Annotated in this window: 58 protein-coding genes, 1 tRNA gene and 1 pseudogene (2 of these 60 only partly in view); 31 read left to right on the forward strand and 29 right to left on the reverse strand. The window is 41.7% G+C overall.

The genetic code is table 11. The features are described 5' to 3' along the window. Positions 1-384: the 3' portion of a lipopolysaccharide heptosyltransferase II gene (gene waaF / locus TOL2_RS06710; RefSeq protein ID WP_014956758.1), read on the forward strand. Its footprint begins 666 nt before the window's first position; 384 of the gene's 1,050 nt are visible here — the last part of the coding sequence; its start codon lies beyond the left edge, outside the window; its stop codon occupies positions 382-384. 15 nt (positions 385-399) lie between these two features. Here waaF (TOL2_RS06710) and waaF (TOL2_RS06715) read toward each other — a convergent pair whose 3' ends face one another. The 11 genes from waaF (TOL2_RS06715) to TOL2_RS06765 all read right to left on the reverse strand — a co-directional run bounded on the left by waaF (TOL2_RS06715) (position 400) and on the right by TOL2_RS06765 (position 12,510). After that, complete coding sequence (gene waaF, locus TOL2_RS06715; protein ID WP_014956759.1) at positions 400-1,461, reverse strand: lipopolysaccharide heptosyltransferase II; 1,062 nt, start codon at positions 1,459-1,461, stop codon at positions 400-402. Between the two features lie 328 nt (positions 1,462-1,789). Further along, positions 1,790-2,689, reverse strand: coding sequence for a DUF6492 family protein (locus tag TOL2_RS06720; protein WP_014956760.1), 900 nt, complete (start codon positions 2,687-2,689; stop codon positions 1,790-1,792). Between the two features lie 4 nt (positions 2,690-2,693). Further along, on the reverse strand, positions 2,694-4,058 hold the full coding sequence (locus TOL2_RS25950) for an O-antigen ligase family protein (RefSeq protein ID WP_014956761.1): 1,365 nt from the start codon (positions 4,056-4,058) through the stop codon (positions 2,694-2,696). Positions 4,059-4,090: 32 nt separating this feature from the next. Further along, positions 4,091-5,395, reverse strand: coding sequence for a glycosyltransferase (locus TOL2_RS06730; RefSeq protein ID WP_014956762.1), 1,305 nt, complete (start codon positions 5,393-5,395; stop codon positions 4,091-4,093). Positions 5,396-5,567: 172 nt separating this feature from the next. Beyond that, positions 5,568-6,266 carry a lipopolysaccharide kinase InaA family protein gene (locus tag TOL2_RS06735; RefSeq protein WP_014956763.1) on the reverse strand — a complete coding sequence of 233 codons (699 nt, stop codon included), beginning with the start codon at positions 6,264-6,266 and terminating at the stop codon, positions 5,568-5,570. Between the two features lie 48 nt (positions 6,267-6,314). Beyond that, entirely contained in the window at positions 6,315-7,424 is a 1,110-nt protein-coding gene (locus tag TOL2_RS06740; protein ID WP_014956764.1) for a glycosyltransferase family 4 protein, read from the reverse strand. Positions 7,425-7,475: 51 nt separating this feature from the next. Then, a complete protein-coding gene (gene kdsB, locus TOL2_RS06745; protein WP_014956765.1) occupies positions 7,476-8,201 on the reverse strand; it encodes a 3-deoxy-manno-octulosonate cytidylyltransferase in 726 nt (241 codons plus the stop codon). A gap of 11 nt (positions 8,202-8,212) precedes the next feature. After that, positions 8,213-9,280, reverse strand: coding sequence for an iron-containing alcohol dehydrogenase family protein (locus TOL2_RS06750; protein WP_014956766.1), 1,068 nt, complete (start codon positions 9,278-9,280; stop codon positions 8,213-8,215). Between the two features lie 3 nt (positions 9,281-9,283). Further along, positions 9,284-10,471 (reverse strand): DegT/DnrJ/EryC1/StrS family aminotransferase, encoded by a 1,188-nt coding sequence (locus TOL2_RS06755; RefSeq protein WP_014956767.1) that lies wholly within the window; start codon positions 10,469-10,471, stop codon positions 9,284-9,286. Positions 10,472-10,607: 136 nt separating this feature from the next. Next, positions 10,608-11,360 (reverse strand): FkbM family methyltransferase, encoded by a 753-nt coding sequence (locus TOL2_RS06760; protein ID WP_014956768.1) that lies wholly within the window; start codon positions 11,358-11,360, stop codon positions 10,608-10,610. A gap of 358 nt (positions 11,361-11,718) precedes the next feature. Continuing rightward, positions 11,719-12,510, reverse strand: a complete 792-nt coding sequence (locus tag TOL2_RS06765; RefSeq protein WP_014956769.1) for a glycosyltransferase family 2 protein — start codon at positions 12,508-12,510, stop codon at positions 11,719-11,721. A gap of 348 nt (positions 12,511-12,858) precedes the next feature. Here TOL2_RS06765 and TOL2_RS06770 point away from each other — a divergent pair, with 348 nt between their 5' ends. Next, positions 12,859-14,019 (forward strand): radical SAM protein, encoded by a 1,161-nt coding sequence (locus TOL2_RS06770; protein ID WP_014956770.1) that lies wholly within the window; start codon positions 12,859-12,861, stop codon positions 14,017-14,019. Beyond that, the gene (gene hemW, locus TOL2_RS06775) at positions 14,012-15,154 is read left to right on the forward strand and encodes a radical SAM family heme chaperone HemW (protein ID WP_014956771.1); all 1,143 of its coding nucleotides are present in this window, start codon (positions 14,012-14,014) and stop codon (positions 15,152-15,154) included. The genes TOL2_RS06770 and hemW overlap by 8 nt, the downstream gene beginning before the upstream one ends. Before the next feature lie 20 nt (positions 15,155-15,174). On the opposite strand, the gene selB is transcribed toward hemW, so the two are convergent. Further along, positions 15,175-17,091: a selenocysteine-specific translation elongation factor gene (gene selB, locus TOL2_RS06780; protein WP_014956772.1), complete on the reverse strand. Its 1,917-nt coding sequence runs from the start codon at positions 17,089-17,091 to the stop codon at positions 15,175-15,177. A gap of 20 nt (positions 17,092-17,111) precedes the next feature. Continuing rightward, entirely contained in the window at positions 17,112-17,285 is a 174-nt protein-coding gene (locus TOL2_RS25130; protein WP_173391118.1) for a hypothetical protein, read from the reverse strand. A 196-nt stretch (positions 17,286-17,481) separates the two neighbouring features. Between TOL2_RS25130 and TOL2_RS06785 the strand changes: the two genes are divergently transcribed. Continuing rightward, positions 17,482-17,557, forward strand: a tRNA-His gene (locus TOL2_RS06785). Between the two features lie 45 nt (positions 17,558-17,602). Here TOL2_RS06785 and TOL2_RS06790 read toward each other — a convergent pair. From TOL2_RS06790 to TOL2_RS25955, 8 genes and pseudogenes are all read right to left on the reverse strand, one after another. Next, complete coding sequence (locus TOL2_RS06790) at positions 17,603-18,532, reverse strand: site-specific integrase (RefSeq protein ID WP_041279324.1); 930 nt, start codon at positions 18,530-18,532, stop codon at positions 17,603-17,605. A gap of 114 nt (positions 18,533-18,646) precedes the next feature. Next, positions 18,647-19,273: pseudogene (locus TOL2_RS06795) on the reverse strand (tyrosine-type recombinase/integrase); the annotation flags it as partial. Positions 19,274-19,631: 358 nt separating this feature from the next. Beyond that, positions 19,632-19,967: a hypothetical protein gene (locus TOL2_RS06805; RefSeq protein WP_041279328.1), complete on the reverse strand. Its 336-nt coding sequence runs from the start codon at positions 19,965-19,967 to the stop codon at positions 19,632-19,634. Further along, the gene (locus TOL2_RS06810) at positions 19,934-21,901 is read right to left on the reverse strand and encodes a CHC2 zinc finger domain-containing protein (RefSeq protein ID WP_014956776.1); all 1,968 of its coding nucleotides are present in this window, start codon (positions 21,899-21,901) and stop codon (positions 19,934-19,936) included. Before TOL2_RS06810 ends, TOL2_RS06805 begins: the two co-directional genes overlap by 34 nt. 112 nt (positions 21,902-22,013) lie before the next feature. Continuing rightward, positions 22,014-22,604: a hypothetical protein gene (locus TOL2_RS06815; RefSeq protein ID WP_014956777.1), complete on the reverse strand. Its 591-nt coding sequence runs from the start codon at positions 22,602-22,604 to the stop codon at positions 22,014-22,016. Positions 22,605-22,677: 73 nt separating this feature from the next. Next, complete coding sequence (locus TOL2_RS06820) at positions 22,678-22,872, reverse strand: hypothetical protein (protein WP_041279330.1); 195 nt, start codon at positions 22,870-22,872, stop codon at positions 22,678-22,680. Between the two features lie 84 nt (positions 22,873-22,956). Continuing rightward, entirely contained in the window at positions 22,957-23,889 is a 933-nt protein-coding gene (locus TOL2_RS23510) for a Rha family transcriptional regulator (RefSeq protein ID WP_014956778.1), read from the reverse strand. Between the two features lie 9 nt (positions 23,890-23,898). Beyond that, positions 23,899-24,288 (reverse strand): ORF6N domain-containing protein, encoded by a 390-nt coding sequence (locus TOL2_RS25955; protein ID WP_051012300.1) that lies wholly within the window; start codon positions 24,286-24,288, stop codon positions 23,899-23,901. A 60-nt stretch (positions 24,289-24,348) separates the two neighbouring features. Here TOL2_RS25955 and TOL2_RS06835 point away from each other — a divergent pair, with 60 nt between their 5' ends. The 4 genes from TOL2_RS06835 to TOL2_RS06850 all read left to right on the forward strand — a co-directional run bounded on the left by TOL2_RS06835 (position 24,349) and on the right by TOL2_RS06850 (position 25,608). Then, the gene (locus TOL2_RS06835) at positions 24,349-24,681 is read left to right on the forward strand and encodes a type II toxin-antitoxin system RelE/ParE family toxin (protein WP_014956779.1); all 333 of its coding nucleotides are present in this window, start codon (positions 24,349-24,351) and stop codon (positions 24,679-24,681) included. Continuing rightward, positions 24,678-24,977, forward strand: a complete 300-nt coding sequence (locus TOL2_RS06840; protein ID WP_232508085.1) for an addiction module antidote protein — start codon at positions 24,678-24,680, stop codon at positions 24,975-24,977. Before TOL2_RS06835 ends, TOL2_RS06840 begins: the two co-directional genes overlap by 4 nt. A gap of 78 nt (positions 24,978-25,055) precedes the next feature. Continuing rightward, positions 25,056-25,334: an addiction module antidote protein gene (locus TOL2_RS06845; protein WP_014956781.1), complete on the forward strand. Its 279-nt coding sequence runs from the start codon at positions 25,056-25,058 to the stop codon at positions 25,332-25,334. A gap of 1 nt (position 25,335) precedes the next feature. Next, positions 25,336-25,608, forward strand: coding sequence for a helix-turn-helix domain-containing protein (locus TOL2_RS06850; protein ID WP_014956782.1), 273 nt, complete (start codon positions 25,336-25,338; stop codon positions 25,606-25,608). A 124-nt stretch (positions 25,609-25,732) separates the two neighbouring features. Here TOL2_RS06850 and TOL2_RS06855 read toward each other — a convergent pair whose 3' ends face one another. The 6 genes from TOL2_RS06855 to TOL2_RS06880 form a co-directional block, all read right to left on the reverse strand. Further along, complete coding sequence (locus TOL2_RS06855; protein ID WP_014956783.1) at positions 25,733-26,854, reverse strand: Fic family protein; 1,122 nt, start codon at positions 26,852-26,854, stop codon at positions 25,733-25,735. Between the two features lie 53 nt (positions 26,855-26,907). Next, entirely contained in the window at positions 26,908-27,468 is a 561-nt protein-coding gene (locus TOL2_RS06860; RefSeq protein WP_014956784.1) for a recombinase family protein, read from the reverse strand. Between the two features lie 296 nt (positions 27,469-27,764). Next, positions 27,765-27,965: a hypothetical protein gene (locus tag TOL2_RS06865; protein WP_041279332.1), complete on the reverse strand. Its 201-nt coding sequence runs from the start codon at positions 27,963-27,965 to the stop codon at positions 27,765-27,767. A gap of 30 nt (positions 27,966-27,995) precedes the next feature. After that, positions 27,996-28,475, reverse strand: a complete 480-nt coding sequence (locus TOL2_RS06870) for a hypothetical protein (protein ID WP_014956785.1) — start codon at positions 28,473-28,475, stop codon at positions 27,996-27,998. Positions 28,476-28,511: 36 nt separating this feature from the next. Then, positions 28,512-28,793, reverse strand: a complete 282-nt coding sequence (locus tag TOL2_RS06875) for a MerR family transcriptional regulator (protein WP_041279334.1) — start codon at positions 28,791-28,793, stop codon at positions 28,512-28,514. 258 nt (positions 28,794-29,051) lie between these two features. Beyond that, entirely contained in the window at positions 29,052-29,825 is a 774-nt protein-coding gene (locus TOL2_RS06880) for a hypothetical protein (RefSeq protein ID WP_041279336.1), read from the reverse strand. A 180-nt stretch (positions 29,826-30,005) separates the two neighbouring features. Here TOL2_RS06880 and TOL2_RS24600 point away from each other — a divergent pair, with 180 nt between their 5' ends. The 10 genes from TOL2_RS24600 (at position 30,006) to TOL2_RS06930 (ending at position 44,086) form a co-directional block, all read left to right on the forward strand. After that, entirely contained in the window at positions 30,006-30,191 is a 186-nt protein-coding gene (locus TOL2_RS24600) for a hypothetical protein (protein WP_148278071.1), read from the forward strand. Positions 30,192-30,274: 83 nt separating this feature from the next. Beyond that, on the forward strand, positions 30,275-31,132 hold the full coding sequence (locus TOL2_RS25750) for a sigma 54-interacting transcriptional regulator (protein WP_014956787.1): 858 nt from the start codon (positions 30,275-30,277) through the stop codon (positions 31,130-31,132). A gap of 418 nt (positions 31,133-31,550) precedes the next feature. Then, on the forward strand, positions 31,551-31,889 hold the full coding sequence (locus TOL2_RS06895) for a helix-turn-helix transcriptional regulator (RefSeq protein WP_014956788.1): 339 nt from the start codon (positions 31,551-31,553) through the stop codon (positions 31,887-31,889). Beyond that, positions 31,883-33,202, forward strand: coding sequence for a type II toxin-antitoxin system HipA family toxin (locus tag TOL2_RS06900; protein ID WP_014956789.1), 1,320 nt, complete (start codon positions 31,883-31,885; stop codon positions 33,200-33,202). The genes TOL2_RS06895 and TOL2_RS06900 overlap by 7 nt, the downstream gene beginning before the upstream one ends. Before the next feature lie 99 nt (positions 33,203-33,301). Beyond that, positions 33,302-33,526 (forward strand): restriction endonuclease subunit S domain-containing protein, encoded by a 225-nt coding sequence (locus tag TOL2_RS06905; RefSeq protein ID WP_014956790.1) that lies wholly within the window; start codon positions 33,302-33,304, stop codon positions 33,524-33,526. Then, positions 33,523-33,945, forward strand: coding sequence for a virulence RhuM family protein (locus TOL2_RS06910; RefSeq protein ID WP_014956791.1), 423 nt, complete (start codon positions 33,523-33,525; stop codon positions 33,943-33,945). The genes TOL2_RS06905 and TOL2_RS06910 overlap by 4 nt, the downstream gene beginning before the upstream one ends. Before the next feature lie 222 nt (positions 33,946-34,167). Next, the gene (gene creD / locus TOL2_RS06915) at positions 34,168-35,499 is read left to right on the forward strand and encodes a cell envelope integrity protein CreD (protein ID WP_014956792.1); all 1,332 of its coding nucleotides are present in this window, start codon (positions 34,168-34,170) and stop codon (positions 35,497-35,499) included. 218 nt (positions 35,500-35,717) lie between these two features. Continuing rightward, positions 35,718-37,019: a tetratricopeptide repeat protein gene (locus tag TOL2_RS06920; protein WP_232508086.1), complete on the forward strand. Its 1,302-nt coding sequence runs from the start codon at positions 35,718-35,720 to the stop codon at positions 37,017-37,019. Positions 37,020-37,091: 72 nt separating this feature from the next. Continuing rightward, a complete protein-coding gene (locus tag TOL2_RS06925) occupies positions 37,092-41,642 on the forward strand; it encodes a UbiA prenyltransferase family protein (RefSeq protein WP_014956794.1) in 4,551 nt (1,516 codons plus the stop codon). Next, positions 41,639-44,086 (forward strand): hypothetical protein, encoded by a 2,448-nt coding sequence (locus TOL2_RS06930; RefSeq protein ID WP_014956795.1) that lies wholly within the window; start codon positions 41,639-41,641, stop codon positions 44,084-44,086. The genes TOL2_RS06925 and TOL2_RS06930 overlap by 4 nt, the downstream gene beginning before the upstream one ends. 108 nt (positions 44,087-44,194) lie before the next feature. Here the strand turns inward: TOL2_RS06930 and TOL2_RS06935 are convergent, their stop codons facing one another. After that, a complete protein-coding gene (locus TOL2_RS06935; protein WP_014956796.1) occupies positions 44,195-45,865 on the reverse strand; it encodes a sigma-54 interaction domain-containing protein in 1,671 nt (556 codons plus the stop codon). Between the two features lie 342 nt (positions 45,866-46,207). Here TOL2_RS06935 and TOL2_RS06940 point away from each other — a divergent pair, with 342 nt between their 5' ends. The 13 genes from TOL2_RS06940 to TOL2_RS07000 all read left to right on the forward strand — a co-directional run bounded on the left by TOL2_RS06940 (position 46,208) and on the right by TOL2_RS07000 (position 56,518). Next, positions 46,208-46,702 (forward strand): metal-sulfur cluster assembly factor, encoded by a 495-nt coding sequence (locus TOL2_RS06940; protein ID WP_051012303.1) that lies wholly within the window; start codon positions 46,208-46,210, stop codon positions 46,700-46,702. 6 nt (positions 46,703-46,708) lie between these two features. Continuing rightward, positions 46,709-47,347 carry a sulfite exporter TauE/SafE family protein gene (locus tag TOL2_RS06945; protein ID WP_083863505.1) on the forward strand — a complete coding sequence of 213 codons (639 nt, stop codon included), beginning with the start codon at positions 46,709-46,711 and terminating at the stop codon, positions 47,345-47,347. A 65-nt stretch (positions 47,348-47,412) separates the two neighbouring features. Next, positions 47,413-47,781 (forward strand): hypothetical protein, encoded by a 369-nt coding sequence (locus TOL2_RS06950; RefSeq protein ID WP_014956799.1) that lies wholly within the window; start codon positions 47,413-47,415, stop codon positions 47,779-47,781. 123 nt (positions 47,782-47,904) lie between these two features. Then, positions 47,905-49,824: a 4Fe-4S dicluster domain-containing protein gene (locus TOL2_RS06955; RefSeq protein ID WP_014956800.1), complete on the forward strand. Its 1,920-nt coding sequence runs from the start codon at positions 47,905-47,907 to the stop codon at positions 49,822-49,824. A gap of 27 nt (positions 49,825-49,851) precedes the next feature. Then, positions 49,852-50,073 carry a hypothetical protein gene (locus TOL2_RS06960; protein WP_014956801.1) on the forward strand — a complete coding sequence of 74 codons (222 nt, stop codon included), beginning with the start codon at positions 49,852-49,854 and terminating at the stop codon, positions 50,071-50,073. Between the two features lie 236 nt (positions 50,074-50,309). Next, a complete protein-coding gene (locus TOL2_RS06965; RefSeq protein ID WP_014956802.1) occupies positions 50,310-51,713 on the forward strand; it encodes a reductive dehalogenase in 1,404 nt (467 codons plus the stop codon). A gap of 3 nt (positions 51,714-51,716) precedes the next feature. Then, positions 51,717-51,914, forward strand: a complete 198-nt coding sequence (locus TOL2_RS06970; protein ID WP_041279340.1) for a hypothetical protein — start codon at positions 51,717-51,719, stop codon at positions 51,912-51,914. A 101-nt stretch (positions 51,915-52,015) separates the two neighbouring features. Continuing rightward, positions 52,016-52,372 (forward strand): hypothetical protein, encoded by a 357-nt coding sequence (locus TOL2_RS06975; RefSeq protein ID WP_041279341.1) that lies wholly within the window; start codon positions 52,016-52,018, stop codon positions 52,370-52,372. Further along, entirely contained in the window at positions 52,369-53,823 is a 1,455-nt protein-coding gene (locus TOL2_RS06980) for a hypothetical protein (protein ID WP_014956804.1), read from the forward strand. The genes TOL2_RS06975 and TOL2_RS06980 overlap by 4 nt, the downstream gene beginning before the upstream one ends. Before the next feature lie 17 nt (positions 53,824-53,840). Continuing rightward, entirely contained in the window at positions 53,841-54,317 is a 477-nt protein-coding gene (locus tag TOL2_RS06985; protein ID WP_014956805.1) for a hypothetical protein, read from the forward strand. Further along, positions 54,304-55,023: a 4Fe-4S dicluster domain-containing protein gene (locus TOL2_RS06990; RefSeq protein WP_051012306.1), complete on the forward strand. Its 720-nt coding sequence runs from the start codon at positions 54,304-54,306 to the stop codon at positions 55,021-55,023. Before TOL2_RS06985 ends, TOL2_RS06990 begins: the two co-directional genes overlap by 14 nt. Then, a complete protein-coding gene (locus TOL2_RS06995) occupies positions 55,023-55,343 on the forward strand; it encodes a 4Fe-4S dicluster domain-containing protein (RefSeq protein WP_014956807.1) in 321 nt (106 codons plus the stop codon). The genes TOL2_RS06990 and TOL2_RS06995 overlap by 1 nt, the downstream gene beginning before the upstream one ends. A 161-nt stretch (positions 55,344-55,504) precedes the next feature. After that, positions 55,505-56,518, forward strand: coding sequence for a peptidylprolyl isomerase (locus tag TOL2_RS07000; protein ID WP_014956808.1), 1,014 nt, complete (start codon positions 55,505-55,507; stop codon positions 56,516-56,518). A 225-nt stretch (positions 56,519-56,743) separates the two neighbouring features. Here the strand turns inward: TOL2_RS07000 and TOL2_RS07005 are convergent, their stop codons facing one another. Next, positions 56,744-57,671, reverse strand: partial view of a peptidase U32 family protein gene (locus TOL2_RS07005; protein ID WP_014956809.1) — the 3' portion only. Its footprint extends 1,499 nt past the window's final position; 928 of the gene's 2,427 nt are visible here — the last part of the coding sequence; its start codon lies off the right edge, out of view — the gene reads right to left on this strand; it ends in the stop codon at positions 56,744-56,746.

Here is a 57,671-nt window from a genome sequence, read left to right on the forward strand (position 1 = left end):
GTTAAGGTGTTGATTTTCGGCGCTCCTCAAGACATTGCTCTTGGTGAATATATTGCCGGGCTGTCCAACGGCAGCTGCATTAATATTGCAGGCATGACGAGTCTTGGTCAGGCTTTTGCGCTCATAGAGAAATGCTCGCTGTTTGTGACCAATGATTCAGGGCTGATGCATGCTGCTGCCGCCTTGAATGTCAACCAGGTGGCTGTGATCGGGTCTACTGATTATATTGCCACATCCCCTTCAAATAAAAACAGTGTTATGATAAGAGTTCCTGTTCCATGCAGTCCCTGCTTGAAGGATGTTTGTCCAACAGATCATCAATGTATGGATAAAATAAGTGTTGGTATGGTTATGGAGAGATGCGAGTCTTTCTTGAATAAATGACTTGTTGTTTTGTTATCAGGAAGAACAAATTTGGTGTGTGGATTTTGATAGCAAAATTTGGATATCATCCACGTTTATTGATTTCATGCAGTTATGATGTCCATAGGGGCAGATACGTTTAAAGCATGGGCTGCAAGACATGCTTTTTCTAATAATTTTATGCGTCAAGCCAAAGGGGCCGGTTCTCCATGGAGCGGTAGGTCCGAAAAGAGCTATTACAGGTGTTTTAATAGCTGCTGCAAGGTGCATTGGGCCGGTATCTGTTGTGATAATAATTTTTGCCTTACTGTACAATATTGCAAGGCTTTTCAGGCTTGTTTTACCGGCAAAATTGACAGCTTTTTCTTGCATCATTCCACGAATTTCTTCAATTAGAAAATAATCATCCACACTTCCTGAAAATATCACGCAGGTATTGTAATTTTTAATCAAAATATCTGCAAGCTGAGCCCATTTGTGATTTTGCCATAATTTGGAGTCCCACTTGGCAACAGGATTTAATACAACAAAGCCATCTTTAATTTTGTTTTCATGAATGAGCTTCATGACGTTATCTTCATCGTTTTGGTCTGTTGAAATTTGGTATTCAATGTTTTTTGTGGGGATACCAATGGCTTCAAGTAGCATAAGATTTCTTTTAAGAGCATGGATTTCTACGCTCACAGGGGGGATTTTTTCATTTAAAAAAATCTGGCTTTCTTCCATATGCGGCATTCCCTTGTCAAAGCCTATTTTTCGAACTCCTTTGGCAAGCAAAACTAGGATGCCGCTTTTTAAGAGCTGGTGAAAATCTATGATAATATCATAGCGGGTATCTCTGATGTCTTTGATAAAATTATAAATTTCTTTTAATGTTTTTTTCCTTGCCAAAGGATTGAGTAGTTTTTTTATCCATTTTTTTCTTTTGGACAAAATTATGCGGTCAATGGAATTATGTCCTCTGATAAGTGGTAATGCTGCTTCTTCCACAATCCATGTTATATGGGCATGAGGATAAAAATTGCGCAAGCTGTTCAAGGCAGGAAGGGTATGAATAACATCTCCGATAGCACTTAATTTGATAATTAGAATTTTCATGTGATTTAAACCTGAAGAGATTTTAAGAAATCATTAATCCAAATGATCTTGTCCCGGCCTGCTTTCATAAATGATTTTGCAGCAGTATTATGGTACTCCATATCGCTTATTGCTCCGTAGTTATTTTTTATTGGTTATTATCATATATTGTTCGCCTCAGGCAATCTTAATAACGGCCATGGCAGATCACTCTGCCACAACAAATAATGAAAGATATTTAATTTCAGCAGGTTAAAAGTTCTTTCATATAAAAGAGATCACAGCGAATTTAAGCCCCTGGCTTTGCCTGGGATGAGTAGGGTGTATCGTGGCATTAATACAATAGCATTTAAAATGGTTGGAACCGGATCAGACCAAGTTTTCTTTGCTGTTCCCTTAAAAATTTTTTAAACCTTGCCATATCGTTTTTCTTTTTTTCTTTTTTGTTTGTCCAGTTGGACTGCATTACAACTCCGAGATATTTACCGGCAAGACTGTATTCTGATTCGCCCTTTCTCTGGGAATCAAAAAATTGTTCTGCATAGTGAAAAACTTTAAAAAATGGTTCTGTGGGGATTATTTTATGGATGTTGTAAGCCAGGACAAATTCACCATAGATCTGCATTTCACAAGGGTATCGATAGAGAAGTTCATAAATAGTCATTCCTCTTGGTTTTAGAAATTCTCTGGACATGGCTTTAAGAACAGAGCTGGACCAGATAAGGGGTGGGTCTCCAAAATAGAAAGATTCTCCCTTTCGTCCAAATAATTGCTGGATGGCTTTTATCCTATTATCTAATTTTTCTGCAATTCTGGTGTCGTATTTCAGGGCGAAATTTCTCAAATCATTTGCATGGTGCATCACCAGAAGGGGGGTGTCGTCATTATGAAAAAAAAAATTTGTGTCAAAAGGTTTTAGAAAATAGGAGTCAGAATCTATCCACAAATAGTACTCGCATTTATTTAACCTCCAGAATTCGAGTTTGATAAGTTGCTGCAGCAGGTGAGCAGGAAAGAGTCTGGGAGAAGGCCCATATGTTTTGCTGCAGTTGTTCAATATCTCTTCATCAGTCACAAAATGACAGGGCAGGTTTTGAAATGTCTTTTTGAAAAGCTCAAGCTCGTCTGATGGTACACTCATGTAAAGGGGAATATTATCACGGTTGAACCGCAGGATACTTTGGGCCATTCTTTTTGCTCTCAACAGATCTTTTGAGTATGATTTGCAAAATATTACCAGTTTGTTCATAAAATCAAGCTCTCCATGTATTTATAGTTCTCAAGTCCGTTTTTTTTTGCTCTTTTTCCTCAGCAGATTCTTTGTTCAAACTCCATAAGATAGTGAGCATTGAAAAAATTATAAAAAAGGTGAAATCGGCAAAGTGGATAAAAATCGGTGAAAAAAAACCAATGGTGCAAAACATGGTGAGAGATGACAAGGCATAAATTGCATTTGTTTGTATGAAGCTGTCTTTTCCAAATCTTATAAGACGGACGGACAGCCTGATAAATGATATTATCAGCATACAGTAAGCTGTAAGACCAAGAATCCCTGTTCTGACCCATATAGATAAAAACATATTATGGGGCCATAGCATTGGATAGGATCTGTACCTCTCCGGGATGCGCTTCTTATATTTGTGCGGGTCAATGAGATTCTTGTTTTTGAATGTGTCAATTGAAAATCCAGTGCCGGCAACTGGATAATCCTCTATTATTTCCATTGAGTACAGGTATATGCTTATTCTGTCATCATAATGGTTCGAGGCCTTTAGTCGATCTTGAAGAGGGGTACTGAAGCAATAGTAGATAATGATGCAAAATATTATTACAAGGGACAGAATCTTTTTTTTGAAAAGATCAATTACCAGCATTGCTGTTATTATTGAGAGAATGGTCCCTCTGGATTGACTCAGCAAAGAGGCTGAAAGCACAGTAATAAGTCCTATCATCAGCAGGCTTTTAACAATACGGTTTTGGGTTTGGTTGATTTCTCCAAGAGAAAGAATAAAAGTAAAAACTGTTATTAGGCCCATTGTGCATATTGCTGAATCGGTAAATCCGGTTCCAAATCTCGTTGTAAGGTTGTTGCCCTGTATTATGTAAAAATAGAAAAGGGATGCTGTGGAAAAAATAAGTCCTGAAACAATGATGATTCGCACAAGGTATCTAAATCTTTGTTTTGTGTTGAAACAGTTGATTATAATAAAAAAAATAGCTATGTACCTGAGCAGGTGTGAGAATAGATCGCCAAGGCTTTCTGTCTTATCCAGGGCGAACAGTGTACTGATAATGCTGATTATCACATAGCAGACAAGTGGAATCGAGAAGGGGTTTTTCCATTTTGGCTTGATGGTCTTACGATAAAAAAGGTCAATAAATAGAACCAGAACAATGCTGAATAAAATATTGGTGAATGCAGTTAAGTGCGGAAAAGGGTTTAAAAAAACAAGTAATCCTGTAAAAGCAAAACAAACAGACTCTTTACTTAAGCCATATTGATGAAACAGGAAAAGTTTTTTTTCGGCTGTTTTTAATGCGTTTAAATTCATAGTATTTGTTTGCAATAGGTAGTTATTCCATTGTTTATTTTGCAATGGTCTTTTTAAGATAGTCATTAAGGAGTCTTCAAACCGGATATGCTCCTTTGTTAATTCTTTATTAAATTATTCCTGATCTTCATCAGTTGTCGAACAGCACTTTCAACCGTCAGAGGTGAAGCATGTTCAAGATCCGGTAATCCATTGTTTTTCCACTGTTCAACCAAATCGTTGATACTTGTTTTTATCTGAGTTGGATTTTGGCTGTCTGCAGCTATTAAACCGTTTTGCTCCAACATGTGTTGAAGTTCGGAACCCGGATGGGTTAATCCCAGAATAGGGCGTTTTACCAGCATGTAATCATACAGTTTTGACGGAATATATTCATGGCATCGAAATATGTCGTTTCCATGAACAAGAATGAGTACATCCATTCTCTTCATTGCTTCGAGTACCTGCTCTCTTCCTGTTTTTCCTGTAATAGGGTCATGTTCAAGCCTGCCGTGCAAGATTGTTATCTCGTTTATGGGATATTGTTCAAGAGCCTGGCTGGATATTTTATCAAGCGTTGTTCCATATATGTCTAGAACAATCTGTTTCGACAGGTTCGGCTTTTCCTGAAACAGATCATGAAAGGCTTTGAAAATATCCTTGAGGTTCCGTTTGGGGGCAAGGGAACCAAAATAGCCGAAATGTATTTTTTCTTGTTTTTTGTATTCTTGGTTCCATGCTTCGGCAGGGGATGCTCCTGGTCTTATTATGACCAATTTATCGTTGTATCCGGGATTTCGTTTCCCGGCATTTGCACCGGCGTTATCTGTAAAGTATATTATCTTGTCAGCAGTTTTAAAAATTAATTTTTCAAGGTGTTTGTGGAAAAAATATTTATGCCATTTTTGTTTTTCATTATCATAGATTAAAGGGTCATGAAGTTCTGCAATCCAAGGCAGTTTAAAAATTTTGCTCAGAATATAACCGGTATAATGGGTCGAAGAAGGCCCTGCTGTTGAGTATATCAGCTCCGGCCGATGTCTGGGTATTATGAATATTCCGTATAGTGAAGCAGATAAGAACCATGACCAATGGCTGTCGAGTTGAATTATGATTTTTTCTATGACAAAGAATGGCAAGAGCAGCATTGTCAGCAAAAATTTTGCAATTTTTCTGGAAAAGGTTTTGGTGCCATGGTTGTTGAGGACATGGCGCAGTTCAAATTTTAAACCTGAAGGAGCCGGAGAAAAAACTTGATAATGTGGAAATTGAGTCTCTTTCCGGCCTGTTGGGGCACTCATCACAATAGGCTTGATACCTTGAGCCATGAGAAAGGGAATCCTATCCGTTATTGTCTGACTGGCGGCTCTGCCATCCATATTGTAGCAGTGTGCCAGTATTAGCCATTTCTTTTTTTTAGTCATATTATGTAAGTCTCTATTAAATAGAAAACGCATAATAGATGAAACAGGGGGATTAGTCAAGAATGGTTAAGGCGCGCTTCAACTATCCTGCCACGTTGTCTGTTGTTTCTAAAATCGGAAGTCTTGAACATGCAGTTTTTAACACTCAATACATTGTAGAAGGTAAAAAAGATCAAAGAGAATTCAGCCTTTTAAGGAAAATGCTTTGAAGAGTTGGAGGAATATTGTAACCAATATCCTTTTTCAAACCACGAATGTCCCTGGTTTTAGAATGCTGTATCTGATACCAGGTTATGGGTTTTATATCGTCCAGATCCAACAGGCAGATTTTATTATTTTTAAAAATCAGATTTGACATTCGTATATCCCCATGAATAAGATGCAGATTTTTTATTTGATTCATAAGGTTTATAACCAAATCCATAGCATGTTCAATCCTGGTGCGAGAGTTGATGTTTTTTTTAAAATATTCTTCACCAGTCATACCTGCAACGTACTCATACATAAAATAGGACATTCCGCGTAAAAAACCAATCCGTGTTTCAACATAAGCCACAGGTGTGGGCACCCATATGTTATTGAACATTAAGATTTTTGAAAAATGCCAGTTTTTGCTGGCGCGGGTTGGTCTGAAAAATCGTCTGAACCTGTGCCACCCTGACTTATAATTATGGCGTTTTATGACTATTTTTCTGCTGTCTATTTGGACAATACCCAATTTGCTTTTAAAATTATTTTGAATAATATGTGTGTCTTCTTTTTCCAGAAAAAAATCTGGATTATTCAAAAGGTCCAGCATATTGTCAGACATGAATTTGTTTTTACACATTATAAAAGTTGAAAATTTTTTTTTACAATATTCGTCCCTCATTGTACCTCTTCCTTACACTCCCCTACGTCATCATAGTCACGGTAATAATCATGCTGATAATTTACAAGACAATATTTGCTTGTAAAATGCCTCATGGGTTAACCCCACTCTTTCCCAGCTATAGGCTTTGGCAGTCTTTTCAGCGAGTGTACCCAAACGCAATCTTTCTTCTTTTGAACGTAAAAGATGTAAGTATTTAGCAAGATCAGAATTTTTTTTCATCACCAGCCCATTTTTATTGTTTTCAATAAGGTCTGCCACACCGCAATTTTGGGTTACAATCACAGGCAGTCCGCACGCCATTCCCTCAAGGGCACTCATGCCGAACGCTTCAGAGCGTGATGGCAGCACCACAACATCAGCCAGTGCATAGTATTGTTTCACATCATTGACCATTCCTGTAAGAATCACTTTTTTTTCAATTCCATACGCCTTTATGAGCCGTTTGTATTTGACAAGTTTATCACCTTTGCCCACAACAAACAGGCGCATGTTTTCTTTGATCTCAGGCAGGAGCCTTCCCAGGCCTTTGCGCTGGAAAGCTGAGCCTACAAACAGCACGGCAAGCTCATCTTTTTGCACTTTTTTTTCTTTTCTGGCTTGATCCCTGAGTTTTTTAATGTTTGCAGAATTGAACTGGTCTGTATCCACTCCAGGTGGGATTGTAACTATATTTTCAGATCGGTCGTAATATTTTTTCACATCCCTTGAAACTTCCTGTGAAACAGAAATAAGCCAAGGTGATCTCATCTGTCGTTTTTCAAGCCAGAGATAAAGAAGGCTCCTCAAACTAAAATATTTCTGGTCTATCCTTCTGATAAAAGAGTATTTTTCCAAACCTTCACAATATGAAAGACTGTGCAGGGTCAGAATCTTCTGGGTATAATTTCTTTCATGGGAATGGATAATATCATACTTTTGTTTGGATAATAATTTTGCTGTTTCCTTTATAAAAGAAAGAGTGTTGAGAACACTAAAAGAGTCAAAACGGGAAACAACCTTATGGAATGTTATTTGCTTTGAAAGAGAGTTGTCGTATTGGCAGGCAAATACATGGATAGAGTGTCCCCTCCGTTGTAATGCTCTGGCAAGCTCTACTACATAGCGTTCCTTGCCCCCGGACAAAGTAAAGCGTTTTACCAGAAGTGCTATTTTCATTAGCTTTATTTCCGTTTTTTTAATGGAAAGATGCCGATTAAGTCTGCTTTATTAAAGCTTGGCTTCAATCCGTTTGATATCTTCCGGCAGGTCAATTTCCGGGGAGTCATATGGGGTAATAACCACCTTGATCCGAAAGCCGAATTCCAGCACCCTTAATTGTTCAAGCTTTTCAATATGCTCACAAGGGCTTGTGGGAAGTGTGACCAGTTTGTCCAGAAAACTTTTTTTGTAGGCATAAAAGCCCAGGTGCTTGTAAAAATCGGCTGGTGTTTCTTTATCCCTGGGATAGGGAATCTGTGCCCGGGAAAAATAAAGGGCAAATCCGTTCCGGTCAAAGGTGACTTTTACATCTTTGGGATCAGTGATTTCCCTTTCATCCTGTATCTTGAATGCAAGGGTGGACATGACAAGGTCGGGATCATCGGCAAAGGGAGATATCAGTTCATCAATGGTCAAGGGGTTGAACACGGGCTGGTCTCCCTGGATATTGACAATGATCTCATCCGGCCCAAGATTCAGCAAGGCGGCTGTCTGGGCAACCCTGTCGGTTCCGGAACGGCAGTCCTCGGACGTCATTACTGCATGTCCGCCAAATGCTTCAACCGCATTGAAAATTCTTTCATCATCGGTTGCCACAATGGTTTTTGAAACCGTTCGGGATTTTTGTGCCTGTTCATACACCCGTTGAATCATGGATTTGCCGGCCACAAGCGCTAAAGGCTTGCCTTTAAACCGGCTTGAACCGTATCTGGATGGTATTACCGCAATTGTCATAATTGTCTCTTTTACATTTTGAGAAATAAGGATTTTGCCTTATCCCGTGTCATGATATTTTTCCAGTCAGGACCCAGGCAGTTTTCCCACAGCGGATCAAGGCCAAGGGCAACGGTGATCATTGTTTCAACCTGGTCCGGTTCAAGATTTTTAACCAGATCCCGCGGCAGTTCAATATTGCATTTTTCTCTCATGGTTCGAAATTCTTTTACGCCTTCAGGATAGAATTCATCCAGATAATCAAAGGTGATGCAGCATCCGATTCCGTGATGGGTGCCCAGTACATAGGAAAGCCCGTAGGACAGTGCATGACAGGCACCAACCTGGGAATAGGCAATGCTCATGCCGCCGAAAAAAGAGGCCATCATGAGCTTGTCATCCCTGTCCGGATGGTCGTTTAGGAACACTTGGCGGCAAAGATCAAGGGCTTTTTCACCATAGGCTTTGGAGAATTCATTCAGGTATGTGCCTTCAAGAGATTCGATACAGTGAATATAGCAGTCCATGCCGGTATAAAACTGCTGGTCCTTTGGAACATCTTTGATCAGTTCAGGGTCAAGGATCACCTGATCAAACACTGTGTAGTCGGAATTCAGACCGAGTTTTTTTTCAGGCCCTGTCAGAACAGCGGTTCTGGAAACTTCCGCACCGGTTCCGGACAGTGTGGGGACCGCCATGTGGCAGACGGCAGGGTTTTGAATCAGATCCCATCCCTGGTAAAGGGTGGAAGATCCTTCATTGGTCAGCATCAGGGACACGGCTTTGGCAAGATCCATGCTGCTGCCGCCGCCAATGCCGATAATGGCACAGGGCAAGGTTGAACGGTACGCTTTTACCTTGAGGGTCAGTTCATCCACATATCCTGTTTTGGGTTCATCATCCACGTTGACCCATAACAGCAGGTCATTGTCATGGAGAGGAATTCTTTTTTCCAGGGCACGACCTTTAAACACATCATCTGTGACAAATACAACCCATGAATCAATATCCTCACGCTGTTTTTCTATTATTTCGTCAAGCTGTGCAAAACAGCCTCTTCCAAATATAATATTGGGAACCAGCTTAAAGTTTTTAAACATGTTTTATCCTTTAAAAGATTTTATTATGGCCTGAATCCTGTTTTCAATATCTTCTTGGGTCCATGACAGCATGATCTGCATGGACAGGGTTTTTTTCATGATATTGTCAGAGTCTTCCAGAACAAGATTTTTATAATCCGGCAGATCGTCTGCCAGCTCAACACAAAGTTTTGCAGAGCGTTTCATCTCTTTCAAGTGATGCCATTTTTTGTAATAATGCCAGTTGTTGTCATACCAGTACGCACATCCCACTTTATTGTCGGCAAGGTTTTTGGCAACCTGCCGGGTTCTTGCTTCCGTCGGCAGAAAAAAGCTTAAAAAGGTTGCTGAATCTCCTTTTGCATCGGGAAGATACCTGAAGCCGACCTCGGGCAGGTCTGCCATTGCATCTTTGATGGCATGCTTGTTTTTTTTCTGAATATCCAGGATTTGATCCAGTTTGTTCAGCTGGGCAAGTCCCACCGCAGCATTTAGTTCGCTGATCCTGAAATTTGTTCCGATAATGGGATGATCATCAGCTCCCCGGTCAGGTCCGCCCAGATGATCATGGCCGTGATCTGCAAACTGGTCGGCTTTTTCATATACGGTTTTGCTGTCCGTTATCAGGCCGCCGCCTTCACCGCAAGTGACTGTTTTTACCGAATCAAAGGAAAAACACCCGGCAAGCCCGAAGGTACCAATGGCTTTTTTCTGGTATGTGGCTCCTAATGACTGGCAGGCATCTTCTATAAGAATCAATCCTTTTTTTGTACACACGTCCTTAATCTCATCGATCCTTGCCATGGCACCGCACATGTGAACCGGAACCACAGCCTTTGTTTTAGAGGTGATGATATCCTCAAGTTTGTCAGGATTAAGGCACAGGGTCTCATCAATTTCTCCGAAAACAGGGATTGCACCTGCATTGATAATTGCCTCAAATGTGGCAACAAATGTAAACGGAGGAACAATGACTTCATCGCCTGCACCGATACCGCAGGCGGCAAGAGAAATGGAAAGCGCTGCCGTTCCGCTGGAACAAAGGTGACTGTATTTGGCATGGGTGATTTCACACAGTTTTTTTTCAAACTCAAGGGCTTTGAAATGCCCGTTTCGAGTTCCTTCAAATCCGTATCTGAAAAGAACTCCGGTTTCAAGAACATCGGTCACTTCTTTTTTTTCTTCATCACCAAATATTTCAAAACCCGGCATGGTTTTCTCCTTTAATAGCAAATGGGTAGTTTAATCAGAAAAATACAAATAATACTATGATTTAAAAATCCTGCATAATTATTCTTTGCGTTGAATTTGTTGTATGTGAACATTCTTATTGTTTGTTGTTTTTATTTTATTGTTTGAAAAATTTTTTTATATACAGGGGGATGCTTTTTATATGAATTGTGCGTATAAAGGCAAAAATCTTGATAAGTTTGAAGATATTAGGAGAAGTGTCAAACAATTCTTTGTCTATTAAGACAATATCATGCTGTTGCTTGTTTCGGCCATATCCCATAAGTATATAGCCCATACGGTTTGTCAAAGCTAATACGTCTGATTTGGTTTTTTGTCCTTTCCAGATTTCTTTGGTTTCAACTTCTGCGTGTATGAGTTTAATCTTCTGGCGTATTTTTGCTGTGCCCTCCAAAATTTCATAAGAAGCGCCCTCAACGTCTATCCAAAGTGCTACACTATTAAAGTCACCTAATTCGGTTATTTTTGAATCTAAGCGAACCCCTTTTTGTTTGATACTGTTAGTGAAATTATCGTTACTTGATTTTTTTAAAAAGACAGAACTCATACCCCGAAGATGCTCATCAACACCTTCCACGGTTGAAGCCTTTTCAAGGAAAAAATCCTTCTGGCAATTTTCATTCCATACGAGTTCGTGGAATGAAGTGATATTATATTTTTTAATGTTGGCATCATTACAAATAGACGCAAAATTATCAGGGTTTGCTTCAAAAAGTACCACTTTTGAAGCGGGCAGTATCTTTTTAAAACGTACAGCGTCAGCACCATCCATAGAACCAATGTCACAAACTATCTCGGGTTTTACATATTTTAGTAAAAGGTTAAAAAGAAATTTAGTCCCAAGTTCCATATTACCTCGCTTTTAAATTCTTAAAAGTGATTATCGCTTTTTTTTTGTATGAAAGTCTTGAAAAATTCAAACAAAGACTTTCTTTTTTTGTTGTGGGCAAACCAAGGTTAAATACCAGGTTTGTCCAGGGCAGTTATTAAATAAGGTACTCAATATTTGATGGTTTAAAAAAAGAAAATCTGTCATTTTTTTGAATAAACCCTTTTTTTATTATGGGCAAATCCTAAAAATTTATCCCAGTTGGATTGCATTACAACACCAAAGTAGTTTTGTGCAAGTGTTTTTTTATTTTCTCCAGGCCTCTTTTCCTCATTGAAACAATGGGTAAGGATGAACCATTTTTTGTTGGTGGAGGGCTTTATTTGAGTCTTGCAAGTCCTTTGTCACAGGCATATTTATTTGATTTTATTGCCTGTTTTAACAGCAGGTCATTTTTTTCAAGATTGCTTCTGTCGTTTTCTTTGTGCCAGAGATGATAACAGACTGCCCGGAATGGATGTGTCTTGCGTTTTAATCCGTAATTGTACAAGCGCACCACAAGTTCTGAGTCCTCGCGTCCCCACCCTGAAAAATCTTCATTAAAACCGTTTACGTCATATAAATCATTTCTGAAAATGCCCATATTGCAACTGCGCACACCATTGAGTTTTTTTGATACAAAGGACGGGAAAAATACGATTCTTAGAATATGATGCCAATTTCCGGGTTTTTGGAAAAAAAGCAGCATTAATTTTTTTAGCCTGCTGTTAATGTCTGCGTGTGAAAAACAGTCACAATTATTTTCTCCTATTAAAACCCGTTTCCCCTGAAAAAATAAACCTTTTTGGGAAAGTTCAATATGGTCTGCCACAAAATATTTATCCGGCACACAATCACCATCCAGAAAAATAATATATTCTCCAGAGCTTATCTTCACGGCTTTATTTCTGATTTTTGCTGCTCTGAAGCCTTTATCCTTGTGCCATACATGTTTAAGTTCATATGGTGCGTCGATTTTAAAACAATTTACTTGTTCAGCTGTATCATCTGATGATCCGTCATCTGCCACAATTACTTCATCGGGCAGATGTGTCTGGCAGTTAAGCCCTTCCATAACTTTAACAAGGGCATCAGGCCTGTTATATGTGGTTACAATTACGGAAATTTTCATTTGTTTCTTTGAAATCCCAAGTTTTTTTAGAGATTATTGATAATAATGATCAGTGCAATAGCCATAAAATAAATTTGGCAATAATACTTTTTGTGGGTGGAATACTCAAGAATATTTTGTCATGGGATAAGATGTTCTATGAGTACTGCCTGGAAAAAATATTTTGAATGATTTTTAACGAATAATGAGCTTTCAGGTTTTGTGTATTGCAATACGCATGGGTATCATCTGCAAATAAATTGACTTTAAGGGTTCAAGTGCTAATATATGAAAACGTGAGGTGCAAGTGGTAATCAGATGATATCGGAAGGTTAAAAATAAAAAAATATGCAGGTGTGAAGAGTTTATATGAAAAAGAAAAAAACAGATAATTACAAAGGATTTGAACAAGGTCCCATTCGTCCGCCCAGTGAAGCAAACAGTCTTTTGATAAGGCTGACGCGTAATTGCCCCTGGAATAATTGCACATTTTGCCGGGTATATAAAAAAAGAAAATTTTCTTTAAGATCTGTTGAAAATATCACCAGGGATATTGATTTTTTGCAGAGTTATATTCAAAAGATTAAAGAGATTGTCAAACCGGGCGGGTTTGTTGATAATCAGGTCATAAATTCCCTGTACAATGATTTTGACAAAAAAGATCGGGGTGCCTTTAATGCCGCCATTAACTGGTATGCATCAGGTATGAAATCCATTTTTTTACAGGATGCCAATTCTTTGATCATGAAACCTGATGATCTTGTGTCTGTGCTTGAACATATAAAAAAATGTTTTCCAGAGGTTGACAGGATTACGTCCTATGCAAGGAGCCATACCATTGCCCGGATCAAGCAGGATGATCTGCAGAGGATTGCCGATGCAGGATTAAACCGTATTCATGTGGGAATGGAATCAGGATCTGATATTGTATTAAAGAAAATTAAAAAAGGGGCTGACAAAGCAACTCATATCAAGGCTGGCTTGAAGGTAAAACAGGCGGGAATGGAGTTGTCGGAATATGTTATGCCTGGGCTTGGCGGCATTGATTATTCCATAGAACATGCCCTTGAAACCGCGTCTGCACTCAACAGCATTAATCCCGATTTTATAAGGATCAGAACCCTGGCCGTGACGAATGGAACCGTCCTTGCCCAGGAGGTTAAAAGCGGGGAATTTGAAAAACCGAATGATGCAATGATGGCCAAAGAGCTGCGGCTGTTGATTGAAAGCCTTGACGGGATTGATTCTTATATCAAAAGTGACCATATTCTGAATTTGTTTGAGACCATTAATGGAAAAATGCCTGAAGATAAAGAAAAAATGATCGGTATTATCGACCGTTTTTTTGAACTTGAACCTGAAAAGAGGATTTTATATCAGGTTGGCAGGCGGATGGGATTTTTCAGGGGCCCTGATGATATGGATAACAGCCCCCATATTGAACGGGTAAAAAAGGCCTGTACTCTTTACGGGGTAACTCCTGAAAATATTGATTCCGTGATTGATGAATTGATGAAGCGTTTTGTGTGATAAAACCTCCATTTATATCCACATCCCGTTTTGTGTTAAAAAGTGTGTCTATTGTGATTTTTATTCAAAGACCGATCTTTCATTGATACCCGGTTATATCAATGCCCTTCAAAAAGAGATTGAAAAACGGTCCGGGTTAAAGGACGCCATTGACACCATATACTTTGGCGGCGGCACACCTTCGCTTCTGAGTGCCAAAGAGGTTGAAACATTGTTGCAGACCATTGGGGATTGTTTTTCCGTTGCCAGTGATGTTGAAGTCACATTTGAAGTTAATCCTGGAACTGTTGACTTAAATTATCTCAGAGAGTTAAAAAACGTCGGCATAAACAGGCTGAGTATAGGTGTTCAGTCGTTTAATGACGATAAACTTAAATTTTTAAACAGAATCCATACAGCCGGTCAGGCAAGGAACGCGATTGACTATGCCGGAAAAGCCGGGTTTGATAACATCAGCATGGATTTGATTTACGGGATTCCTTTTGAAACAAAAACAGCGTGGCTAAAAGATTTGAAAACGGCTGTAACCCTTATGCCGCCCCACCTGTCTTGCTATATGCTTACCATTGAGCCCGGGACCCCTTTGCATGAACAATTGAAAAAAGGTGTGATCCGGCCTCTTGGCACGTCTGATATGACAGTTATGTTTAAACAGACCTCTCAATTTTTAGGGGAAGCCGGCTATGACCATTATGAGATTTCTAATTTCTCAAAAGGCCGACAGAATCGTTCAAAACACAATTCAAAATACTGGGATATGATTCCCTATTACGGGTTCGGGGCTGCGGCACATTCTTATGATAAAAAAACAAGGTCTTGGAATTATCGAAGCATTGACGCCTATATAAAGGATATTTGTTCAGGCAGGCTTCCTGTTGAAGACCGGGAAACTCTCACCTCCAGGCAGACCATGATTGAGATGATAATGCTTCGGCTTCGTACACTTGAAGGCCTGGATCTGAAAAAATTTACAACCCTTTTTTGCGTATCCTTTGAAACCCGGTTTAAGGATATTCTGGACCATGTCCTTGAATCTTCTTTTGGGAGTGTTAAGGATGGCAGGTTTGCCCTCACCCTTGAGGGCAGGGCACATCTGGACAGTATTGTTGAGGCCTTTGCCGAAAAAATCCTGTAGGATTTTTATTAGAGTTTTTGTTAAACTTTCCGTCTTAACTGCCGTGTATCGCCCACCCGTATGGTCAGGTTGACGGTATCAAAGTATTCGATCAAAGGGATGACATATTTTCTGGACACTCCGGTCATCTCCTTAAACTCGGGTGTGGTGATGGATTCATTGTCTTTTAAGAATTTAATCAGCCGCTGTTCAAGCCTGGTGATCTCTTCGGCATCAAAATAGAGGTCGTCTTTTGTTTTGACAATGGATGTTTCATTGATCATCATGTGGAGAACATCTGTTGCCGTCTTTTTATCCAGATCCAGATCCTGGCAGATGGTTCTGAAAAAGGGCGGTGTCAACCCTGACGTTTGATAGATTTTCTTGATTTTGTCTTTGACTTTGTTTTGATCCACCTGGAGCGCCACTTTGTGAGTGGATAATTTGACAATGTTTTTGTCCAGAATTATCAGATTTTCCTTGGACAATTTTGTGAAAAGCAGATTAAAAAATTTTACATCATCAATATACTGGAACTTGGATTTAAGCTCCTGGGTCGGCATGCCTTCTTTTAAAGGATTATCACTATGGTAGGCCTCAAGCTTCCGGATGATTTTTTCTTTGAATTTATCAAAAAAAGCACCATTCACATAAATCTGCCTGTCTTTGTCAGTCTGGACAACCTGTTGCTTGGCAAGCAGTTTCTGCAGATTTGCCGCCAGTTTCTTGTCCGGGATATTGGTCATGACACGAAGCTGGGCAAAAGACAGGCCCTGGTATCCTTTTAAACTGAGAAAAAACAAAACAGTCTCTTCCTGATCTTCCAGAAGAAGATTCTCCAGTCCCTGGATTACGGTTTTATCCAGCTGTTTATGCTTTTGGGAGGCTGGATTTAATATGGCACCGCCGCCAATTGTTTTTACCGGTGAATAACTTCGGATCACATATCGGTCATCCTTGATACAGCAGACAGGGGACTCCAGGCGGAACTGAACACAGGCCTCATCTCCGGGCAACAGCTCTTCTCTGTCAAGCAGTATCATGTATCCCAGTATCTCACTGGTTCCGGAATGAAATCTTATTCTGGTTCTGTTTTTAGCCGGTTTTGCATTGCTTTTTAAATAATGAAAATGAGCATCCACCATATAGCTTTCAATCAAGGTATTGGGTGTGGACAGGATATCTCCCCGGCTGACCGATTCTTTGTCCAGTCCCTGGAAATTAATGGCGGTCCGCGTACCCGCACCGGCCGTATCAACACCTGAGCTGTGAACCTGGATTCCCCGGACTTTGGAGACAATCTGTTTGGGATAAACCATGATATCGTCACCGACATTGATGCTGCCCGAGGTCAGGGTCCCGGTTATCACGGTGCCAAATCCTTTCATTGAAAATACACGGTCCACCGGCAGCCTGAAGATGGAAGAATATTTTCTTTCAGGAAGTTTGCTGCAGATCTCTTCCAAAGTTTTTATGAATTGATCAAGCCCTTCATGTGTGACGGATGAAACAGGGATAACGGGTTTGTCTTCGAGAAAAGTGCCCTGCACAAAATCATTGATGTCTTCAAGGGCCAGTTCCAACAGGTCTTCATCCACCATATCGGTTTTGGTCAGGGCAATCATGCCATGCTCAATCCCCATGAGGTTGCAGATTTCCATGTGTTCCCTGGTCTGAGGCATAACCCCCTCATCTGCAGCAATAACCATTGTGACCACATCAATCCCGCTGGAACCTGCCACCATATTTTTTACAAATTTTTCATGGCCCGGCATGTCCACGATACCGATATGCTGCCCATTGGGAAGATCAAGAGAGGCAAACCCCAGTTCAATGGTAATGCCCCGTTCCTTTTCTTCTTTGAGCCTGTCTGTTTCAATGCCTGTCAATGCCTTTACAAGGCTTGTTTTTCCATGATCAATGTGTCCTGCCGTTCCTAAGATGATATTTTTTTCCAATGGTATAAAAATCCTAAATTTTATTCTGGTTTCTTTTTTCTGAAAAAAGCCATGCCATAGGCCAGTCCGACCAGGATGAGTCCTGTGACAAAGCCGTAGTAAATTTCCCAATCCGGCCTGAACAGTCGGGTCAGGATAATGCCGAAGACAAGGCCTAAAATAAGCCTGACTAAAAATATTAAAAGTGCATTCATAAATAAAGTTCCTTTAACAAAATATTTATACGCAGGAATAATAGTCAAACAACACGTCAAGGTCAATGTAAAATATGGGCTTGGCCTGGCATGGGAATTTCTTTGATAGAATAAAAAATCGGTATTTGAATTAAGTTGCATGAAAAAAGTATTGAAAAACAGATCAGGTTCTGTTAATTAAAGAAAGTTTTTTGCGGTGGGTGTAGCTCAGTTGGTAGAGCACTAGGTTGTGGCCCTGGTGGCCGCGGGTTCAAATCCCGTCACTCACCCCATTAACTTTCTTTTATTTCAATAGCTTATCCTAATTTTTTTATCCTCTAAGAAGTTATCATCTTCAGGTTGCACCTGTTGAACTGCTTTGGTTCCCCCTGAATGGCATCATTTTTATCAGGAAGCATATACCGTTTGAAAGCATCTGAAATGTGGCCTGTGACTCCCCGTTGGATCTGTTCCGGGGTCAAGACCTGTCCCAGGGCGGTAACCGTCGAATGTTTGGTGCCGCCGTAAAGATCAACCCCTTCTATATTCAGATTTTTACAGGCCCGGTTCCACCACATCCTGAATTGTTTTTGTCCAAACCGGGTTCCAGCCTTAACGCTTGGCTTTGCTTTGACATGACGGAAAAAATACATGTCCGGCATTCCTTTTGGGCCCCGGATCTCCCTGATGAGGTCCGCATGTTCCGGTAACAGGTGGATGAATTTCGGGATACCTTCTTTTGTATCCGGAAATAAAATCCATTTTTCCCTGCGAACCACCCAGGCCCAAAAATTATGGAGAACGGTTTGATAGTTCTTTTTTGTCTTACCGCTTGCTTTCAAATCATCAAAAAAGTCTTCAATTTCCGGCTCTGCAATTTCTTTAATCTGCATCTGGTCCCAGGCTTTTCCAGCCACATTCAAAACATGGGTTATGTGCTGGATCTGCTTTTTGCCTATACCATCTTTTTTCTTATGGGCAAGGAACTTTTTGCGTAAGGCATAAAAAGATAAAGGCTGATCCTTTGCCCATTCTCTTTGATCAAACTGGCCCTTGTCGGTCTGGACTCGCAAATATGTTAAATGCCTTTCAGACTCAGCAACGGTCTTAAATCTCTTGTGGTGTTCTTTCCCAAAACGGACCTCACAATTATTGAGCCAAACCACTTTGGGATGTTCCTGGCAAGCAAGGATTCCACGACCCTCCACATACTTCACGACCCCGCCACACTCAAAACATTTTTGCGCGGTGTATATTGAACCTTTCATGCATAAACCACCTCCTTTCCATTTGCAACTGGATTCTGAAGGTTGATTGTATGTTGGGGGCCGGTGCGGAGTCAAATTTTATCTCTTTTTAAATGATCCTAAATTTATATAAGGTTAGCGATTCAAGGGATTATGCATCCCTGCATGATCTTCGTAGGACTGTACGCTGTGAAGATAAATCAAAGTGGTACTCACATCCTGATGGCCGGCTAAAAATTTCAGATCAACCAGCTTTACCCCGGCTTTGGCCAGCATGGTGAATGCCGTATGCCTTAAGGCATGGGCACTGATGACTTTATCCCCATGGCTGATACCCGCTTTTTCCACATATTTTTCAATCATGTACTCTATCGACCTGGTGGTTAATCGTTTATTTTCCCGGACCTGATCCCAGCGGATCACAAGACCTCCCTGGGAAACCTGGTACCGAAATCCCACAAAGAGCGGTGTGGCAGATTCAAAGTTGATATTGCAATGCTCCATCCATTCATCAAAGGCCTGAAGAGCTTTCCCATTTAAAATGATATCAGTATCAGCCCGCCTGCCGATCTTTCCTTTTCGGTCCCTGATCCATAACTTTTGCTGACCTTTTACCCGTTCTGTTTCAAGATCCTGGTATGTCAGTTTGCAGACTTCGCCTACCTGCAAGCCATAGGTGAGCATGAGCCTCAAAATGGCATAGTCCCGTTTTCCGATAAGGGTTCGCCGGTCCGGTTGTCGCATTATTTTTTTTGCTTCCTGGCTGCTTAAGACCGTGTAATATCCTTAAAATTCTGAGATTGATTGACAAGGGCTCGAATTTTCCACGCCTGTTTTTCCGTGATACTTTCGAAAATTGGTTTGCTTTTGCTTAAAATCTTCATTTTTCCTTTTGTTCTGCCCTTATATAGGGGGGGCTTTTTTCTGCATCACCATTGGTGGTTATGCAGTGGTGATGCAAAAAAAATATGCATCACCACTCTTTTTGAGGCTCTTGTATCTCTAAATCTTAAATAAAAACAAAAACTTAATTTAAATAAAAAAATAAAGTGGTGATGATGGTTATGCACTTTCCAAGAATGCTCCGCCCAAAATATTTTATATTTTATCCGGGTCATCATTAGAGATCTCCATCAACTTTTTTTTCCAGTAAGTGTCTATATTGCCCCCTTGATATCTTATGTCTGATACTCACCGTCCAACCGGCCTCTTCCAAAATAGATTTTGAGTTGGACAACCGTGAACCCAAAACGCCTGGAGCTGCAAAAGGGTTGGGGATATTTTTGTTTTTGGAAATCATGCTGAATGCAGTGCATAGCTCCTTTGCGGTTGCGAGAAAGCTTATTTTAGAAATTTCACCTGTAATCTCTCTGGCAATCTTAACTGATTGAATTCCATAAAATTCCACAAAGTCATCCCTTTTTAACTGGGCACATTCAGAGAATAAAATTTCCATATCAAATCCCTGTTCTTCTTAATTTCGGTTTTCAGCAGGGTTTCCCCAGGGAATTCTTTGTTCTGGAATTCCCGTTTAAAATGGATGTCAATGGTCCGGGAAATCAGTTCAGATTCAGTGAAAGGTTCAATGGACGTGGTAATGACCTGAGTTTTATTCTCTTCATATACATTTCCGGAATTGGTATTGCTGTCCCGCTTCTGGTTCATGGCACCGGTGGCGCTTACCAGCAGGAAATTAACCATATCTTTTGTCCGGTCCGCCTTTTCCAGGTTGTCCGGGATGACGACCGGGCTTTTGACGGCTTCAGACCGGTAAGATGCAACAGAACCCATGGACACGCAATCTGAGCCCATGATCAGATAAGAGTTCAGGCGGGCCGCAAAGGATTTGGCCGCGCCTTGATCTCCGGAAAGCTTGGTGATGCCCCTGGCCGTCGTCACAAACTCCAGGAGCGGGGTATTCATGACCCGGGCCGCAATATAATATTTGTTTGATTCATTGCAGGCCAGATTATCAAGGATGGTCTCTTTATATTTTTCCATGCCTTCCTGGATGTTGGCGTCGGGCAGATAATGAATGGGCTCCATCCTTGGCGTGGTTTCTAAAAGTACCCGATCATCATTGGCCCCGTTTTGGATCAGCTCAATACTGCCGGCGTGTATCCTGGCGATGTTGTTTTGCTCATTGTTCAGGTCATAATAGATGATTTCTTCAATCTCATTGGTGTGTATCCATCCCATGGTGGTGGTATGCTTGCCATCTTGATAGGCCTTGGCCCGGAGTACTTCAAGAATGCTTTTGGTGCCGTTGTCGGCATAGTTAAGGCTGGCGGTTCTGTATAGCAGCGATTTGAAGGCGATATTGTTTCCAAGTTCATAGATGGCGTTCTCATAAAACAGCCTGCAGTTTTCACCGTTCACGAAAAAACCGCCCAGGCGATTGAAATAATCAAAGACCACCTCTCCAATTTCATTGGTGCAATTGTTTATTTTTGCTTCTTGGAACATGGCCTTAACCATACGAATGATTTTACTCAGGGGCTTGAAATATGGCTTGGCCTGGCCTTTTTTCACCCATTCCTTCAGGTATTGGATCTGCTTATCTGATATCTGTCCAATGACGGCTGCAGCCTGGGTAAAATTACCTTTGCCGTATACTGATAAAAGGTCATTTTCCCCTTCCACCAGAACAACCTGGTTGCCGTTAAACGCTTTCATGTTAAAAAAAAGAGCGTCATTCAGCCGGTGTTTACTGGGGAGCTGGTAGTTATATTTTTTCCGGGGATCCTTAACGGAAAAATGGTAGATCTTACCGGCCTTATCTTTGTGGGGATAGATATAAACATTCCAGCCAAAGAAATCATGGTATCCGCCTTTTTTATACGGCACAACCAGGCCTGAGTTTAAGATATCCTCCATGGAAAAATTCTGTTTCTGAAGTTCGGCAAGCAGCTTGCCGTCCGTATGCCCCACCCGGAACTCTTTCAGGGTCTGATCTGAATGGCTCTGGACCTTTCTTTGATACTCCAGGGCACGGGGAGTACTGTAAAGGACCTTGGCATAATAATTGGCTGCAGCCTCAAATATCAGTTTGCCCGTGGAATTCTCATCCTGGTCCCCGTCATGGTCCGGGCCATGATTCCAGAGTTCATAATTGTGTGCCTGGGCAAGATCAACCAGGGCTTCATGTGGGCTGCAGCCCTTCTCTTTAATTACAAAGTCAATGATACTGCCCCCGGTTTTATCCCCGCATTGGTGGCAGTTCCAGGACCGGGTATCCGGATATATCCGGAAACAGTCATGACCACTGCAAAAAGGACATTGTGAAAGATCATAGGCCTTTCCTACCTTTTTAACCGTCCCACCTGTACGCCGCGTGATTTCATTTGTAATATCCACCTGGTTCTTTATTGCTTCAAAATCGTCCTTCATTTTGCTTTGTCGCCTTTCCTGATCTATGTCCTGTTAATCCTCTTAACCTCTAAAAAAACAAAGGCCGGATAAAAGATATCCCGGTATGGATACCTTTTATCCGGCTGGGTGGTTATGATTGCTCCTTGACAACCTGGGGCATTGTTACTATTTTAGAGTTGTCCTGTGGATCAACACTATTTTTTGAAGCCGCTGTCTCTGCCTGGTCAGCGGCTTTTTCCTTTTCCCGTTCAGGCACCGGTGAGGACTTGGAAAACAAATCCTTCAAGCTCATAAAATCATCCCGAACAACCTTTGCTTTTGGGTATTCATCGCCAAAGGCGGTAATCACGGCGTTGAGCTTTTTTATGGCATGATGAATTTCCCTGGCAGTTTCTTCTTTAGATCTATTAAACCGTCCATATCGTATACCCTCGTATTCGCATTGTGCGTCAGTGATAATGGATTCCGGGCTTTGGTCAAATTTTGAGACAATCTCATCAATTAATCCTTCCTGCTTTTCAATGTACAGTTCAACGATTCTGTTCAAGCTGCTCCTATAGTCTGATGCATCTGCAAAGCCGTTTTCGAATACTTCAAGGTCAGCATGTTCCATAAGGACTCCAAGTGTCTTTATGGCAAGATTGTGGCCCAGCATTTCATTTCTGAATTCATCAATATCAAATCCGGTGAATTTTTCTGGTTCAAAAGTTCCTGTAAGCAAGATATTTCTCCTCTAATACTCAAATACTTTTACTGTCTGTCTGTTGTTATTTGGCCGTCATTCCGGATAAAGGTCATGACGACACGTTATTAATATGTTTTACGGTTTTGGCCCGCATGGATAAAAACTCCCCGATGGTAAGCTCTTTCCAGGTTTTTCCAGGGGGCAGGCACGAAGTCATTCCGGCGGTTGCCCATTGGGGCATATCTGCTATCTGTCCTATCTGGATAGCGATTTCCACAAGTTCCTTGTGTTGCTTTTCACACATTTTTTATTCCCTCCTGTCTGGCCGACCGCCGCGGATCACGATCAATGGGTGTTCAAATCTCTGATATTGTTTGCCAAAACATGCTTATTGGTCCGGTAAATTTCTGAGATTGCCTGGTAAACTATTCTTTTTAACCGGGGAATCATGATCAATGGTTTTTGTGAATCTGTGAAAATTATATCCCCTGCTTTTCTTGATACGGGATTGAAACTGCCATCCAGGAACAGGGACAATGGACTTTTTAAAGGTTCTGATCAGGCCCGCTGCCAGGGTATTCACAGTCGTATATGGATTGGTGATGCCCTTATGCTTTTGGAGCCAGTTAAAGGCGTCCAGGAGATCTTTGGCTTTGTTGACAAAGGAAACCTCCTTGACCGTGCAGAATTCATCCAGGGTATGGGTGAAATTAAGATCTGGCATGGGAGTCTGTTTGCTCAGGTTGGCAAGGTATGCATCCACCAGGGCGTTTAACCTGAATACAATGTCATCGCCGGATTCAGTGGGGTTGCGCTTGTACAGTTCAAGTGCATCCCGGGTCATGGCCTGCAGCTGGGGAAAGGCGGCAAGGTCGTCAAAGTTGCCATGGCCCCTGTAAATTCGCTTGGCTTCATCCATGGCCTGTTTTTCCATGGTCAGGAGCGCTTTCCTGGAATTGAGTTCAGCCTTTATGGATGCTGCCTTTTGGTTTAATTCTTTAGGCCGTCCCTGACTTATCTTTACAAGCTCCTGTTCCATTGCGTTGAAAGCGGCGATATATTTCAGTTTGAATTTGAGAGCCTTCTCCCCGGTAAAGCCCATGGTAAGCAAAGCAAATCCATCTCTGCCCATTTCATACATATTGTATGTCTGGCCATTTTGAGGATGGATATAAGGGGTCTCCTGAAAAAACGGGACACCCCTTGTGATGAGTTCTCTAATGTCAACCAGAACATGATCATGTCTTTTGCTGAAAGTTTCTGCCACTATCAGGGACGTTGTGATGGGTTTATTATTTTTTGCGATTACAAGATCAGTCATTTTTCACCTCTAATGCCGGGTTCTAAAATAGTTTTTTGCAACTTGCTTTTGCGTTGTCCAAGCCTTGCTATCGGTGAAAGATTTTACCAGGAGCATGTATCCCGTGGCGGTTAAAAAGATCATTGGGTTACGTTGGCCAGTTTCAGGACCGCGGTGGCAATTTATCCCCGCAATTAGATTTCTATGTTCTTCATAGGCCACCCGGTAGAAGTCTTCATTTTCAATAAATCGCTTTTTATTATAATGAAAATTTCCTCTTGCTGTTCCATCCGGTCTTTCATGAACCAGGTCCATCATTTTGAAAGTGATAACGGGTTGGTCCATATAAAGAATTCTGAAAAGGTCGTGACCTTCAATCTTGTGGCAAGCGTAGGGGGGGGCAGATCCCTGCCAGCTCATCAAAGGACGAAAGGAAAAATAATCTTGACATTTTGTAGCTTAAAAGCTACTTTTAATTAAATGGAAACCACTGAAAGATTCATACAAGAATATATCACCGGGGAAGGTAAAAACCCTTTCAGAGAATGGTTTGATTCCTTGAAAGATATCCGTACCCAGGCAAAGATTGATGTGAGGCTTGGGAGATTGCGCCTTGGTAACTTTGGGGATACAAAAAGCTTAGGGAAGGGCGTATATGAATTAAGAATCCATTTTGGCCCTGGATACCGCATCTATTATGGCCTGGAAGGAAATAAAATTGTTATCTTGCTTTGTGCCGGTGATAAAAGCAGCCAAAAAAAGGATATCAAAAAGGCAGTAACCTTTTGGGAAGAATACAAAGGAGAAAAATGATGGCCACTGTAAACTATCAAGAAGGGCTTTTGAAACGATTACAGGACCCTGAATATGCCTCTGAATACCTGAATGAAGCATTAAAAGAAGGGTCTCAGGAAATGTTCATGCTGGCGCTCCGTGATGTGGCAAAGGCCAAAGGGATTTCACAGGCCGCCAAGGAAGCGAATCTTAACCGGGAAACTATGTACAGGATGTTATCAGAAAAAGGAAATCCAAATCTTTCAAGCCTGAATAAATTATTGGATACCCTGGGGCTTACATTGACTATCGGGAGAAAAGAAAGCGCCGCATAAAGGCTATACAGGTTACCAGGTGAATGAATAAGAGTTGACCAGGGGAAACCTTTAAAAAATGGAAACGAAGTGATTAAGATGATAACGAAAACTTTCCCTTTTGACATTTCAGAACATCTTGAAACGGATGAGGATATCCGTGGTTTTCTGAAAGAAACAGCAAACACCGGTGATAATTCGGATTTTATCCATGCATTAAATATTGCCGCTAAAGCAAGGGGTATGACCGAAATAGCCAAGCAAGCAGGCGTTACCCGCGCCAGCCTGTACAAATCCCTCTCTGAGAATGGTAACCCCAGGTTCGAGACCATCAGCAAAATAATTAATGCCCTGGGCTGCAAGCTGGTCATTGCTTAAAATGTCAAACATAATCCAGGTCACAGAATCAAACGGCAATGTTTTTAAGGATATCGGCTTTTCCCGGGAACAATCAAACAAGCTTGCCACCAAATCTTATTTGATGATGCAGATTGAGTCTCTCATTAAAAAGAAAGGTATGACCCATGACCAGGCCTCAAAGCTAATGGGTGTGTCCAGGCCCTGTGTCAGTGATGTAATGCGGGGAAGGATTGATAAATTTACCATTGGCGCCCTGGTGGATATGTTGACCAAGGCTGGGCTTCGTATTTAAGGCCGGTGTCACTGTTGTTTTCCTTTTGGGTATTTTGTGGATCATGTATGATCTTTAAACTTATTTGTGGATCATAAAATTAAAAATATGATCCACAAATCCATTTGTGGATCATACATGATCCTTAAAGAATATCTTTTCCTTCAGCAATATTTATCAATTCTGTGAATGCATAGATTGCCGGAGTCCTCCCGCTGGATTCCCTTAAGACTGTGAAAAGGCCATTATCCCGGAGTGTGGAGAGAATCCGTTTTGCCGTGGGAGTGGGGATCTCTTTGATGCCGGTGAAATCCGTTGACTTGAAAATGGGTCTTGAAAAAATGAAATCCAAAGCGTGGATGGCGTATTGTGAATGGGTCAGATCCACTATCTGGTTTTTTTTGAACTCATAAAGAGACAGTATTTTAGCTGCCTTTACCTGGTTCTCAAGGGCCTGTATTTGAATGGCTTTAAGGAAGAATACACACCAGCCGGTCCAGTCATCATCCCTTGATATTGCCAACAGCCTTTCATAATATTCTTCCCGGTTTCTCTCAAAATAGGCGCTTATGTAAAACATCGGCGATTGGATCAAGCCTGCTTTATGCAGGAAGAGGGGAACACACATTCGCCCAAGCCTTCCATTACCGTCCAAAAAAGGATGAAGGGCTTCAAATTCAGCATGGAGGACCGCGAGCTGAACAAGAATGTCCGGAGCTTTTTCATGAATGAACCTCTCCCATTTTCCCATTGCCTCATCCAGCTTGTCTGCTGATATGGGGATGAATTTGGCTTCATCAATGGGGCAACCCGGTGGGCCTATCCAGTTTGGAATTCTTCTGTACTCTCCTGGAGATTTGCCCTGGCCCCTGACTCCTTGAAGCAAGGTCCGGTGAGCGCCTTTAATAACACGTTGACATAAAGGCAAATCTTCTAACAGCTCGGTGGCATGCCACATTCCCTTCCTGTAGTTCAGGATTTCGTTGATATCGGCTTCCTTGTCCCGGGAAAGCTCTTTTGACTCCCCTTCAGCCTCAAATTCCAGGACTTCTCCCATGGTAGCCTGGGTGCCTTCAATCTTGGACGAAAGAACCGCTTCTTGGGTGCTAAGCGGGCTTAAAAGAACCCCGGCGTTGGGAATCGCTGAAAGTGTTCCGTCATACCTTGCCAAGGCTGCATTTGCCGGTCCGATCAGTGGAATCAGAATCGACCAGTCAATATTGTCAGGCGGGAATTTTCCGTAATGGTAGTTCACTGGAGACGTCAATTGATTTTTCCTTTCAAGTCAAAATATCTTTTCGATTGCGGCAAGGTAAAAGATTATGCCGATTTTTTCAACACATTGTAAATGGTGGCCCGGCTGACACCATATTTTTTAGATAATTGTGTGGGGTTCATCCCTGTCTTGTGTTTGATCTTGATTAATATTTTTTGATCATCCGTAAGGGACGGCTTTCTGCCCAGGTGCTTACCTTTGGCTTTGGCGGCTGCAATCCCGGCCAGTTGCCGTTCCTTCCTGAGATTAGTCTCAAACTCTGCAAAGATTCCCAACATTTGAAGAAATGCTTTTCCGCCAGCGGTGCTGGTATCAATCTTCTGGTCCAGGATTTCCAGGGCAGCACCTTTATCATTCAGGAGTGCAATGATATTAGTTAAATCGTTCATATTCCGGGCTAATCTGTCCAGTTTCCAGACCACAAGCTTATCCCCCTGGTCGATCATATCAAGCAGAAGGTTCAGCACTTCCCGGTTCTTTGCCGTGGTCCCTGACTTTTTTTCCTGCCGATAAGTTGCATTCGGATAAGCTTTTTTTAATGCTTGTTCTTGTAAATCTGTATTTTGATCAAGTGTTGATACTCTGGCATATGTGAAAACTGTCATGGTAGCCCCCTGGTTAAAGTGTTCTTGTTGAGCTGTCAGAAACATCTTAAATATTTCTATAAAACATGTCAATAATTTAAAAAACAACCTTTATAACATAGGTTTTTGATATGTTATAAAGGTATACTTTGTTGACACGCAAGCCGGTAATACATTTTAGCAAGAGTTGTTAATGTCGCCTAATTTATAAAATTTTTAAGGGCAGTCATATGACTTGTGTTAAGTGGCAGGCGGGTAAAGGTGACAAACATCTTTGCAACCATCACCCGCAGCAATATTTTTACAGTATGGTCAGGCTAAATGCCTTCTAAAATACTAATGCCTTTAGCCTGGCCATCTTGAACAACATTATTGAGAGGCGGCAAACTAAAAATAGCTTGATAAAACCTCTGACCGGCATACGTAACGCCTCCAACCGGATATAAACCTTTATCAATTTCACGATTTACTGACTTTTCAAGGTCTTTCAACCTGATTTCTTCGACAATTTTATACATTCTGTCCTCTCAATAATAATTTTTTCATCGTTAATCCATATCTACAATTTTAACATTTGGTTTGGTGGTTTTCTTTTTAACATGGGTTAAAATTAATTTTTTTACGGGTTCCGGGTCTTTTAAACCATAGGCATGCTCACCCTCTAAAAATTTTTTTAGATCCTTGGAGGTCTTGAAATCAATTTTCTTGGTAAAAAACCGGTCGAACAGCGAGCCCACCTCCTGGGAAATCTCCTCCACCTGATCGTCACAAACATAAGTTTCCCTGAAGGTGATCGTTGAAGATCCGGAAACGGCTTTCAATTGCACTGTGGTGGTTCCTTCACGCCTTCTTTCAGCAATGCTGATCGATTCTTTTTTAACTGTTTCCAGTTCCTGTTTGATCTTTTTTAATTTTGCGTCCAGGCTCAATCCTTTTTTTACCAGTTTTTGGATCTCCACTTCTTCAGCCGGTAGATCATATTTTTTCCCTTGAACCTGGGTTCTTTTTAATCCTGATGTTTTGGCCATAATTTTCAAACTCCTGTTTTTAAGTCTATTCTCAAATCAGCTGTTGTATCGGTCGTGACTTTTGTTTCTTTCCAAAAATGCAATTAACTCCGGATAAGTGACACGTTTATGGGTTCCAATAACAAAACTGTCCAGGGAATTAGGTATCCTGGGTTCATTGCTGTTTGACAATGATGGTTCATACGCATGAACTAATCTATGAAATGTCATAGAGCTTATGTCAAGTATTTTGCAGACCTCACCTGACTTATATACAGCCTTGCTGGGTGTCTGGTTAAGCGCCAAAAGTTCTTTCAATGTTTCTGTACCGTTTCCCATAAATGTGAACCTTTCTATTCAGTTTTAATGATTTTCCGGATGTGCTCTATTGTCAGTGCAATTACGCGCTTTTCCCCGGGAAGATCGTTGATTGTAATACAGTATTCATATATCTGCTCAAATGCGATTAATCCTGGCAATTTATCCTCCAAGTAGTACGGAAAAAGTATGGATAAAGTCTCATAAAAAAACTAATATTTTTCTAACATATTGAAATTATTATAAATAAATTCAATATGTTGGGTTGGGTTATTTTTTTTAAAAGGAGTTTGACTCCCCCCCCCACCCATCAAAATAATTTTTATCTGGATTTTCCAGATAGGGAATGATGGGCGCATGAAAAAAAAATGCATCCCGGGTTATCCCAGGTGATCTCGTAAAATTCCGTGAAATCCCGGTTAAATTTATTTTGCATGCTCGAATTTGCTTGTAGATACTGGATATCGTCTGAGTGCAAAGAATCTTTTCTTTTCTGCTATATCTGTAATTGGAATTTATGCCCTCATGTAATAATTTTGCATTAGAAAAATAATCTGTAAAAAGATCACATGTAAAAACTTTACGATGTTTTAACCACGATACTCTAAAACAAACTCCTGAAAGCACTATTAATAAAGGATTACAGAAGAATAGAACGTAATGTTTTATAGAGGTTAAAACATAAAAGTTCCAGTTTGTTTTTAACTTAAAAATCGCTTTAAGACCCCAATTGACAAGGGTATTAAGCGTTTTAGCGGTTTCCTTTATTCGGATAATATATAAGTTTGAGAAGTCCATATAAAAAGCTTTGGAAACCCTCATCAATAAAGGCTTTATGGAAGTGGTTAAAACTTTTTGGCTGTTTTTTAAAACTTTTAATGCTGCTATAGCCTGAAAGCCTTTATTGACAGTTGTCTTCACGTTTTTGTTTATGGTCCGATTAAAAATAGGATTGGTAACAAGGCAAGTCTGCTGATCAAATTTAAGCGTAGGCCAATGGCTAAAAACTGCTATAAAATTGCCCGTCTGATTTACCAAAAGTTGACCACCCACTTTCTTGAGCCTTTATTGATAAAGGTTTGGGGATGAGGTGACGGGTTCAAATCCCGTCACTCACCCCATTAACTTTCTTTGATTTCAATAGCTTATCCTAATTTTTTTATCCTCTTGCACCTGTTGAACTGTTTTGGTTCCCCCTGAATGGCATCATTTTTATCAGGAAGCATATACCGTTTGAAAGCATCTGAAACGTGGCCTGTGCCTTCCCGTTGGATCTGTGCCTATGTATTTGCCGGTGCTTATGTGAACTTTATGACAGAAGAGGAAGACGACCGTGTCGTATTGGCTTATGGCTCAAACTATGCTCGACAAGCTGTTACAGAACTAAAAATATTTTCGCAAGACTGCCACATGTGCTAATACCTATTGTAATGGACAACCGCATGTTGTGATAAGATTTGCAAATTGTTCATTCCGTAACAGTCTGTCGATGGAACAGGCCCATGATCGGAGTGAATTGCGCATCAATTCCAGGGGAACTATATGAAAGCGAGTTTTTTGGCCACAAAAAAGGAGCTTTTACCGGTGCCATTTCAGACAGGGCCGGTCGATTCCAGGCAGCCGACGGCGGAACTCTGTTTTTAGACGAAGTTGGAGAAATCCCACTTACCATGCAGGGAAAACTGCTCCGGGTTCTGCAGGAGGGGTTGTATGAAAGAATAGGAGAGGAAAAAACCAGAAAAGTTGATGTCAGAATAATCGCTGCCACAAATAGAAACCTTGAAAAAGAAGTTGCAGCAGGAAGTTTTCGCAAGGATCTATATTACCGGCTGAATGTCTTTCCCATTGAGGTTGTTCCCCTGCGTGAAAGAAAAAAAGATATCCCTCTTCTTGCCCGGCATTTTTTAAACATAGTGTCGGGAAAAATGAATCTTCCCGTACCCTATTTGACTGAGTTAAATATCAGGGAGCTCATGAATTATGACTGGCCGGGAAATGTACGGGAACTGCAGAATGTAGTTGAAAGAGCCGTCATCACGTCCAAATCCGGTTGTATTCTTTTTTATTTGCCTGGGAACTCTTCAAAAGTTAAGCATGATGAAGGCGGACTAAGATCTTTAAGAGAAGCACAGGAAAGTAAGACGGTTTTTACAGAAAAACAGATAAATACAAAGATCAGACAAAATATAATATTTGCCCTGGAACAATGTAACGGAAAAATATATGGACCAAATGGAGCAGCAAGTCTTTTGGGCTTAAGACCCACAACCCTGACATCAAGGATCAGCCGTTTTAAAATAAAAAAAGATGAACTTTGCTTGGACCAAAGAGTTATGTCTCAAGGAAAAAAACATAAATGAATCCAGCAGGAAATTGGAGGTTTTTTAGGTCGGTTTGTCCTGGTCAAAGGCAGAAAGATGAGGGTATACGGAACGTTGTCTCTCCAGCCTTTTTCTGTCGGGCAGCCCGGATTATGACAATGGACAGCGGGAGTTTTTTCAAGTCCTGGTCTTGCTCAAGGGTTAGGGAAAAGTATGTAATGTCCGAAGCAAAATAGATACCGTACTAGTTCAGAAATGATAATATTTTTCAATTTACGATATCAGATTACATTGTTAATGTGTGTTAAATTGCATCTTTGATGCCTAAAAGCAATTAATGTTACAATATTTGTACTGTATAAAAACGTATTGTCTTAGAATAAGCAGTAGGTTATAGTGTTACTTAATTGGTACTTTAATTTGATAAAACCATTTAATGTGTACAATAGGTAGCTTTATGATGTTTGAAAAAATGTCGCCAGTCGCAATTGCCGGGCAATTAGGGGAGAGACTAAAACAAGCCAGGCTGAATGCCGATTTAACACAGGCTGAACTGGCATCAAGAACCGGTTTAAACAGGAGGACTATTTTGAATGCTGAGAAAGGTAACGTCCAATTAAAAAACCTGATCGCAATTCTGATAAGTCTTGGCATGGTTGAGCAAATCAATGTGTTTTTACCGGTACAGGAAATCTCTCCTTTACAGTTGGCTAAACTAAAAGGGAAAAAACGGCAGCGAGCTTCAAGATCTCAAAAAAGAAAATCCCAAATAAGTGAAGATAAATCTTTATGGTAATCGAAATCGTAAAAGTAAAATATAGAGAACAGGATGTCGGTGCCATAAGTTTTAATACCAAAACAGGTGTTGGCGCATTTGAATTTGAATCTCGCTTTATTAAGTCGGGTATTGAGCTTTCACCTGTAAAAATGCCTTTGTCTAAAAAGATTTATTCGTTTCCGGAGAATAATAACGAAACTTTCAAAGGATTACCCGGGATGATTGCAGATTCTTTGCCTGATGATTTTGGTAATGCAGTGATGAATGCCTGGATAGCCGGTCAGGGGAAATCTACAACAGACATCACCCCATTGCAGCGTCTTCAATATACAGGAAAGCGTGGCATGGGAGCATTAACTTATTCTCCGGCAATCCAGCGGAAAAATCTGAACAGGTCACAACATGTTGACATTCAGTCTTTAATTTTCATTGCCCAGGAAATCTTGGACAAACGGGAACAATTCCAGGTAACGCTTGGACCACAAGGCCAAGAAGATAAAGAAGCTATGACGGCACTGTTATCTGTCGGTACGAGTGCCGGTGGTGCCAGACCTAAAGCAGTGCTTGCATTTAACAGTGATTTTACTCAGGTGAGGTCGGGGCAAACCAATGCGCCTGAAGGTTTTACTCATTGCGTGATGAAGTTTGACGGTGTCAGCGAAATTCATAAAAATAAAGAAACATTTGGTGATCCATTGGGATACGGCACAATGGAGTATGTTTATCATCTCATGGCCAAAGCTTGTGGAATAGACATGATGCCCTGCCGGTTGCTCAACGAAGGGAATCGACGTCATTTCATTACTCAGCGGTTTGACAGGAAAGGCAACCGGAAAATACATGTACAAACATTAAACGGTATTGCACATGTTGATTACAAAAAGGTCGGCTCGTTTTCATATGAAGAATTGTTTTCACTTGCAAGAGAACTCAAGTTAACTCCGGATGATGCAATACAAATATTCAAACGAATGGTTTTTAATATTGTTGCACGCAATCATGACGACCATTCTAAAAATTTTGGATTCATGCTTGACAACCAAAACAAATGGCAATTGGCACCAGCCTATGATTTGGCTTACAGCTACAAGCCTGGAAGCCCGTGGGTAAGCAGTCATTGGATGAAGCTCAATGGAAAGAGAGACAATTTTATCCGCAAAGATTTTTATAGCCTGAAAAAAATAAGCCCTATATTTACCAAACGTAAAATTGATCATATCATTGAAGAAATCATAGAGCATGTTTCACAATGGGATGACCTGGCCGTTGCACAGGGTGTTCCACAATCATTAATCAAATCAATAAGCAGCAACTTGCGGTTAAAATTTTAGAATGGGTTGACAGGTCAAGTCTATATTTTCCCAGAAATGAAAAGGTATTCAAAAGGTATAATGGATATGAGGTTGAGGTTTTACTTTGATAAATCTGGCATGATGGAAAATCCTTATCCTCCTAAAAAAGAACAAAAAATCATTGTATCTTACATCCAAGCCCAATTCATCAAAATCGATAAGGCCATTGCCATACAGGAGCAGATGATTGAAAAACTCAAGGAATACAAAGCCACGCTGATCAACTCCGCCGTGACCGGAAAATCAAGGTGCCACAAACAGGAAAAGCAAGGGCCGTGGCATGACAGAGAGATAAGCTTATGACAGATGACAGCCGCATACAGATCTACCGGGTGGATGTATGGTTTGAACAAGAGACGGTCTGGCTGACCCAGCGCCAGATGGGTGAGGTGTTTGACACCACGCCGGAAAATGTGCTGATGCATCTGAAAAATATTTACAAGACCGGGGAGCTTGAGCAAAAGTCAACTGCTAAGGATTTCTTAGTGGTTCGCACGGAAGGCACACGACAGGTCAAACGAAAGCTCAAGCATTACAATCTGGATGCCGTGATTTCAGTTGAGTATCGGGTGAATTCAAAACGGGGGGTGCAGTTCCGTATCTGGGCCACGCAACGGCTTAGGGATTATCTCGTCCAGGGCTATACCATCAACCAGCAGCGGATTAAATCCTTCTGGCGGCAAGCGATGCTGCATTCAAGTCTGCAATGCAGCAAAGCTTGAGAGAAATTGTAGATGGATAAATTTCAAACGGCATGAAACATCAATCAAATACATACATAAGGGCAGCAGAAAATACGATATTAGAGAAATGATTTCAACCCCAATGAATAAAATTGAGAGGGACTTTTTAAAGCGTTAACCAGGACAGCGAGCGCAGGGCTGTTAACAGCCCGCTGCATTTAGACAAGCTTGTGAGCTTAATATTAGATTAGGAATAAAACTATGACAACACAAGAAACTATTAAGAAAACAGGGGATTTTATTAAAAATTCTGCGACAATCAAAATATTCTCCATCGGACTGCTAATCATGATTCTTCTAATTCCAACATCAATGATAACATCTATGATGAGAGAGAGGGAATCAAGAAGAGATTCTGTTGTCCAGGAAATAAACCAAAAATGGGGAAATAGCCAGATTGTTACCGGACCGTTTTTCACAATACCATATAAATCTTTCTATAAAGACGAAAAAGATAAGATAAAATTCAACATGCATTATCTTCATATTCTGCCTGAAAACCTTAATATTTCTGGGAAACTATATCCGCAAATCAGATACAGAAGCATTTATGAAGCTGTCTTGTATAATGCTCAAATCCAAGTAAATGGTAATTTCACGATTCCTGTATTGAGCCAGTCTAACATTGACGTAGAAAATGTACTTTGGGAAAAAGCAATTTTTTCTATTGGTATCACCGACATGAGAGGCATTCAAGACAATATAAAGATAGTTTTTAACCAAGACAATTACAAAGCAAATCCAGGATTAAAAACAACTGACATTGTATCATCAGGCGTTCATTGCTATATTCCTCTTTTAGAAACTAAAGACACCAACTCCTTTTCCTTTCAACTCAATTTAAACGGCAGCGAAGTAATTCAATTTGTGCCGTTAGGTGAAACAACGAGCTTGAAACTAAAATCAAATTGGCCGTCACCAAGCTTTAACGGGGCTTATCTTCCAACAAACAGAGAAGTTTCAGACAAAGGCTTTTCCGCTGACTGGAATGTTTTGCACCTGAACAGAAATTTTCCTCAATTATGGATAGGCAATCAATATAAAGTTAGTGACACATCTTTTGGTTTGAAGTTACTCATTACTGCGGACATATATCAAAAATCCATTAGGATATCGAAATATGCAATAATGTTTATAGTCTTTACATTTTCAGCTTTTTTCTTGTCAGAAATTATCAACAAAAAGAGAGTTCATCCCATTCAGTATATTTTAATTGGACTTGCCGTTATATTATTTTACGTTCTGCTGCTTTCAATTTCTGAGCATCTGAATTTTGATATTGCTTATATATTATCGGCTTTTGCAATAACCACTACCATAACTGCTTATTCTAAAGGGATTATTAAGAACAATCATTTCACATTAACAGTCTGCGGCGTATTAATAATCCTATATTCATATTTATACATTGTTCTTCAATTAGAAGACTTTGCCTTAATTATGGGCAGCATTGGACTATTTGTCGTATTAACAACAATAATGTATATAACAAGAAAAATTGATTGGTATTCTTTGGATAAAGATCAAATTTAATAATAATCAAATCCAATAATAATCTAAAAAAGGGGTGGGGAGGGCTGCTAAGAAGCGTAGCGGCCTTATCGGGTATTTAAAGTTAATTCAAACCATCAAAAAACACCGGACTCTTCGGTGATTTAGGGGGGCACGGCGGTTAAACGGTTTGGTATAACTCTTTGAAAAAAATGATAAATGAACAGATGACTGTGCATAATTCAAAAGAGAATTCACATATGGAAAAGAACACAAAAGATGATCTCGAACAAATTTTTAAAAAATATTATTCAGCCCATAGAGAAGGCAAGCTTTTTGAAGCGGAAAAAGGCTATCAGGAAATATTGAAAAAAAGGCCTGACTGGGGTCAGGCGCTAACTGCGCTTGGATCACTATACCTGGACCAAGATCGGCCGGATAAGGCAAAACCAATATTTGAAAAAGCTGCCAATCTCAACCCTCCTGATTTGTCGGCATGCTATAGTTTGGCAAGGCTGAAACAACTGGAGAATGATCATCAAGGAGCCATAGCTATTTACAAGGTTATGCTGGATCAGCAGCCGAATGCCGGTATTGTATGGAATAATCTGGGTATCGCATACCGGGAAATAGGGAGGCCAAATGATGCTTTATCCAGTTTTCAGGCGGCAGTAAGGTTTGCTCCACAAATGGCAGAAGCTTGGAACAACCTTGGCGTGACACAAGATGAGCATAATCTGACACAAAATGCTTTGAATTCATACAAAAAGGCCATTGAAATACAGCCGGATTATGCATCCCCCCACTTAAATCTCGGAATTTCTCTTCAAAAGTCTGATCAGTTAAAAGAAGCTGAAGAACACTACAACAAGGTGCTTAAAATACAGCCGGAAAATAAAACAGCAAAATTCATGCTCCAAAGCATCGGGGGCATAGAAACACCTGATGCTGCACCGGTAGAACATGTACGCAGTATTTTTGATCAGTGTGCCCAAAATTTTGAAGCCATCCTGGTTGAAGAACTGGAATATAAAACCCCTGAACTCCTTTTTAATATCGTGCGCCCCTATTTGACTGAACAGATGACTATTCTGGACCTTGGCTGCGGCACAGGTCTTGGCGCTCAGCTTTATCAGCCTTTTGCGAACAGTCTGACAGGTGTTGATGTATCGGCAAAGATGCTTGAAAAGGCATCTGAAAAGAAAATTTACAACCGACTTGAAATTTTTGACATCCTTCAGGATTGGGTTTTCCCTGAAAAATTTGATCTGATATACAGCTCTGATGTGTTTGTATATTTTGGGAATTTGGATACGATCATCAGATCCGCATCTTCATACCTTGTTAACGGAGGGAAAATTGCATTTTCAGTAGAGAACCTGAAAGATGATAGTGCTGAGTATCAACTTTTTCCCAGCGGCCGCTATGCACATTCACAAAAATATATTCAGGAGTGCCTGAATCGGAATGGATTACAATTAATAGAAATAAACAAAGCTGATGTCAGGAAGCAGTCTGGAAATCCGGTCAAGGGATTGTTGATTGTGGCACAAAAAAAATAAGAGGTGAACAGATCAGGAGATATCATACTTAATTAAATTTTCCGGATTTCCGGGTTAGGAGCAACTAAAAAAGTGGCATTTACCCAGAAAGAAAAAATTATTATTATTGCACGGCTGCAGGCATACTTATCAGAGTTTTCAAAAGAGCCTCACCTTTATGAGTTGTGCGAAAAGATCAACAAAACCATTCATCCCTTGATGAATGAGACCGTTGCCGGACTTGAACTCAAACCCATTCGGGTGTTGCTGGAAGAATTCAGGACATTTTCAGGACAAGACGCTGTTTCCATGTTTGATGTGCTTCTGGTTGAAAAACGATTAAAAACCATTGGGCAGTTGAGACAACAGGCCATCGCCGCAAATAAGCCCCTGGATCTTTCCGAATATCATGACGGGTTAAGTCAGGTGCCGATCAAGCTTTACTCCTGGCAATCTGTCATTTCACAATTCAGCCGGATGATTGATGAATTTGATGCTGCTGAATCAAGTTATGAATACTTAACTCATTTAAGCCGGGACTTTTTCGGCAATGCCCATAAAGGATTCAGGCCCCCAATGTTCCCGGATCTTACAGACACCATCATCCGTGAGTTGATCACCAGGGGACTGGTATCCTCCATGAATGCTGCGGATTTAATTGATGACATCAACCGGATCAGGCAGTTTACCGCCATGCAGAGCAGACAAAACCGTGAAAAAATTTTTTCAGGAGATCTGCCTGTGGATTCATTCTTAAAAATGGGGCATGATGCATACCAGTTTCTTGAAGAATATTGGGTTTCCAGTCATTTGAAAAAAAACATCGATGTTTGCAGCTATCTTATTTTATGGGACGGACCTGGAAAAGCCCGGTTTCTGAAAAAGTTTGCTGAAATTGCACCTGTTGAGAAAAACCTTGAGTTGTGTATGGCCTGTACCGGTGTCCACCCGGAAAAGTCTCAAAGAGATTGGCTTTTGGGAACTGATCTTGAGATTGAAAAAGATCTGAAAGGTCTCAGAGAAACTATGAAACTGATCGAAGAAAATCGATTTGTTTATGAATTTTTATATGTCATCAATTTTGAAGGATCTCTTGAAACCCCTATAAGCAGTCGGTGGAAGACTGTTTTTGAAAAAATCAAATCAGACAAAGAAATTCTTGTGCCGGAGCCGGCAGAACAGTCTTGCAAACCGGCCCAAAAACTTTCCAAACCGGCCCAAAAACCATTGCATCCTGTTTGCGATACTGCATTGTCAAATACTCATCTCTCAAAACAACAACCTCTTTCCACTGCAAGTATTATGGATGAGACGGTTCCATATATTCCTGATGAATCATCCGACATGGATATTGATGACCTGTCAGCAATGAACGAACTGTCGGCCATGGATAAAAAAACCTCCTTTGAGGATCAAATTGTTCAGGAACACAGCCCCTGGAATAAATATCTAAAACCGTTTTTGTCTGAAAATCTTTTGGGAATTCTTGGAGCTGCCCTGCTCATGCTGGCCTGGCTTTGCATTTCAATCTGGGTATGGAACAAAGGACAATATTACCGGCTTTTAACCGGTGCATTGCCCATGTATTTTACCTCTGTTGCGCTGGCATACATCAGCCGTTTTTTCTACAAAAACCTTCATAAAGGTGTGTCACCCAAAGCTCCTGCACTTTTTGCCACGATTTGCGTATTATCCATCCCGTTTAATTATCTGATCGCTCTGTCCATGTTTTACCTGGACAAAACCATTGGCCCTGTTGCGGGGACAGGGCTTGGCATACTTTACGCCATCACCTTGTTTGACCTGATAGGCAGGTGGATTAAAGATTCCATCGGGTTTAATCCAGGCCTGTATTTAATCATCATCAATACCATTTTATTTTTACCCGGTTTTTCATTGTATGCCGGTGCCCATATGCTGCCGGCTGCCATCACGATCATCATGTTTGCCACATTTTTTGTATATGGATATACGATTCATGCTGTTTTAAAAAAAGATCAATCAAAGCACTGGTTCAGAACCCTGCTTTTCGGAGTGAATTACCTGTTAACCCTGTTTATCTGCTGTGTATACTACAGAATTATACCGGATGCAGGCAGTATGGCGGTTCTTCTTCAGCTGATTGCTCTTGGCATAATTTTTTTCGGGCAACAGGAAAGAATCTATAAACAGCTTATCCTGACATCGGTATTGTCTGTTCTTGGTATTCTGCTCAGCTTTAAATCGGTTCTGCCAGTGACGCCTTTTTGTCTGCTCTTAAGTGCGGCTTTATGGTTGCTGTATAAGAAGTATCTTCGAGCAGCCTTGCTGGATAATATTATTACAGCCCATATTTTTTGCTTTTTTGCTTCAATCGTTTTTGAAATCAAAGATGTATTTTTGCCCTCAGGCAGGTTGTTCATCTGTGGTGTGATTCTTTCCGCTGCGGTTTCTCTGGTATGTGCTGTTTTGTACGAAAAAAAATATTCAAAAACAGCGATTCAATCCATTTCGTATTTGATTCTTCCGGTTCTTTTGTCTTTTCCGGCAACCCTTTTTCTGAAATTCTTTAACGGGTGGGCAGGATTTTTAATCATGATGATTCTGTCTTTTTTTGTCTTTGTTTATGGCTATATCCGTTATGCAAAACACTATTTAAGAACCTTATGGTTCCTTAATTTGGGGGCCATGCTGATTGTACCCTGTTTGGGATTGCTGTTTATGCACCGGTTTGATGCGGCCCTGATGTCGTTTGCTTTTATGGGATTGGTCTGGACCCTGGCATCAATAAAGCTGAAAGACGCCCTGGCCCATGTTTATAAAACAGCAGTATCCCTGATCATTTCCATGATTGCAATGGCGGTATTTATCTTTGCCTGCCTGGTGTTTCATTTTGAGCCCCCAAATTTGACTATGATCATGGTTCTTGCGTTTATCTCTTTGCTGGTATCTTTGAGCCTGTCAGCAAAGAATACCATGTCCCAGCTTCCTGTGTATCTGATTTTTTCAGTGTCCTGCGTGTTTGGTATGGTAGCTTATAAAGCAACGGGAATTCAGATGAAAACCGGCCTGGGAACAGGCGTGGCCTCACTTGGTTTTTTATATGCCTCCCACTTGTTCAAAAAACACGGCATCTGGCAAAGCAAATCATTTGATACGATATTCAACCGGGAACTGCCCTTGCGGTCCAAACAATTTTTAAGCTTTCCTTTTGAGTTGGCCGGATGGGCCATGGCCCTGATCGCCTGTATTAAGGTTTGTTCTCATTATACCCTTTTAAATTCCGGGCCTCATCATTTTTCATTCTTTGCGCTTAAAATTGTTTTAACTCTTTTGATTGTGTCTTTTGTGTTTTATTATTTTGTTATCAAATACAATTTCAAACAGACCGGGTTTATTGTTTTTTTGCCGGCGATTCTGATTTTCTGCAGTGCCTCATCCTATGTTCCCGCAATTTTACAGCCGCTCTGGCTGGTCCTATGTCTGTTTATATATGACACCTGGTCACGAACGGTTAAAATCAAAGTTGATCATGAGGCCTCTTTGAAAAGCCCCATCGTGTATATGAATACATTTTTCAACCATGCAGGTGCAGTTCTCGGGTTTTTATTTTATGTGTATTACACAGCATTTGTACCTGAATCTTTTTGGAATAAACATTTGCTTTTTGCCTCTGTAACAATGGTTTGCGCATATATGCACAAAACGCTCATTGTGAGGAAATACAAAAGATATTCTCACTTGATTTTGCTTCATCTGATAATATTAATAACATTTGGATATGTTTTGTTTGAGCAGGACGCCATCGTAAATGCGGTTCAGCAATCATCAGGAATGTTTTTATATCAAGCGGGATCTGATTTTCTAAAACTGCTCATACTTGCCGGCCTGATATTTTTTATCCCGGGATTCAGCTTTGAAAGATCAAAAAATAAAATTGCCAAATATTATTCAGATGTTTTTCACACATGGCTATTTGGTGTGGCCTGTGTTTTCAGTTTTTGTGTTTCAGTGCCGTTTTTCTACGGATTTTATGGATCATTAAGCCCTGTTTTTTTGAACAGTCTGCTCTATATTGTCATAGCCGGATATTTCTTGATTCACGCAGGCAACCGGTATTTTAAAACCGCTTTTTTGTATATTGCAAAAGCATTTGTGTGCGTTTATGCAGGACTTCTCCTGATGTTTGAGCCGTTAGCGGGATTGATTTTTGGATTCACGGTGTTTGCGCTGCTGGAAGCATTGCTGTGCCTGGGGATTAAACATAAGGTAACAAGACCGATGGAATCCAATACCGGAGATATTCATATCAATTATCTAAACCGGCTGGCTAAGTCTGCCGAGGTCTTTGTCCATATCGCCCTTGTTTTTCATCTCATCCAGTTTATGCGCTTATTTCAAGCACCGCCCGGTGTTTTATTATATCTGCTTATCCCCTATATGGTGTTTTGTTACAGAAGGCTTTACAAGCCATATCTCGGGTATCTGGCAGTCGGTATTTTCGCCTATGCAAACGGATTTGTTGCAATGGGATTTCATGATTTTTTTATTAAAAACAATTTAAATACCAGCCATCTTTTGAGCATATCCGCCATGTTCACAATTTTTGTTTTCCTGGTTTATAATAAAGTGGCCGCAGCACAAAGAAGGGAGGTGGAGATATGAACAAACATCTGTCTGTCCAGAGAGAAAAAACCGCTGTATTCCTGTCCATCATTGTCATGTGCCTGTTAACAGTTAACTTTTTTAAATCCCATCACCTGTCCGAACCCTTTGAAATCAGGTTTGTGGTCAGCAGTGTTATCCTTCTGCTTGTCTGTTTTTTCTTTCGGTTCTGTCTGACGGCGGTAACACCGCTGATACGGTCCCTTTACAGGATTTCGGTGGTGATGGCTTTCTGGTCATTTTGTTTTTTTCTTTTTCCCTTTCCCAATATGGTGCTTTATATGATACCGCTGCCCGGTTTTTATTTTTTATTCCGCATTGAAACAAAGGAGGCCAAAAGAGTGGAAGATGCTCTGGCAGCAGGCATTCTTATGGCAATGGGGACCTTTTTATACATTCAGCAACGCCCGTTGCAGGCTGTTTTATTTCCGGATCAGCCTTTTGACTGGATAAATTATTACATCCATTCACCCGTGGTGATTCTCATGGGAACAGGTTTTTTGCGCTTGAGCAAACATTCTGACTGGAAAGGCTTGAGCATTCTGGGAACGCTATTGATCACCACTGGCTCAATACTATTATCCGGTTATTTGATTAAACCTTTCTGGCCCTATTTTCCCGAAGTTTTGTGTGCGATTCTTTGTCTTCACCTGGTTCAGATATATTTTATCCTTCCGCATAACGGCAGGGCCTTGTTTATCAGATTCACCAATATAAACGAAACCGACCTCAAACAACTCAACACTATTTTGTATTTCATGAGTGCCTTTATTATGCAGGCCTGCATTGTGCAGCTTATCGGTTATCATGGCCTTGACCACAGGATTATTTCTGCTGTTATTCTTGCTGCGGGCGGTTTGTTGTACAGGTACAGGCAAGTTACCATTTCCATGGTGATGATTGAAATGGCCCTGTTGTTTTTTGTTGCCGGAACATTTTATTTCAGATCATACGGATTGATATGGAGCATTCCCATTGGTATCATAATATTATTATCAGTAATTTCCCGCTTGAAAAAACAGTTTCTTTATCCTGTCTCCAATGCGGTTATCAATGTTTTGTTTGTTCTGTATTATTTGTTAATTTTTCAATTCAACCTGCTTCATCCTTTGGGCATCCTGTTTATTCTGTTTCCTTTCATGTGCTGGGTGATGCTATCCGGTCGGCCTTTTGCCGTTCCCAGAACATATCATTTTGCATTCTGGCCGGTGATCACTTTTATTGTTCTGATTTGTCTGCTCCGGGGAATTACACAGGGATTTTTCCTTTACTGGGCATTAATTAATCTTTTCCCACCCCTTTGCCTTAACCTGATCATTCGCACAAAAACTTTTAAAACCCAGGCTGTCAGGCTAAACTTGCATTTCATCAATGACTGGGAAGATAACAGTCAACAGGCACTTTTTATTCTTGCATATATTTCTGCCGGGATCAGTATCACAAGCATAGTGTTCAACTTGCAGTGGTATATGGACAGTTGGATGCCGGTTCTGCTCACGGGTTTTGTTTTTATGATCAGTTCAGGTATTTTTCTTGCGTATGCATTGACCCGTAAAAAACTTGGTTTTGTCATCCAGACTGAATGCTTTTTCTGGGCACTCCTGGCGCTGATCCGCTGGAAACTGGATGTTCAGGAAACCCTGGATTTTGGCTCGCCTGTTGACGGATACCTTCTTATTGCCATATCCGTTATCATTGCAGGCATCCGGGATGTTCTCAGAAAAAAGATCCCGGAATTTTCCGGGTATTTTCAAAAAACCATTTTGTTCTATGGTGTCATTGGCTGGCTGTATCTTCAGGCGATTCAGTTCTTCTGGGCCGGCAACCTGACAGGCACATTTCATCATGCCGAACTGTCTTCCATTCTCATGGCTGCATTAAATCTGTGGCTTTCAAAGGCCGGGAAAAATGTTCACTCCATTTATACGGTTATTTTTATTAATATGGCGCTATTGCTCTATTTTTTCAATCAGGACTGTACAAACCTTATGTTTTATATATTTCCATCCATGTATAGTGCGCTGATCCTGATTCAGATGTTCAAAGATAAACTGGGGGCAGAAAATACAAAAAATTTCAGACTGATTGTTTCCCTGATCCTTTGCGGAACATGTTCTTTTTACAATATTATGGATTTTGGCAGTTCTATCTGGTATCCGGTCATTGCGACCTTTATGTCTTCGTTTTTTGTTGTGGCTGGCATTCCGCTGAAAGTCAGGATATTTTTGTATCTTGGAACCCTGTTTTTTATTGTTAATGCCATTGGTGTGATTGCCCATATTATTATTAATCAGCCAGCAGAAAACATTACGCTTTCCATTGGCATTCTGTTTTTGGTTGCCGGTATTTTGTTTACGGCAAGCTTTCTGTTTTTCCAGATGAAACGTCAGCAGGTGATTGACCGATACCATCAGATTGCAAGTGAATTAGAGACATGGGAATAGGAACATATGTAAATGGGAAGAGATCACTGATTGCAACTTATTGTAAGTCATAAACAGATTGTAAGTCATAAACAGATTGTAAGTCATAAACAGATTTTTTACCGGAATCTATTCCAGATCAATATCTGCGCTGATTTTTTTTTCGTTGAATATCTCTTGTTTTGTTATTTTCATGCGGCTGATTCGTGAGGAAAGGGTGGTGGGAGATATTCCCAGAAGCATTGCCGCACCATGATCGCCATATATTGTTCCTTTGCATTTTTTCAGGGCAGCGATCATGTTTTTCCTGGTTTTTGCCCTGATCTGCTGTTCTGTAAAAATTACAGTCTCTTTGGTGGTATCCCATGGATTTTCAGCCGGTTCTTTGGACGTTTCAATCTGTGTGGATGCCACTGGCAAATGGAAAAAAAAACGGCCGGATCGTGATGTGATAACGGCTCGTTCAATAATATTTTGCAGTTCCCGCACATTTCCTGGCCACTCGTAATCCATGAGTTCTCTTATGTTTGAATCGGTCAGCTGTGGCACGGCATGATTCATTTTTTTTGACACGGATTTTAAAAAATGCCTGGCAAGAATGGGGATATCCTTTTTTCGTTTGCGCAATGGGACAACTTCAATTGGAAAAACATTGAGCCTGTAATACAAATCCTGCCGAAAATTACCGGCTGCAATTTCCTGTTCAATGTTTCTGTTGGTGGCGGCAATGATTCTGACATCCACTTTCCGGGTCTTTTCTTCTCCGATACGTTCATACATGCCTTCTTGAAGAACTCGAAGCAGTTTTCCCTGGATTAAAAGCGGTATTTCCCCGACTTCATCCAAAAACAGGGTTCCTCCGTCTGCTGCCTGGAATCTCCCCCCTCTGTCAGATATGGCTCCGGTAAACGCCCCTTTTTTGTGGCCGAAGAACTCGCTTTCATACAGTTCTCCTGGAATGGAGGCGCAATTAACGCTTATCATGGGTTTTTTCTTGCGAAGGCTGCGCTTGTGGATCTCTCTTGCCACAAGCTCCTTGCCTGTTCCCGATTCTCCGAGAATCAGGACACTGGCCTCGGTTGGCGCAACCTGGGCGATCTGGTCAAGCATGCTGATTACAGGAGGGCTTTTTCCGATAATCCCCCCGGGTGACTGGATGTGATGAATCTCGTTTCTCAGGTATTCATTTTCCAATTCAAGCTGGGCTCTTAATGATTCAATTTCTTCAAACGCCCGTGCATTGGAAAGGGCAAAGGCAACAAATCCGGCAACATTTCCCAGCCAACGGTCTCCTCTTCTGACCCGCTTAAGATCAATCAGGGCATAAACCGCTATGATGCCGAGAATATCATTTTTCAAGGCAAGGGGCTGAATCCCGACGCCAACGATTTCCGGGGTTGTATCCTGTATGTCCTGAAATAATTTTTTCTGGTTTTCATCAAAGTTATGAATTCGAATTCCCACCCCTGTCAGGGCCACACTGCCTATTTCGGAAAATCCTATTGGAATACGGCTGTCCGCTCCGGTGGTGCAGTTCCATGCGGTGTTTTCCTTGTGTTTTGTAACGCTTGCCACCATGTGAAGGCAGGATGTTTCCCGGCACAGATGTTTTCTGTGGCATGCATTGCAATCCTTGCCCGGCTGCACTGTCCATATTCTGACAAGCCCTACATGGGGTCTTGCTGCAAAGGTTTTTGCAACCAAATGAGGTATCTCTTCTGCCGAACACTTTCTTCCCATATGCAACATGAGATCCTGAAGCGAATCAAATTCCGGCTCATAATTTTGTGAAATTTCCATAGGTGCATAATCTACCACGAAAAAGCAGGAAATTCCAACTCATTTTCGTTGGCCACGAAAATGAGTTGGCAAAAGGCTTGACCCGGCAGGATAAAAAAACATTACCATTTCATTAACTTATGGTTGTTTTATGATGTGGCATGGTTTTTGTTTAAGACCAATATTTGAGTATTGTTTTTTATCAGAGAATGGAACCCGGAATGCGGCTGTACCCTGGAATAAGGGTAAAGGCCGGAATAAGTCTGAAATTCGGAATACTTGTCTGATAAATGAAATAAACCGGTTCAACCTTCAGGGAAGACACCGGTACGGTAATTTGTAATTTGATAAGGATACAACTTCATGTTTTTTAAAAAACCAATGAGCAACAGATCAAAGCTCATTTTATTGTACGGTTTTCTTGTTTTAACGGCAGTGGCTGTTTTTTTCCAGTCACAAGGGCCTTCGCGCCTTAAAACCGAACATTTATGGACAAACAACAGCAATCCCGACGAGCTGAATGCGTTGCCTGCCTTGACACAAGAAAAAGTCTATTCGGCTCTGGCAAATGTTAAAGATCCTGAACTTCAGCTTAATATCCATGAACTTGGGTTGATTTATGAGATGAGCATTGTCAAAAGGGCCGTAAATATAATCATGACATTGACCACGCCCAATTGTCCTTTTTCCAAGACCTTTATCCAGAGTATTAAAAAGGAATTGCTGGCCATTCCTGAGATTGAAACCATCAAGCTGAGTTTGACTTTTGATCCTCCATGGACAATCAACAGGCTTGCACCTGAAATAAGAGATCAACTCATTGGCGTCGATCAGGCACCAGATCACCTTCAAAATTAAGGATGCATGATGTTACCGTCTCTGGAACCTGCAATAAACGGTTTTTTGCTGGGTATTGCCACGGGCCCTGCCTGCTTCAGCAGCTGTGTGCCTGTACTTTTTTCCGTAAGTCTTGCCAGGGGGCAGATCGCTTCACGCTCATCCAACTGGAATTTTCTTTTTAAATTCATTGGCGGCAGGTTTATGGCTTACCTTGTTTTTGGCCTTGCCATCGGGCTTGTGGGTGACGTATTGGGTGTCTATGGATTCAAGATAGGTGCATGGGCCACTATAGTGCTGTCCATACTTCTTGTAGCCTATGGCATGGGCATCAAACTTCCCCATTTTGGAATGTGCGCGCGGGCCAATAAGATTGGCAGTTCGCCTTATTTTCCTTATGTGTTGGGGATATTAACCGGCCTTAATGTCTGTCCGCCTTTTCTTCTGGCAATTTCATATTGTCTTCAAAAATCCGCCAACCCATTGTTCGGGATTCTTTTTTTTCTGGCATTTTTTCTGGCCACCACTCTTTACATCCTTCCCATGGGATTTATGGGAAGGTTTACGGGTCAAAAGAAATTGATTCTTCTGGGCCGGGCCGCATCGGTTGGCGTGGGTATCTTTTTTTGCTGGAAAGCATTGTCAATTTTGAGGCTGATATCATGAAAACCCTTGGTTCAGTAAACCAGCCCATCCCATACGATCAGAAGACCAAACACAGGAGGAGTGTAATGGAAATCGCTGCTTTTTATCTTGTTGCCTGCCTGTTCATGGCAATATCCGCCGTACTTTCCGGCACTCAATGGAATGAAGCAAACGGAGTTATGGAATATTTGCGGTTAATTTTGTTGAACAAACCCGTCATTATTCTGCTTACACTTGTTATTTTTATTTTGAGCGGCATCCTGGTACAGATCGGAAAATTTCATTTTCATCTTTCTTATTACGAGATATCCATCATCTGGCTTGCCACCTCATGGGTATCCATTGCCACTTTGTGGATCATCAGTGGAATAAAGCCCTCCTGGCCGGAACTTGCCGGTATTGTTTTTTGTCACATCGGCCTTGGTATTTCAACCATCGCACGCATATCCACCTGATCATAAAAATATAAAAAGGAGGAGATGACCCGCAACGGTCTGGTCAACCAAACAAAAACATGTGCATGGAATATCAGGCACAGCAAAACATTATTGGCTTAAATATTTTTGGAGAAAAATTTTATGGATGAAAAACTGAAAAAATACATACTGATCGGTCTATGGGTGGCCGCAGCAGCATCTTTGGTATGGTTTTTTGCATCTGAGCTGAACATCAACGCTCTTTTTGCAATCATGCTGTGTGTTGCCGCTGCCATGGGCTGGTGGAGCATGATGTTTAAAATTACTGAAAAAATGCGGAACATTGGAATTATTTCCATGTCGAGTTTCTGGACAATCATCGCATTTTTCATGTTCTTTCCTTTTCCCGCACCTGAAGCACCTCAGTATATCCAGGGCGAGGTTCACCGGTTCAGCGAAATGAACCATGGATTCGGAAGGGCATATATGGGGGTTTTAGGGCCTCAGATCAACAACCACGGATATGTCTACACAGACAAGGAAATGATTGAACCCCTTGCCAAGGCACGTGGCGGTAAAAAACCAAGCTTTACAACAACACTTCCCCTGTCACGGGCATTGTTTGGTGCCACTACGCTGCTGGACGGTCTTCGGGCACCGGACCAGGTACAGGGCGAGCCAGTAAAGGTTCTCAAATACCCCTGGACTACATTTGAAGGCGCCCACCGGGATAAAAAAATTGGGTGGAACAAAGGAGATGTTCTTCTGGGCAATGTTGCCGGAAAACTGGGCTATAAAACAGCCAAATACACGCCTGAAGAAAACGCTCTCATGGTCAAGGAAATCGGACTGTGGCTGGGTTCTGAAGATGTGGGAATCTGCAGGGTCGACCCGAGATGGTTCTTTTCTCATGATATCATGACAGCGGGCACCCCTCTGCCCCTTGAAAAAGTTGAGGAACTCAAATACGGCATCCAGGTTTTCACGGATCAGAGATGGCGAAGAGTTTTAAATGATCCGGGCTGGTCTTGGTGGAGCATCACAAAAAGCGGCCAGGCATACAGCACCAGTGCTTTTATTGCCGTGCGCCTTGCCCAGACACTCAGGGATATGGGATATGCGGCAAGGGTTGGTCATGGCGGTATCAATTATGAAACCATTGAAACTCCGTTTTCCGTTTATTGCGGGCTGGGTGAATATGGCCGGTTGAGCGATGCTGTTGTGCCGTCTGTTGGAGGATTGCGGTTTAAATCCGCCACCATCCTGACGGATTTTCCCATGGCCGTAGATCCTCCCCGCCAGTCCTACGGGGTTACCCGGTTTTGCAGTCATTGTGACCGGTGCGCCCGTTCCTGCCCGGTGAATGCCATTCCCATGGGAAAAAGAACCATTGAGAACGGAATTGAAATGTGGCATGTGGACAAGGATAAATGTGTCCGGTTCAGAACCGGAAACCTAAACGGCAACTGCTGCAACGAGTGCCTGAAATCCTGTCCTTACAACAAACCGGCCACAGCTTTCCATCTTATGGGCAATTACATGCTCAAGCATTCGTATCTTGCACCCTTTCTTTTCGGAAACGTCAATGGTGTGGGCCTTGAAGACTGGCTCGACTATCAATACGGCACGGAATCAAAACAATTCGGAGTAAACCGTCCTGCACGGTGGATACTTGAAAATCCGGGATTTAAAACCGAATTTCCCCGAAAAGTCGGACGTTACATCTATACGGAAGAAGACAGAAGCCCGGATGAAGAGTGGGCAACGGGTGTAGGTGCCAAAATGGGTAAGGTAGGCGTGACTTACAAAGGCATTCAATGGGGTGAAATTCCAGCCCGTTTACTTGATGAAAACGGAAGAAGCAAAAATGTGCATTGGGACAACCCCAAAGGGGAGCTTGACAAGGATGTCAAGGCCATTGGAAAAGTGCTGACCAAAGAGGAAGCCGATGCCATGCTCAAGGAAGGAAAGGCCTTTTCCGGCGGATGGTATAAAAAAGACGAAGATGTTTATCCGAGGCGGTCAAAATATGAAAAAGGCACCTGGTCCTATGAAAAGGCTGCGGATGACTGGGCTCTGTAATAAGAAAAATTGATAAAGGAGTTGTTTATGTCTTTAAAAATAGGTTCAAAAGAGTTGTCACTCAGCCTCACATGGATTGAGATGTGGGGCTGGTCAGTGGTGATCGGAATGCTCCTGTTCGGATTGTGGGGTTTTTATGACGGCATTGAAGTGGGAAGTCTCAGGGCGGGATGGCGGTTTATTGCCATGTTTCTGATCTTCACGGCTCCGGGCTTTGTGACCATGGTTTTTTTCAAGCCAAAAGAATAATTATGTAAAAACTCATGATTAAAAGCTCCCCGAGAAGGGCACCCGCGACCGTGCAAAAAAGCGTTGCAAAAAAGTCCTGCATACGCTTGTGTTGCAGTTTCCAAACCCGGGGAGCTTTTTAAAATACCATGGATCATTTATGATACGCAAATATTTTTATACTTCAGTATATTTTACGAAAACAGGCGGTTATGCAGTGATTTTTCTAACTATACTGATCAGTAAAGGATTGTAATATGAAATCGGGATGGAAATGGTTTGAGATATCAAGCCTTCTGTTTCTTATCACCCTGGATGCCTTGCTGTTTGTTCTCAGCACCATACTTTTTTCGGAAAAAATGGGCAGGGGGCTGATTATCAGTTTGAGTGCATTCATCTTTATGTCGGGCGTCACTTTTTTCTTTGTAAAATTAAAAAGCAAGGGCTGTTTTGAAAACAAAAAAGCAAAAAAACAGATCATTGCGGCCCTGTGTGCTGCCGGCCTGTTTACTCTGGCCCTTTTTGTTCCGACCGAGCAAAGCAGCCGTTCAGACGTTCTTGGCTCAACTGATATCAAGGGGGAACAGCAGCGGTATGATGCAAGGGAACAGCCGGGGGCGGAGCTGTATACTGATATGAACGATGCGGTTCCAACAGATCAGTTGACTCTTTCCATCTATGATATCTGTGTGGGAAAAGTTTCTTATAAAGTACACAGGGATGGAACACCTGCATCCCCCAGAATAGAGGTAACAAATCCCCAAGTCCTGACAGATCATATCAAGGATCAGGCAAAAGCACTGGGTGCAAGGGTGGTGGGCGTTACTGAACTTGATTCAACCTATGTGTTTACAAATGATCATGCAGGCAATCCCATCAGGCTTTCTCATCCCAATGCAATTGTCGTGGGAAAGGATCTTAAATATACACTGGCCAGCCCGACAGCTCCTCTTCCCTGGGAAGAGATGTATTCTTCCATTCCAGAGGAACTTGCTGCAGCCCTGTCCGGCCGGGTGGTTAAGTCGGCAGAAAAGATATCAGACAAAGATCTGGAAGAGTTGAAACAAGCCATGAGATTTTTTTCCGAAGGCGGAAAAACCGCAGTTGAACTGGCAAGGTTTATCCGGGGGATGGGGTATTCGGCAAGAGCCCATTATACCAGGTGGAGCGAGGTTCAGATCATTCCCCTTGCCATAAAGGCAGGGCTTGGAGAGCTGGCGCGAAACGGCATGATCATTAACAAAGAAATGGGGCCCAGGGGGTCGTTTGCCGTTGTTACAACTGATCTGCCCCTTGTGTTTGACCGGCCAATCAGGCTTGGTATCAAAGAGTTCTGCAATACCTGTAAAAAATGTGCTGATTATTGCCCTGTAAAAGCCATCCCTTTTGGTTCTCCAAATTGGGTCAGAGGCGCTTTGAAATGGTCTGTTGACGGGAAAAGATGCGGCGACTACCTGGTTTCCAATCCAAAATGCCTGGCCTGCATCGGGTCATGTCCTTATAACAAACCCGATAATATACTGCATGACGCAGCAAACTTTATGGTTTCAAAAAGATCCAGGCTGACCAACTGGCTGATGGTAAAAATAGACGATCTTCTGGGATACGGTCAAATGGCTGCGCCTGATCCCAAATTTCTTGAACAATTGAATCAGGGTTGAATTTTGAACGATACACACAATCACACAAAGACTTTGTTGGCAAGACTGAACAGCAGCAGATATGCCGGTCTTGTCTGGCTTGTCCTGGCCGGCAGCCTTGCAGGTTGCGGATTCAATATTGCATTCGGCACTTTTTTTCTGGATATGCAGGGCCTTTTAGGCGGTGCAATCAGCGGGGTTCTGATCCATGCGATTTCATAAATTAATTAACGGCCATGGCAGATCAAAATGGTGCAACAAAAAACAAAAAAGATTTGATTTCAAGATGTTAAAAATTGTTTTGTACAAAAAAAGGCAGTGATATGACAGATTTGTTTTTGAATATTATTCCCAATGCAATCCTTGCAGGCATTGGTGTCTACATCATCATAACGGCATTGTTAAAGGATCTTATACCCGGTAATCAAACCGCTACAGTGCTTACGGCACCCGGACAGTTTGATCCTGACATGGGCGGCAACGCCTGTTTTGCAATGCATCTGCCGTTAAGGGTGATTTTGGATGACAACTCGGTTACCACCGCATATATCAGCGCCTGCAACATGTGCATGAATAGCGTTAAGCAAGGTGACCGGGTCTGTCTTGACACAAGCGGGGACTGTTTGACCGCAAAAAAAATCATGACCGCAAAAAAAAATATGGCAGGAAGAACATCATGATGGGCATGGCCGCACTCTTTTTTTTTCTTTTTCTTCTTCTTGCATCCTTCAGGCAATGGATAAGGCAGGATGTGCTGCCTCTTCAGTCCATCCTGGTGCTGGGGTCTCTGGTGCTTGTTGTCATGGCCATGGTTTTTAACGTTGAATTCAGGGTGTCCCAGATTTTTTCGGCAGCAACCCTTCATCCCATTACCGCAACCATTGCCGGTTTTTTGCTGGCAGGTGCCGTGGACGCAGCAGGCGGGTTCAAGGCTGCGGCAAAAATTTTAACCCGCATCTCCCAAGGCAGGATTCTGGGGCTTTCCGGCACGATCTTTTTGCTGGTGAACGTACCCACCATATTTGCCATGCCCTGCGGCAGAGTCTGGGCAGCCGCCCTTATCCCCGCCACCATCATGTTCGGCATGACAGTGGCACGCCTACAGAACCGGCCGTCTCTTGTGCCGGCAATTGTCTTTGGCCTGATCGTGAATGCTGCGGCATCCTGCGGCCCGTCTCCGCTGGGAGGCATCGGCATGATTGTTGAGGGAACAGCAGGATATGCCCTTCACGCCTTTTCCAATTCCCAGCAGATTTCCATCATGGTTATAACCATTTTGACCATGTTTCTGGTGGCTTTTTTTTCAAAGATCACTGTTCCCATGGACGAGGCCGGGCCGGAAAACCGGGAGGTCAAAACGCTGCCTGATTCCGCCTATTTTGCATTTTTTTTGTATATGGCCGGTCTGGGAGCGGTTTTTATCTTTGAGCCTCCCGTACCCATTCAGACCGTACTGCTGGTCATGACCATCTTTGTCATGGCTGTGGGAAATGTGGGCTTTAAAAGCCTTGTTGCCGGCATTATCATTCACCCGGTAACGGCCATGGTGGCTGGATTCATGATGGCCGGAGCCCTTATGGTTACAGGCGGGTTTGAGGCATTGACAACCCTGCTTGTCTGGCTTGCCACACACACTCCCCTGGGGTTTGTCGGGGTGGGTGTGGTATTGATCTACATCCCGGTTATCTTCCCCATGCCCTGCGGCAGAATTACGGCGGCGGCTCTGCTGCCCGGTGTTTTGATGTTTGGGATGGAAGTGAGCAAAAGCACAGGGATAGACCATTGCCTTCCGGTCATGCTGGTGGGTTTTGTGGTCTGCTGTGCCGCCTCCTGCGCTCCGTCTCCCCTGGGTGGTATCGGCGGCATTGGTGAAGGGAACCTGAGACTGAAAAGCGGCATAACTGCAAATGCCCTTCAAATCAGTATCCTGCTGGGTGCGCCTGTTGCAGGACTGATTGTCGCCGGTATCGGGCTGACAAACCGTATGTTCATGCTCGATGAGATGGCGGTTTCAATCGGAATTGCCGTCATCTGCGGGATACTTACCAATATTCTTTCCGGCTATAAACCCTGCAAGCCTGGGGGGATTCTCGGCGGCATTCTCGTGGGTGTGCTGATAATGGTGCTTTAATAATCTATGGTGCTATAATGAAAAAAAAATTTTTATACATAAATGTTTTTTGTTATCTGTGTATTGCCGCTTTTCTTGCCGCCACCATCGGTACATCCTTGAAGTCAGGATATCCATGGGCCATGACCTGTTATAACTGCGTGCTGGGACGGCAGATCTGTCCTCTGGGAATTGATCCCTATGGCTTTATATCGGCTGCCATCACCAATGATCCTGAAATTTATGTGAGTGCAACCAACATACGGATGAAACTTGGAAAAGCCTTGGATATTGATCCGAATATGACCCTGATCCTTCCGGACAAGTCTCTGGTGACTGCTCAAACATTATCTTTGACCCAAAAGGATTTGGATTATGAAGTTACCACACACAAAATAAAGGTTAAGGATGCCGCAACTTTCTGTCCTCTTTGCGGCAATTGTGACAGGGTGTGTCCCATTAATCTGCCGGTTTTAAAAATAATTGAGGACTTAAAAGACGATGGAAAATTCTAACCGTGAAAAAAAACGGTCCTATGCAGGGCTTTTGATGCTGATTTTGTTTCTTGGTATTGCCGGAGGGGTATATGTGATTCAAACCGATCTGAAAAAAATATTTCCCGGCACCTATCCAGGTGTTGTGCCTCCCATTCAGGCAAAGTTCTTTTTTTTACGAGACATGATTGAAATAAGGCTGTCCAGGGAGCCGTCATCAGACCGGATTGTTATTTTTGCCTATGATGATGCGGGCCGCCAGGTGACAATCTTAAAACCCATATATGACCGGGTGGTGAAAGTTATGCCGGGTGATCTTGCCGACTTTCGTGTTGATTTTACAAAAGGGAAAACCCCTGGATTCGAGGTTTTTAAAAAAGCCAATAATCTTATGGAAGAGGTGAATTTTTTTGACCTTATGATTGCTGCAAAAGCCGAAAATTTAAAATTCGGGGTTCAAGAATGCCTTTATCCTGCGTGTTCCATGTGTGTATCTGTCTGCCCGGTCATTGCAAACGGGGTGATCACCATGCCGCGCCTGGAAGATGGGCGCATACACCCCGTTATTAAACATGGCGGGTGTCCGCGATCCGGCAAATGTTTTTCTTTGTGTAAAATGGGGGTTATCTATAAGACGGATTTGCGGCTGAGCATAAAACCGGAATATTTGGATAAAGGCAATGAGGACTGGTCATATTTTGATACAAAAAAAGGAAGACAGCAATAATGTTTCTGGCCCTGTACACTTCCTGCGTGATTATCTGCGTAGGGCTTTTGATCTATTCGATTGTTTTTCAAATCATCAACAAACGTCTCCAGGTTATGCTCTGTACGGAATGCCGTCAATGCATGGCAGTCTGTCCGCTACTGTCCAAGGGGTGCAACCCAATGGAAATCATGCTGGGTGCTAAAATTGATCAGCTTGACCAGGTCATGGGGCAGGGCGGGGCTTTGTGCGTGAGCTGCAAAAAATGCCAAAAGGCTTGTCCCAGGGGACTTGCACCCTTTGAGGAAGTTGAAAAATGGAAAAACCTTAACCTGGAATAACTGCCGCGGCATACCTGGTAGTTCTTTCTGGTTTGCCTATAACTGTCACGGGCAGACTTGGTCTTTCACCTTGGTTTGCCCACAAAAAAGATTGAAAGTCGCTGTTTGAACTTTTAAAGATTTTTTTGGAAAGAATATTAATTGAAAAAGGATAAAAAAAAATGAAAAAAATACCTCTTATTATTTGTTTAATACCAGCTCTGTTTATTGGGCTGTTTTACGGCATCACAGCTGCAGCTTCTTCGTTAAACGATGAGGTACAGTCAGATGAAAAAGAAGGTGTTGTTGTTGCCGTGATCAACGGATCAAAAATTTACAGGACAGCTCTGGATCTTGAGGTTAAAAGCCTTACCGCCCATCTTCTGAGCCTGGGTGATCCAGTGCCCAAGTCAGATGAACCTGAAATAAGAAAAAAAGCCCTGGAAAGCCTTATTAATGCCGAAATCCTATATACGGCAGGCCTGAAAGCCGGATATGATATTGATGCAGCATTAATTGACCAGGAAATTCAACAGGTTAAAGATCAATTTGAAACACCCGCTGATTATCAAAAAATGCTTGAAAGCATCCATTTTACTGAAAATCAATTGAGACGACATTTTAAAAAAGGCCTGGTTGTTAAAAATTTTGTGGAGCAGGAATTTGAAAAAAAAGTGATCGTAACTCCCCGGGATATCCGGCAATATTACACTGATCATCCTGAAAAATTCAACCGGCCGGAAGAAGTTAAGGCCAGCCATATTCTTATCAAGCTGGATGAAAACGCCACACCTGCACAGAAAATAAATGCAAAAAAAGAAATTGAAACCATCCTGGCCCAGATCAAGGCAGGCAAAGATTTTGCCACCCTTGCAAAAGCCCTGTCCCAATGCCCCAGCAACAGCGATGGGGGAGATCTTGGCTATTTTAAAAGAGGAGTCATGGAAAAAAGCTTTGAAGATGCCGCTTTTTCACTTGAACCCGGCCAATCAAGCGGTATTGTCTTAACAAGTTTTGGATATCACATTATCACTGTCACCGGCAAAAAGCTTGAAAGCACGGTTCCTTTTGAAAAAGCTGAAAAAAGAATCCAGCGGCATTTGACCCTCCATCGATCCAAGGCGCTTTTAGATAAATTTGTAGACCTGCAGAGGCAATCGGCAACCATTGATATTGAGAAACAGCCGGAGGCATAATTTGCTGGTTAATGAGTTTTAATATTTTTAAGGCAAGTGGGGGGGCATAGGCTCAATGGGATCAGGCTTGTGTTATTGTTAGCTTTTGCTAACACCTTGATCATAAGGAGGCCTTCAAAAAAGAGTGCCGACAATGCAGGCATGATCCTTGATCTGTTGGAAAATATAGGTGTCAAATGCACGGCAGGTATTTTAGCCGCGTTATGATTCTTATTTTATGTGTTTTCAGATTCCTGTTTTATATTGGGCGTTGGTGGATGGATGAATAATTTGTTTGAGTTCTTTTTTTGAATCAGGTTTTGAATCAGGTTTTGAATCAGGTTTTGAATCAGGTTTTGAATCAGGTTTTGAATCAGGTTTTGAATCAGGTTTTGAATCAGGTCTTGAATCAGGACTTCCATTTATAAGATTCTCAAAAAGCCGTACGATTCCGGATTTATCCATATCCATTGTATCAATTTTCGTTCCGGTTTTTATATCCCTTAAGTCAATGAAAAAACCGGAAAAAAGATCCGGCAAATCAGTGACAATATCTGTATTCAGGAAATTAATATTATTATACATGCAATGATAGTCCCCCTTTTTTTTATCAATCAAAAAGCAAACCTTTTTTAAATTTGTGATTGAGCAGGATTTATTACACTCTTGAATACATTCATCATCAATCTTGGTTTTTTTGCACCCAATGGTCTGATGAAATAAGCATTGCCTGCTGGTTAGAAGCAAAATAGGGTGATATATACTATAGTACAGTTTGAAATCATCAGGACTGACAATCCTTTTTATTTGATTTTTATTGATTTCATTTGAAATAAATGAGCCGCAACAATTAAACTTTTCTTTTATGCATAAAAGACTGAAGGAATTGGTATTGTTAAGATAAGGCCCTGCGATCCAGGCAATTTTGTTTTCATAGGCTTTGTAAGCGATTCCGGTGTTGTTTGTTACAATGAGTTTTGGTTGCACCTGCTTGAGAAATTCCACTGCCGCAGTATAGCTTTTTCCTATCAAAACAGGCGGGAACCAGGCAATTAAATTTTTATTTTTTTGGAAAAGTTCTATGAGTTCGGCAATTTTATTTTCAAGGCAATCAGGGAGCTTATAATAGATATCGGCTGAAGTTGTATTGCACAGGTACAGATCCTTTGGGGAG

Origin of the sequence: Desulfobacula toluolica Tol2 (assembly GCF_000307105.1) — a bacterium.
GTDB lineage: Bacteria > Desulfobacterota > Desulfobacteria > Desulfobacterales > Desulfobacteraceae > Desulfobacula > Desulfobacula toluolica.

Bases quoted from the DNA above. Each gene is read 5' to 3' on its own strand.
- TOL2_RS06845 (WP_014956781.1), top strand. From the start codon at position 25,056: ATGATAACGAAAACTTTCCCTTTTGACATTTCAGAACATCTTGAAACG.
- TOL2_RS06910 (WP_014956791.1), top strand. From the start codon at position 33,523: ATGACAGATGACAGCCGCATACAGATCTACCGGGTGGATGTATGGTTT.
- TOL2_RS06930 (WP_014956795.1), top strand. From the start codon at position 41,639: ATGAACAAACATCTGTCTGTCCAGAGAGAAAAAACCGCTGTATTCCTG.
- TOL2_RS06895 (WP_014956788.1), top strand. From the start codon at position 31,551: ATGATGTTTGAAAAAATGTCGCCAGTCGCAATTGCCGGGCAATTAGGG.
- TOL2_RS06900 (WP_014956789.1), top strand. From the start codon at position 31,883: ATGGTAATCGAAATCGTAAAAGTAAAATATAGAGAACAGGATGTCGGT.
- TOL2_RS06940 (WP_051012303.1), top strand. From the start codon at position 46,208: ATGTTTTTTAAAAAACCAATGAGCAACAGATCAAAGCTCATTTTATTG.
- TOL2_RS06965 (WP_014956802.1), top strand. From the start codon at position 50,310: ATGAAATCGGGATGGAAATGGTTTGAGATATCAAGCCTTCTGTTTCTT.
- TOL2_RS25950 (WP_014956761.1), bottom strand. From the start codon at position 4,058: ATGACTATCTTAAAAAGACCATTGCAAAATAAACAATGGAATAACTAC.
- TOL2_RS06945 (WP_083863505.1), top strand. From the start codon at position 46,709: ATGATGTTACCGTCTCTGGAACCTGCAATAAACGGTTTTTTGCTGGGT.
- TOL2_RS06750 (WP_014956766.1), bottom strand. From the start codon at position 9,280: ATGTTTAAAAACTTTAAGCTGGTTCCCAATATTATATTTGGAAGAGGC.
- TOL2_RS06950 (WP_014956799.1), top strand. From the start codon at position 47,413: ATGGAAATCGCTGCTTTTTATCTTGTTGCCTGCCTGTTCATGGCAATA.
- TOL2_RS06805 (WP_041279328.1), bottom strand. From the start codon at position 19,967: ATGGAAATTTTATTCTCTGAATGTGCCCAGTTAAAAAGGGATGACTTT.
- TOL2_RS06735 (WP_014956763.1), bottom strand. From the start codon at position 6,266: ATGAGGGACGAATATTGTAAAAAAAAATTTTCAACTTTTATAATGTGT.
- TOL2_RS06810 (WP_014956776.1), bottom strand. From the start codon at position 21,901: ATGAAGGACGATTTTGAAGCAATAAAGAACCAGGTGGATATTACAAAT.
- TOL2_RS06980 (WP_014956804.1), top strand. From the start codon at position 52,369: ATGATGGGCATGGCCGCACTCTTTTTTTTTCTTTTTCTTCTTCTTGCA.
- TOL2_RS06740 (WP_014956764.1), bottom strand. From the start codon at position 7,424: ATGAAAATAGCACTTCTGGTAAAACGCTTTACTTTGTCCGGGGGCAAG.
- TOL2_RS06875 (WP_041279334.1), bottom strand. From the start codon at position 28,793: ATGGGAAACGGTACAGAAACATTGAAAGAACTTTTGGCGCTTAACCAG.
- TOL2_RS06870 (WP_014956785.1), bottom strand. From the start codon at position 28,475: ATGGCCAAAACATCAGGATTAAAAAGAACCCAGGTTCAAGGGAAAAAA.
- TOL2_RS25130 (WP_173391118.1), bottom strand. From the start codon at position 17,285: ATGAATGCACTTTTAATATTTTTAGTCAGGCTTATTTTAGGCCTTGTC.
- TOL2_RS06850 (WP_014956782.1), top strand. From the start codon at position 25,336: ATGTCAAACATAATCCAGGTCACAGAATCAAACGGCAATGTTTTTAAG.
- TOL2_RS06865 (WP_041279332.1), bottom strand. From the start codon at position 27,965: ATGTATAAAATTGTCGAAGAAATCAGGTTGAAAGACCTTGAAAAGTCA.
- kdsB (WP_014956765.1), bottom strand. From the start codon at position 8,201: ATGACAATTGCGGTAATACCATCCAGATACGGTTCAAGCCGGTTTAAA.
- TOL2_RS06920 (WP_232508086.1), top strand. From the start codon at position 35,718: ATGGAAAAGAACACAAAAGATGATCTCGAACAAATTTTTAAAAAATAT.
- TOL2_RS06860 (WP_014956784.1), bottom strand. From the start codon at position 27,468: ATGACAGTTTTCACATATGCCAGAGTATCAACACTTGATCAAAATACA.
- creD (WP_014956792.1), top strand. From the start codon at position 34,168: ATGACAACACAAGAAACTATTAAGAAAACAGGGGATTTTATTAAAAAT.
- TOL2_RS06730 (WP_014956762.1), bottom strand. From the start codon at position 5,395: ATGACTAAAAAAAAGAAATGGCTAATACTGGCACACTGCTACAATATG.
- TOL2_RS25750 (WP_014956787.1), top strand. From the start codon at position 30,275: ATGATCGGAGTGAATTGCGCATCAATTCCAGGGGAACTATATGAAAGC.
- TOL2_RS06760 (WP_014956768.1), bottom strand. From the start codon at position 11,360: ATGGAACTTGGGACTAAATTTCTTTTTAACCTTTTACTAAAATATGTA.
- TOL2_RS06975 (WP_041279341.1), top strand. From the start codon at position 52,016: ATGACAGATTTGTTTTTGAATATTATTCCCAATGCAATCCTTGCAGGC.
- TOL2_RS06905 (WP_014956790.1), top strand. From the start codon at position 33,302: ATGATGGAAAATCCTTATCCTCCTAAAAAAGAACAAAAAATCATTGTA.
- TOL2_RS06840 (WP_232508085.1), top strand. From the start codon at position 24,678: ATGATGGCCACTGTAAACTATCAAGAAGGGCTTTTGAAACGATTACAG.
- waaF (WP_014956759.1), bottom strand. From the start codon at position 1,461: ATGAAAATTCTAATTATCAAATTAAGTGCTATCGGAGATGTTATTCAT.
- TOL2_RS06755 (WP_014956767.1), bottom strand. From the start codon at position 10,471: ATGCCGGGTTTTGAAATATTTGGTGATGAAGAAAAAAAAGAAGTGACC.
- TOL2_RS06835 (WP_014956779.1), top strand. From the start codon at position 24,349: ATGGAAACCACTGAAAGATTCATACAAGAATATATCACCGGGGAAGGT.
- TOL2_RS07000 (WP_014956808.1), top strand. From the start codon at position 55,505: ATGAAAAAAATACCTCTTATTATTTGTTTAATACCAGCTCTGTTTATT.
- TOL2_RS06990 (WP_051012306.1), top strand. From the start codon at position 54,304: ATGGAAAATTCTAACCGTGAAAAAAAACGGTCCTATGCAGGGCTTTTG.
- TOL2_RS06960 (WP_014956801.1), top strand. From the start codon at position 49,852: ATGTCTTTAAAAATAGGTTCAAAAGAGTTGTCACTCAGCCTCACATGG.
- TOL2_RS25955 (WP_051012300.1), bottom strand. From the start codon at position 24,288: ATGAGCTGGCAGGGATCTGCCCCCCCCTACGCTTGCCACAAGATTGAA.
- TOL2_RS06720 (WP_014956760.1), bottom strand. From the start codon at position 2,689: ATGAACAAACTGGTAATATTTTGCAAATCATACTCAAAAGATCTGTTG.
- TOL2_RS06935 (WP_014956796.1), bottom strand. From the start codon at position 45,865: ATGGAAATTTCACAAAATTATGAGCCGGAATTTGATTCGCTTCAGGAT.
- TOL2_RS23510 (WP_014956778.1), bottom strand. From the start codon at position 23,889: ATGACTGATCTTGTAATCGCAAAAAATAATAAACCCATCACAACGTCC.
- TOL2_RS06765 (WP_014956769.1), bottom strand. From the start codon at position 12,510: ATGAAAATTTCCGTAATTGTAACCACATATAACAGGCCTGATGCCCTT.
- TOL2_RS06820 (WP_041279330.1), bottom strand. From the start codon at position 22,872: ATGTGTGAAAAGCAACACAAGGAACTTGTGGAAATCGCTATCCAGATA.
- TOL2_RS06770 (WP_014956770.1), top strand. From the start codon at position 12,859: ATGAAAAAGAAAAAAACAGATAATTACAAAGGATTTGAACAAGGTCCC.
- TOL2_RS06955 (WP_014956800.1), top strand. From the start codon at position 47,905: ATGGATGAAAAACTGAAAAAATACATACTGATCGGTCTATGGGTGGCC.
- TOL2_RS06985 (WP_014956805.1), top strand. From the start codon at position 53,841: ATGAAAAAAAAATTTTTATACATAAATGTTTTTTGTTATCTGTGTATT.
- TOL2_RS06790 (WP_041279324.1), bottom strand. From the start codon at position 18,532: ATGAAAGGTTCAATATACACCGCGCAAAAATGTTTTGAGTGTGGCGGG.
- TOL2_RS06995 (WP_014956807.1), top strand. From the start codon at position 55,023: ATGTTTCTGGCCCTGTACACTTCCTGCGTGATTATCTGCGTAGGGCTT.